This window comes from Candidatus Protochlamydia naegleriophila (assembly GCF_001499655.1).
Taxonomy (GTDB): domain Bacteria; phylum Chlamydiota; class Chlamydiia; order Chlamydiales; family Parachlamydiaceae; genus Protochlamydia; species Protochlamydia naegleriophila.
Genome location: NZ_LN879502.1, coordinates 2,306,853 through 2,364,523, shown reverse-complemented (window position 1 = coordinate 2,364,523; position 57,671 = coordinate 2,306,853). Strand labels below are relative to the sequence as shown.

At 42.7% G+C, this 57,671-nt stretch carries 51 protein-coding genes (2 of these 51 cut by a window edge); 30 read left to right on the top strand and 21 right to left on the bottom strand.

The window, feature by feature from the left end:
* The 7 genes from PNK_RS10045 to PNK_RS13500 all read left to right on the top strand — a co-directional run.
* On the top strand, positions 1-877 hold the 3' portion of the coding sequence (locus PNK_RS10045) for a PEP-utilizing enzyme (protein WP_059061838.1). It extends 836 nt beyond the left edge of the window; only the last 877 of its 1,713 coding nucleotides appear in the window; the start codon falls outside the window, past its left edge; the stop codon is at positions 875-877.
* A complete protein-coding gene (locus PNK_RS10040) occupies positions 874-1,692 on the top strand; it encodes a PEP/pyruvate-binding domain-containing protein (protein ID WP_032123858.1) in 819 nt (272 codons plus the stop codon). Before PNK_RS10045 ends, PNK_RS10040 begins: the two co-directional genes overlap by 4 nt.
* A gap of 15 nt (positions 1,693-1,707) precedes the next feature.
* The gene (locus tag PNK_RS10035) at positions 1,708-3,207 is read left to right on the top strand and encodes an MFS transporter (protein ID WP_059061836.1); all 1,500 of its coding nucleotides are present in this window, start codon (positions 1,708-1,710) and stop codon (positions 3,205-3,207) included.
* A 389-nt stretch (positions 3,208-3,596) separates the two neighbouring features.
* A complete protein-coding gene (locus tag PNK_RS10030) occupies positions 3,597-5,240 on the top strand; it encodes a TolC family protein (protein WP_059061834.1) in 1,644 nt (547 codons plus the stop codon).
* Positions 5,241-5,249: 9 nt separating this feature from the next.
* A complete protein-coding gene (locus PNK_RS10025; RefSeq protein ID WP_059061833.1) occupies positions 5,250-6,410 on the top strand; it encodes an efflux RND transporter periplasmic adaptor subunit in 1,161 nt (386 codons plus the stop codon).
* On the top strand, positions 6,407-9,496 hold the full coding sequence (locus PNK_RS10020) for an efflux RND transporter permease subunit (protein WP_059061831.1): 3,090 nt from the start codon (positions 6,407-6,409) through the stop codon (positions 9,494-9,496). Before PNK_RS10025 ends, PNK_RS10020 begins: the two co-directional genes overlap by 4 nt.
* Positions 9,497-9,740: 244 nt before the next feature.
* On the top strand, positions 9,741-10,007 hold the full coding sequence (locus PNK_RS13500; protein WP_158021782.1) for a hypothetical protein: 267 nt from the start codon (positions 9,741-9,743) through the stop codon (positions 10,005-10,007).
* A gap of 917 nt (positions 10,008-10,924) precedes the next feature.
* Here PNK_RS13500 and PNK_RS10010 read toward each other — a convergent pair.
* Both PNK_RS10010 and PNK_RS10005 read right to left on the bottom strand, forming a co-directional pair.
* Positions 10,925-11,293 carry a hypothetical protein gene (locus tag PNK_RS10010; protein WP_059061828.1) on the bottom strand — a complete coding sequence of 123 codons (369 nt, stop codon included), beginning with the start codon at positions 11,291-11,293 and terminating at the stop codon, positions 10,925-10,927.
* Positions 11,294-11,763: 470 nt separating this feature from the next.
* A complete protein-coding gene (locus PNK_RS10005) occupies positions 11,764-12,336 on the bottom strand; it encodes a hypothetical protein (protein WP_032123867.1) in 573 nt (190 codons plus the stop codon).
* Positions 12,337-12,810: 474 nt separating this feature from the next.
* Here PNK_RS10005 and PNK_RS10000 point away from each other — a divergent pair, with 474 nt between their 5' ends.
* On the top strand, positions 12,811-13,707 hold the full coding sequence (locus PNK_RS10000) for an F-box/LRR-repeat protein (protein WP_059061826.1): 897 nt from the start codon (positions 12,811-12,813) through the stop codon (positions 13,705-13,707).
* A 30-nt stretch (positions 13,708-13,737) separates the two neighbouring features.
* Here PNK_RS10000 and PNK_RS09995 read toward each other — a convergent pair whose 3' ends face one another.
* A complete protein-coding gene (locus PNK_RS09995; RefSeq protein WP_158021781.1) occupies positions 13,738-14,019 on the bottom strand; it encodes a 2Fe-2S iron-sulfur cluster-binding protein in 282 nt (93 codons plus the stop codon).
* A 7-nt stretch (positions 14,020-14,026) separates the two neighbouring features.
* Positions 14,027-14,596 (bottom strand): hypothetical protein, encoded by a 570-nt coding sequence (locus tag PNK_RS09990; protein WP_059061822.1) that lies wholly within the window; start codon positions 14,594-14,596, stop codon positions 14,027-14,029.
* A gap of 93 nt (positions 14,597-14,689) precedes the next feature.
* Between PNK_RS09990 and PNK_RS09985 the strand changes: the two genes are divergently transcribed.
* Positions 14,690-15,223, top strand: a complete 534-nt coding sequence (locus PNK_RS09985; protein WP_158021780.1) for a methylated-DNA--[protein]-cysteine S-methyltransferase — start codon at positions 14,690-14,692, stop codon at positions 15,221-15,223.
* 45 nt (positions 15,224-15,268) lie between these two features.
* On the opposite strand, the gene PNK_RS09980 is transcribed toward PNK_RS09985, so the two are convergent.
* A complete protein-coding gene (locus PNK_RS09980) occupies positions 15,269-16,153 on the bottom strand; it encodes a caspase family protein (RefSeq protein ID WP_059061820.1) in 885 nt (294 codons plus the stop codon).
* A gap of 185 nt (positions 16,154-16,338) precedes the next feature.
* On the opposite strand from PNK_RS09980, the gene PNK_RS09975 reads away from it, so the two are divergent.
* The 7 genes from PNK_RS09975 (at position 16,339) to PNK_RS09940 (ending at position 19,436) form a co-directional block, all read left to right on the top strand.
* A complete protein-coding gene (locus PNK_RS09975; RefSeq protein WP_059061818.1) occupies positions 16,339-16,530 on the top strand; it encodes a hypothetical protein in 192 nt (63 codons plus the stop codon).
* Between the two features lie 56 nt (positions 16,531-16,586).
* Positions 16,587-16,778: a hypothetical protein gene (locus tag PNK_RS09970; protein ID WP_059061818.1), complete on the top strand. Its 192-nt coding sequence runs from the start codon at positions 16,587-16,589 to the stop codon at positions 16,776-16,778.
* Positions 16,779-16,834: 56 nt separating this feature from the next.
* Positions 16,835-17,026, top strand: coding sequence for a hypothetical protein (locus PNK_RS09965; RefSeq protein ID WP_059061818.1), 192 nt, complete (start codon positions 16,835-16,837; stop codon positions 17,024-17,026).
* A 56-nt stretch (positions 17,027-17,082) separates the two neighbouring features.
* Complete coding sequence (locus PNK_RS09960; protein WP_059061815.1) at positions 17,083-17,277, top strand: hypothetical protein; 195 nt, start codon at positions 17,083-17,085, stop codon at positions 17,275-17,277.
* A 682-nt stretch (positions 17,278-17,959) separates the two neighbouring features.
* Positions 17,960-18,151, top strand: a complete 192-nt coding sequence (locus PNK_RS09950; protein WP_032123874.1) for a hypothetical protein — start codon at positions 17,960-17,962, stop codon at positions 18,149-18,151.
* A gap of 493 nt (positions 18,152-18,644) precedes the next feature.
* Complete coding sequence (locus PNK_RS09945) at positions 18,645-18,836, top strand: hypothetical protein (protein ID WP_079992896.1); 192 nt, start codon at positions 18,645-18,647, stop codon at positions 18,834-18,836.
* A 408-nt stretch (positions 18,837-19,244) separates the two neighbouring features.
* Positions 19,245-19,436 carry a hypothetical protein gene (locus tag PNK_RS09940; RefSeq protein ID WP_032123876.1) on the top strand — a complete coding sequence of 64 codons (192 nt, stop codon included), beginning with the start codon at positions 19,245-19,247 and terminating at the stop codon, positions 19,434-19,436.
* On the opposite strand, the gene PNK_RS09935 is transcribed toward PNK_RS09940, so the two are convergent.
* Complete coding sequence (locus PNK_RS09935; protein WP_059061811.1) at positions 19,433-22,204, bottom strand: DEAD/DEAH box helicase; 2,772 nt, start codon at positions 22,202-22,204, stop codon at positions 19,433-19,435. The genes PNK_RS09940 and PNK_RS09935 overlap by 4 nt on opposite strands.
* Before the next feature lie 222 nt (positions 22,205-22,426).
* Here PNK_RS09935 and PNK_RS09930 point away from each other — a divergent pair, with 222 nt between their 5' ends.
* Positions 22,427-23,242 carry a hypothetical protein gene (locus PNK_RS09930; RefSeq protein WP_059061808.1) on the top strand — a complete coding sequence of 272 codons (816 nt, stop codon included), beginning with the start codon at positions 22,427-22,429 and terminating at the stop codon, positions 23,240-23,242.
* Between the two features lie 17 nt (positions 23,243-23,259).
* Here the strand turns inward: PNK_RS09930 and trhO are convergent, their stop codons facing one another.
* Positions 23,260-24,225 (bottom strand): oxygen-dependent tRNA uridine(34) hydroxylase TrhO, encoded by a 966-nt coding sequence (gene trhO / locus PNK_RS09925; RefSeq protein WP_059061806.1) that lies wholly within the window; start codon positions 24,223-24,225, stop codon positions 23,260-23,262.
* A 191-nt stretch (positions 24,226-24,416) separates the two neighbouring features.
* Between trhO and trxA the strand changes: the two genes are divergently transcribed.
* Both trxA and PNK_RS09915 read left to right on the top strand, forming a co-directional pair.
* Positions 24,417-24,737, top strand: a complete 321-nt coding sequence (gene trxA, locus PNK_RS09920; protein WP_032123879.1) for a thioredoxin — start codon at positions 24,417-24,419, stop codon at positions 24,735-24,737.
* 68 nt (positions 24,738-24,805) lie between these two features.
* Positions 24,806-25,015, top strand: a complete 210-nt coding sequence (locus PNK_RS09915; protein WP_059061804.1) for a DUF2905 domain-containing protein — start codon at positions 24,806-24,808, stop codon at positions 25,013-25,015.
* Here PNK_RS09915 and PNK_RS09910 read toward each other — a convergent pair.
* A complete protein-coding gene (locus tag PNK_RS09910; protein WP_059061802.1) occupies positions 25,009-26,442 on the bottom strand; it encodes a hypothetical protein in 1,434 nt (477 codons plus the stop codon). The genes PNK_RS09915 and PNK_RS09910 overlap by 7 nt on opposite strands.
* Positions 26,443-26,978: 536 nt before the next feature.
* On the opposite strand from PNK_RS09910, the gene PNK_RS09905 reads away from it, so the two are divergent.
* Positions 26,979-27,242 (top strand): DUF2608 domain-containing protein, encoded by a 264-nt coding sequence (locus tag PNK_RS09905; protein WP_059061801.1) that lies wholly within the window; start codon positions 26,979-26,981, stop codon positions 27,240-27,242.
* Positions 27,243-27,245: 3 nt separating this feature from the next.
* Positions 27,246-27,434, top strand: coding sequence for a DUF2608 domain-containing protein (locus tag PNK_RS14040; RefSeq protein ID WP_032123883.1), 189 nt, complete (start codon positions 27,246-27,248; stop codon positions 27,432-27,434).
* Positions 27,435-27,718: 284 nt separating this feature from the next.
* On the opposite strand, the gene PNK_RS09895 is transcribed toward PNK_RS14040, so the two are convergent.
* Entirely contained in the window at positions 27,719-28,348 is a 630-nt protein-coding gene (locus tag PNK_RS09895) for a hypothetical protein (RefSeq protein ID WP_032123884.1), read from the bottom strand.
* A gap of 326 nt (positions 28,349-28,674) precedes the next feature.
* On the opposite strand from PNK_RS09895, the gene PNK_RS09890 reads away from it, so the two are divergent.
* On the top strand, positions 28,675-30,348 hold the full coding sequence (locus tag PNK_RS09890) for a cation:proton antiporter (RefSeq protein WP_059061799.1): 1,674 nt from the start codon (positions 28,675-28,677) through the stop codon (positions 30,346-30,348).
* Between the two features lie 142 nt (positions 30,349-30,490).
* Here PNK_RS09890 and PNK_RS09885 read toward each other — a convergent pair whose 3' ends face one another.
* The 5 genes from PNK_RS09885 to hisS form a co-directional block, all read right to left on the bottom strand.
* Entirely contained in the window at positions 30,491-30,832 is a 342-nt protein-coding gene (locus PNK_RS09885) for a hypothetical protein (RefSeq protein ID WP_032123886.1), read from the bottom strand.
* A 68-nt stretch (positions 30,833-30,900) separates the two neighbouring features.
* Positions 30,901-31,353 carry a tRNA (cytidine(34)-2'-O)-methyltransferase gene (locus PNK_RS09880; RefSeq protein ID WP_032123887.1) on the bottom strand — a complete coding sequence of 151 codons (453 nt, stop codon included), beginning with the start codon at positions 31,351-31,353 and terminating at the stop codon, positions 30,901-30,903.
* A 59-nt stretch (positions 31,354-31,412) separates the two neighbouring features.
* Positions 31,413-32,285, bottom strand: a complete 873-nt coding sequence (locus PNK_RS09875) for an FKBP-type peptidyl-prolyl cis-trans isomerase (protein WP_059061797.1) — start codon at positions 32,283-32,285, stop codon at positions 31,413-31,415.
* Positions 32,286-32,334: 49 nt separating this feature from the next.
* Complete coding sequence (gene aspS, locus PNK_RS09870) at positions 32,335-34,122, bottom strand: aspartate--tRNA ligase (protein ID WP_032123888.1); 1,788 nt, start codon at positions 34,120-34,122, stop codon at positions 32,335-32,337.
* Positions 34,115-35,575, bottom strand: a complete 1,461-nt coding sequence (gene hisS, locus PNK_RS09865) for a histidine--tRNA ligase (RefSeq protein ID WP_032123889.1) — start codon at positions 35,573-35,575, stop codon at positions 34,115-34,117. Before hisS ends, aspS begins: the two co-directional genes overlap by 8 nt.
* A 450-nt stretch (positions 35,576-36,025) precedes the next feature.
* Between hisS and PNK_RS09860 the strand changes: the two genes are divergently transcribed.
* Positions 36,026-37,180, top strand: a complete 1,155-nt coding sequence (locus tag PNK_RS09860) for a hypothetical protein (protein ID WP_059061796.1) — start codon at positions 36,026-36,028, stop codon at positions 37,178-37,180.
* Positions 37,181-37,233: 53 nt separating this feature from the next.
* Here the strand turns inward: PNK_RS09860 and PNK_RS09855 are convergent, their stop codons facing one another.
* Entirely contained in the window at positions 37,234-39,690 is a 2,457-nt protein-coding gene (locus PNK_RS09855; protein WP_059061794.1) for an FHA domain-containing protein, read from the bottom strand.
* A gap of 915 nt (positions 39,691-40,605) precedes the next feature.
* Here PNK_RS09855 and uhpC point away from each other — a divergent pair.
* From uhpC to PNK_RS09825, 6 genes are all read left to right on the top strand, one after another.
* Positions 40,606-41,991 carry an MFS transporter gene (uhpC, locus tag PNK_RS09850; RefSeq protein ID WP_032123892.1) on the top strand — a complete coding sequence of 462 codons (1,386 nt, stop codon included), beginning with the start codon at positions 40,606-40,608 and terminating at the stop codon, positions 41,989-41,991.
* 97 nt (positions 41,992-42,088) lie between these two features.
* Positions 42,089-42,553 (top strand): hypothetical protein, encoded by a 465-nt coding sequence (locus PNK_RS09845; RefSeq protein ID WP_059061792.1) that lies wholly within the window; start codon positions 42,089-42,091, stop codon positions 42,551-42,553.
* 134 nt (positions 42,554-42,687) lie between these two features.
* Positions 42,688-46,452, top strand: coding sequence for a DNA polymerase III subunit alpha (gene dnaE / locus PNK_RS09840; protein WP_059061789.1), 3,765 nt, complete (start codon positions 42,688-42,690; stop codon positions 46,450-46,452).
* A gap of 228 nt (positions 46,453-46,680) precedes the next feature.
* Positions 46,681-48,210 carry a tetratricopeptide repeat protein gene (locus PNK_RS09835; RefSeq protein ID WP_059061787.1) on the top strand — a complete coding sequence of 510 codons (1,530 nt, stop codon included), beginning with the start codon at positions 46,681-46,683 and terminating at the stop codon, positions 48,208-48,210.
* The gene (gene lptE, locus PNK_RS09830; RefSeq protein WP_059061784.1) at positions 48,203-48,778 is read left to right on the top strand and encodes an LPS assembly lipoprotein LptE; all 576 of its coding nucleotides are present in this window, start codon (positions 48,203-48,205) and stop codon (positions 48,776-48,778) included. The genes PNK_RS09835 and lptE overlap by 8 nt, the downstream gene beginning before the upstream one ends.
* 47 nt (positions 48,779-48,825) lie before the next feature.
* Positions 48,826-49,233: an ATP-binding protein gene (locus PNK_RS09825; protein ID WP_032123896.1), complete on the top strand. Its 408-nt coding sequence runs from the start codon at positions 48,826-48,828 to the stop codon at positions 49,231-49,233.
* A 19-nt stretch (positions 49,234-49,252) separates the two neighbouring features.
* Here PNK_RS09825 and PNK_RS09820 read toward each other — a convergent pair whose 3' ends face one another.
* On the bottom strand, positions 49,253-49,687 hold the full coding sequence (locus PNK_RS09820) for a hypothetical protein (RefSeq protein ID WP_032123897.1): 435 nt from the start codon (positions 49,685-49,687) through the stop codon (positions 49,253-49,255).
* Positions 49,688-49,916: 229 nt separating this feature from the next.
* Here PNK_RS09820 and PNK_RS09815 point away from each other — a divergent pair, with 229 nt between their 5' ends.
* Positions 49,917-51,224: a D-alanyl-D-alanine carboxypeptidase family protein gene (locus PNK_RS09815; protein ID WP_059061782.1), complete on the top strand. Its 1,308-nt coding sequence runs from the start codon at positions 49,917-49,919 to the stop codon at positions 51,222-51,224.
* A 450-nt stretch (positions 51,225-51,674) separates the two neighbouring features.
* Here PNK_RS09815 and rsmA read toward each other — a convergent pair whose 3' ends face one another.
* The 5 genes from rsmA to PNK_RS09790 form a co-directional block, all read right to left on the bottom strand.
* Complete coding sequence (rsmA, locus tag PNK_RS09810; RefSeq protein WP_059061780.1) at positions 51,675-52,517, bottom strand: 16S rRNA (adenine(1518)-N(6)/adenine(1519)-N(6))-dimethyltransferase RsmA; 843 nt, start codon at positions 52,515-52,517, stop codon at positions 51,675-51,677.
* A gap of 13 nt (positions 52,518-52,530) precedes the next feature.
* Positions 52,531-53,604, bottom strand: a complete 1,074-nt coding sequence (locus PNK_RS09805) for a peptidylprolyl isomerase (RefSeq protein WP_059061779.1) — start codon at positions 53,602-53,604, stop codon at positions 52,531-52,533.
* 48 nt (positions 53,605-53,652) lie between these two features.
* Positions 53,653-54,786, bottom strand: a complete 1,134-nt coding sequence (locus PNK_RS09800; protein ID WP_059061776.1) for an RsmB/NOP family class I SAM-dependent RNA methyltransferase — start codon at positions 54,784-54,786, stop codon at positions 53,653-53,655.
* 207 nt (positions 54,787-54,993) lie between these two features.
* Complete coding sequence (locus tag PNK_RS09795; RefSeq protein WP_059061775.1) at positions 54,994-56,307, bottom strand: F-box protein; 1,314 nt, start codon at positions 56,305-56,307, stop codon at positions 54,994-54,996.
* Positions 56,308-56,415: 108 nt separating this feature from the next.
* Positions 56,416-57,671 carry the 3' portion of a hypothetical protein gene (locus PNK_RS09790; protein WP_059061773.1) on the bottom strand. It continues 169 nt past the right edge of the window, so only the last 1,256 of its 1,425 coding nucleotides appear in the window; the start codon falls outside the window, past its right edge; the stop codon is at positions 56,416-56,418.

The following is a 57,671-nucleotide window of genomic DNA, read 5'->3' as shown; positions in this document are numbered from 1 at the left end:
TGCTTTAGAAAGACCTGATCTGTTGATTCACATGCTAAGAGCCGGCTTGACTCAGGCGCCTCACCAAAAGACGTTAAAAACTGCGCGTGAGCTTTCGGCAAAGATACGAGAAAAAGTTCCTCTTGAGCATCAGGCAACATACGACGAGCTGTATGCTGATGCATGTGAAGTTTTGTCTTTGAAGGAAGAGAGAGCTCTTTATACCTATTTGTGGAGCTATGGCTTATTAAGGAGAGCTTTATTAGCAGCAGGTGAAAGATTGGCTCAAGCAGGCGCTATTGCACATGCAGAGGATATTGTTGATGCATCTATTGACGAGATTACTGGCTTGTTAGAAAGACGCCCCTCTATTTCTCTGCAAGAGCTATCAGAGAGGGTGAAATATCGAAAAACAGTCTCTATCAAATCGGCTCCACTCTCCCTTGGTGAACGACGCTCAGTGCCTCTTGAATGGTTTCCAATTTATGTCCAGAGGCCTTTGCAAGCTTTAAAAGCTGTTGTTGCTTGCCGTCAGGCGAAGGAAGAGCCTGTTGAAGAGCTACCAAAAGAAGAACTATCAAAAATTAGGGGGCTTCCTGCCAGTCAGGGAATATATGAAGGCCGCGCATGCGTAATCGAAGGGCCGGAAGATTTTGAACAGCTTGAAAAAGGAGATATTTTAGTTTCTCATCATACGTCTGAGGCTTATAACGTGATTTTACCATTAATTGGAGCCTTGGTCACTGATGCTGGTGGAGTTCTTTCCCACGCGGCAACAGTTTCTCGTGAATACGGGATTCCTGCAGTTGTTGGTACACACACAGCTACATCCGTCATCAAAAGTGGGATGAGGATTCAAGTCGATGGAAATAACGGGCAAGTTAAGGTGATCATATGAGTTATTGTTTGATCAATGAAGTTGACCAGGAGAGCCAGTATGGGGGTAAAGCCTTTCAGCTAGGGCAGGTGATGCGTTTGGGTTTGCCTGTTCCTGGAGGATATGCTTTATCAGTTGATTTTGTCGAGGCTATTTTAGCAGGGAGTGCCCAGGCTCTGCAAGCGCTGAAAAAAATATTCGACTACTTCAAGGGAGATTTTCTAGCAGTGAGGTCTTCGGCTGTGGGAGAAGACTCAGAGGGAGCAAGTTTTGCCGGGCAGCATAGTACATTGCTTAATATTCATTCTTATGAAACGACTGTAGATGCTATCCGATCAATTTGGGAATCAGCCAGAACATCATCTGCAACTGCTTACAGAAAAAAAATGGGGCTGGATTTAGAATGTAAGATGGGAATTGTTCTTCAAAAAATGGTTCAGGCGACAACTGCTGGGGTGTTATTCAATCAAAATCCCATCACTAAAATAAGAGAACGTATTATTGAAGCCGCTTGGGGACTGGGAGAAATTGTTGTGCAAGGAATGATTATTCCAGACTTTTATCGCATCGATTCCAATGGAGAAATCCTAGAACGTCTACCTGGAATCAAAAATAAAGCGATCAGACTCTCTAAAACAGGGGGGACTTGGGAGGAAGACATTCCTTTACACGAGCAGTCGGTATTATGCTTATCAGATATTCAGTTATTAGAATTACATAACTTGGCGCTGAGATGTGAGGGGATTTTTCAAAAAGATTGTAAACATGATTTAGAATGGGCATTTGAAAACAATCATCTATATTTGCTACAAAGACGAACGATAACGACACTCTAAAGACTTTAGGTTTCAATGGTCGAAGCGGTAGAACAAAAGCGAAAGTGGCTTGCTCTTTTCTCATTGATTGGGTCACTTTCCATGATTTTTGTGGATCAAACCGCACTGCCTATTGCTCTACCTGCCCTGCAAAAAGAATTTTCCTTAACCTTTAATCAGTTGCAGTGGATTGTCAATGCTTACCTTTTACCTTTAGCTACTTTCATTTTAGCTGCAGGCTCTATGGGTGATCTATTTGGCCATCGGCGTGTCTTTTGTATCGGACTGGTTATCTTTACACTTGCTTCCTTTAATTGTAGCTTCATTCGAACGGCTGAATGGCTAATCATCAACCGCGCTGTGCAAGGAGTTGGTGGGGCTCTAATGATTCCTACAACCCTTACTTTGCTCAGCCAAGCTTTTCCACCCGGAGAATTGGGAAAAGCGATGGGAATATATGGGGCGTTTGTCGCTTTATCGCTAACGATCGGCCCGGTTATTGGGGGATACCTGATAGAGTTCTTGAGTTGGAATTATATTTTTATCATCAATATTCCAATTGGCCTGCTCACCTTACCACTTGTTTTAATATCTAATAAAAAATCAAAGGGGTCGAACCAGGCTGTTGATTGGCGCGGCTTTATTTTAATTTCATTCGCAACGACTTGCTTAATTTTAGCGATCATGCAAGGGCAGGAATGGGGATGGAACTCAACGATTATTTTAAGCTTAATTCTGATGGGTCTTGTCGCCTTCATCCTTTTTGTCTTTGGCGAGCAGAAAGCTCGGCATCCACTCATTGATTTCAATCTGTTTAAGAATTCTTTTTTTCTAAGCAATGCTGTTATCGTTTTTTGTTATCAATTTATTAGTACAGCAGTGATATTTTGGAGTGTTTATTTTCAAAATAGCCTCTCATTTTCACCTGCCAAGACAGGCACAATTTTGTTAGTTTCTAACATTCCTCTTCTGCTCATTACTCCCTTGGCTGGCATGCTTTCTGATAAATGGGGCGCTCAAAAGCTAGTGAGTATAGGTGGGTTATTATTAACCGGCTGTTTTTTAGTCTTTAGTTTTTACGCTGATAAAATGGAGTTTTGGCTATTAATTATTCTTCTCCTCGGCTTCCGTTGCGGTACCTCCTTAATTTTGACTCCGGTATTTTCTTCTACCTTAAAAATGATTCCGAATGAAAGGCAAGGGCAAGCCTCAGGAGTCTTGGCGACGAGTAGACAGATGGGAAGCACTTTTTGCGTGGCCGTTGGAGGCGCTTTAGTTGATTATATTTATCAGTATAAATTCTCAAGCTTTTTAACAACTCACCAAACAGTGACCCCTTTAAGCCTCAATCAGTTTCAAGGAGTTCTATCTGGCTCTCCAATCGCGATGGAAACAATTCAGCGCTTGCCGGCAGAATTGGGATCACAAATCATGCAAGCGGCTCATCAATCATTTAATTTTGGGTTTGCCATTCTTTGCCTGCTTTTTGCCTTAATGAGCTTTGCGATTTTTTGCCTTTCTCGCCGTTTAGATTAAATTCAATGCTTTCAAAAATATTCCGATCAATCCCCGAGCATCCATTCTCCACAATGCGTGTAAGAAGTTATGCCAGTGGGCCTTGAGCTTGTTTTATCTAGGAATGCTTTCCATAAGGGACTTTCACAGACTCATCATTTCGTCTTGTTTCTTAGTTTCTATAATAGAAGATGTAGAGGGTTGCCTTTGCGATCTTGCTTGTTTAATCCTTCTTAGGTTTGGTCAGCCTTCTTTGAAGATTTTTCTATATAAAAAAAAATGTCAATTGATCAGAATGCCACTTCTTTGCGAGTCAGCTTAAGAGAGCGATCAGTGTGAAATTCATGCAACGACTATTTGTACATAGATTTAGATTATTTTCTATATATGGTGGAAAGGCGATAACATTATTGTTTGGTTTACTATTACCAGGCTGTTGTCCTCCAAACCCTACTTGCCAAGGAGCGACTTCCAGCTGCCCTGGCTATTTTTGGAATCCTCCAGATCCGATTGTTAAGTGCCCTTGCGATTATGAATTAGAAAATGATGAAGACTTACATGCCGATCTAGAGCAATTGCAGCGGCACGATACGGCGGTTGCCGATTTAATCAGCATTGCTCTGCAGAATAATCCCTCTACACAGCAAACGTGGGCCAATGCTAGAGCTGCAGCTTTTTCGGTTGAAATAGCCAAGAGTGCTCTTTACCCGAGCGTGTTCTTAACCGAGACGCTTCAGTATAGTAACTCGCAACTCGATGAAGGGCCGCCCGACATTATTCCTGCTGCAACGGGCGCAACAGGAGCCACAGGTGCGGCTTCTATTCTTCCCTTTTCAAATTCGGCTTTAAACCGAGCACAGGTAGTTGATACGACAGTTATTGACACGGGTAATACTTCCATAGCGACGACTACTTTTACCCCATCAGTTGGTGAATTCACGACATTGACAAGCGATCTTTCTATTTCTTATCTTCTATTGGATTTTGGAGGGAGACAAGCAACGATTGAAGCGGCCAAGCAAGCGTTGTATAACAGCAATTGGACCCATAACCGTCAAGTGCAGCAAGTGATCATTAACGTCTTGAATACCTACTATACCTATATGGGCCTGTCAGCATTAGTTGTAGCTAGAGAAAGCGATTTAAAAAATGCGCAGACTAATTATGATGCTGCCAATCGCCTCTTTGAAGCAGGTGTTAGAACGAAATTGGATGTCTTGCAGGCAAAAACCGATTTAATCAATATTCAATTGAATATTGTCGATTTGGAAGGGCAGAAAAAAGTCGCCTATGGAAGACTGGCCAATGCGATCGGCTTGCCTTCCCAATCGGAATTCCAGGTGCCAGATATTCCGCAAGATTTGCCAATCGATATCGTCACGGCCGGTGTAGAGCAATTAATCGATCAAGCCAAAAGGCATCGTCCAGACTTGGCGGCAGCTTATGCTTTGCACGAGATGCGCAAAGAAGAGATTGTCATCGCTCGCTCGTCTGGTCTGCCTACTTTGGGTACCTTTGTCGATTTGCAAGAAAACAATGATTTCAATAACCCTAGCTTAAATAGGCACTCCCTTTCAGCAAGCCTTGTGGTTTCTGCACCCCTCTTCGATGGCTTCTTATATGTCAATCGCGAAAGGCGGGCACAGGAGATTTTGCGGGGAGCGTGTGCAAATTTGCGAGCTGTCGAATTGAACATTACGCTGGACGTTTTAACGAGCTATTTTAACTTTAAGACTGCTGTCCAAAGTTTGAAATACAGCGATGAGTTTTTAAAGTACAGTGAAGAGGCCTACGAAGCGGCCTTGATCATGTATCGAGAAGGTATTGGGACGATCTTAGACCTATTAAATGCACAGCGCGCTTTGGCGAATGCCCGCGCCCAAAAGATTCAGGCTCGTACGCAGTGGGCAATAGCACTGTCTAACATCTCATTTGCAGCAGGAACGCTTGGAACGCCTGAAGAAATTAAGCCCTGGAAACAAAAGGGGACGCGTTCGAAGCCAAAAAGAGTGGCATCAAATAAATCTGATAAACCTGCGGTTCAGGTAAAATAAAGGGACTATATGCAAAAGCCTGTTTTTTACTTCATTGCTTGCTTGGTTCTCGCTGGAGGAATGAGCAGTTGTTCTGCGCAAAAGAAGCATCAGAAGGCTCCTCGTCCTCTTCCTGTTGTTGTTGGGGAGGCAGTTCAGCAAGATGTCCCTGTCTATATTGAAGCCATCGGGAATGCAGCTGCATTCAATAGCGTGGATATTCGCCCTCAAGTTTCTGGCAAGATCATCGATATCCGCATTCATGGAGGAGATGATGTGAAAGTGGGCGACCTGCTCTATCGCATCGATCCTGTTCCTTACAAGCTCGCACTTGAAAAAGCTAAGGCGACTTTATTAAAAAATGAAGCGGAACTTGAATATGCGCGCCGCAAAGTCGAACGCTATGAAACCTTGATCAAAGGCGACTACGTTTCTAAATTAAGCATTGAAGAATACAAACGGGATGTCAGCACGCTCGAAGCACAAATCCTCATCGATAAATCTGAAATTGGCGTGGCTCAGACGAATTTAAATTATTGCAATATCTTTTCACCCATCGATGGAAGAGTCAGCCTGCAAAAGATTGAAATTGGCAACGTCGTTTCTCCGACCGACTCGAATCCAATGACGACGATTCTTCAAATTGCTCCCATCTACATCAATTTTTCGATTGCCCAAAGAGAGTTTGAAGAGCTCCAGCATGTTTTGGCCGAAGGAAAACGCTCTTTTCAAGTCATTCTGCCAGGGAGCCAGCAAACATTTGACGGGGAGGTGGTGGCAGTCAATAATCAAGTCGATGTACGGACAGGTACGATTCAAATTAAAGGAATTGTTCTCAACCGTGAAAAAATCTTGTGGCCGGGAGAGTTTGTGCGGGTGCGGGTGTTTATTCGCACAAAGCAAAACGCTGTTCTCGTACCCGATGTCGCGGTTCAAGTCGGGCAAGACGGCTCGTATGTATATGTTTTAAAGCCTGATGGAACGGTTGAAAATGTGGCTGTTAAAACGAGTGAACATGTAGACAAGCTGGTGGTGGTCGATGAGGGATTAAAAACCGGAGCAAAAATTATAACCGATGGTCAGATCAACTTGCGGCCTGGCGTCAAGGTATTGGTCACTAATCCAACGTCGGAAAAAGATGGCGGGAAAGAGGAGAAAAGCGAAACTCAGAAAACAGAGGGTGGGACATGAACCTTTCAGAGCCCTTTATTAGACGGCCAATCATGACTGTCTTGGTCATGGTTGCAATCCTGTTATTGGGATTGATGGCCTTTAATCGCCTGCCCGTCAGCAATCTTCCCAACGTCGACTATCCCACAATTAATGTTACGGTAGCTTTCCCCGGCGCCAGCCCGGAAACTATGGCTAACAATGTGGCTACGCCGCTTGAAAAAGAGTTTATGACCATTCCTGGCATCAACTACGTGACTTCTGCCAATACCCTTGGCGATACAAACATCGTTTTGCAATTCGATATTTCTAAAAGCATGGATTCTGCCGCTCAAGACGTTGAGGCGGCTATTTCTAGAGCAAAGACGAAGTTGCCTCCCGATCTGCCGAATGATCCCACCTATAAAAAAGTCAATCCATCCGATACCCCCATCCTTTACATTGCTTTGACCTCGGCCACAATGCCACGAGCCGAGCTTTATACATATGCTAATACATATATAGGTCAAAGGCTCTCCATGCTGAATGGAGTGGCCCAAGTCATTACGTATGGCTCTCCCTATGCTGTTCGGGTACAGGTCAATCCCTATACATTAGCCAACTTGGGGATTACACTTGAAGACGTTGAAAAAGCTATCGTGACTGGGAATCCTTACCTTCCGACAGGAACCCTGACGGGCACAGTGCAGGCCTCGACGATCATTTCCAAAGGGCAGCTAGAAACTGCCGACAAATACGAGCCTTTAATCGTCGCCTATCGAAACCAGTCTCCTGTGCGTGTACGAGACATTGGAAGAGCAATCGACAGTCTGCAAAATGATAAATACGACCTTCGCTATGTCGATTCAGAAAAAAGCCAGCCGACGGTGGTATTAGCTGTTCAAAGGCAGCCTGGGGCTAACACTGTGCAGGTGGCTGATGAGATTCATCGCATGCTTCCGCAGCTGGCGGCTGAGTTGCCAACATCGGTTGAACTAAAAGTGGTCTTTGATAAATCTGTTTCGATCAAAGACTCGGTTGAAGAGGTTGAATTTACTTTGATTGTCGCCTTGGTTTTGGTTGTCCTGGTCATTTTCTTTTATTTGGGAAAAATTACAGATACGCTTATTCCATCCCTCGTTCTTCCCATGTCCGTAATTGGTACATTCATTTTCATGTATTTGCTTGGCTACAGCATCGACAATCTGTCCCTCCTGGCACTGATCTTAGCTGTTGGTTTTATCATCGATGATGCGATTGTCGTCTTAGAAAATATTGTGAGGCGCGTTGAAGGGGGAGAAGATCCGTGGACTGCCTCGATTGAAGGATCTAAACAGATTGGATTTACCATTTTGTCGATGACCCTTTCCCTTATCGCTGTCTTTATTCCCATGATCTTTATGGGCGGTTTGATTGGAAAAATTTTCCAGGAATTTGCCATCACATTGGTGATCATCACCTTGATATCAGGGATCATTTCATTAACGCTTACCCCGATGCTTTGCAGCCGCTTCATTAAGGCGCATAGCCAGTCGAGCGAAGGAATACTGGAGAAAAGTGCGAATTTCTTTAACAATGCCTTGCTGGCGATGTATAAACCGGCCTTAAATTGGGTTTTAGATCATCGATGGATAGCCCTTGTTCTGGGAGCTTTGAGTGTTATTTTAAGCGGCTATTATTTTTACATATTGCCGCAGGATTTTATTCCTGACGATGACATTGGCTTTATTATCGCCTATACCCAATCGGAACAAGGAACATCGCCGAGCCGCATGATCGAGTATCAGAATAAGGTGATTGATGTCATCGATGCGGATCCGAGTGTCGATACGCTTGTGTCTATTGCAGCTAATCCGCAATACAGAAATGGAATTGCATTTATTCGCTTAAAACCAAGAAGCGAGCGGCCGCCCATTACTCAAGTCGTCCAAGAGCTATATGCAAAGCTCCTCCTGATTCCAGGCATCAATACCTATTTAAAAAATGTGCCTCTGATTGATTTAGCCGTCGGCACGCAAACGAAGGGAAGTTATCAATACACTTTGCAAAGTATTGATGCAAATTCGCTTTACAAGGCTGCTACTGAGCTCATCGACCGCATGCAAAAGCTGCCGGGCTTTCAGGCTGTAAACAGTGATTTGGAAATTAAAGATCCTCAGCTGAATATCGAAATTTTGCGCGATCAGGCCTCTACCTTTGGTGTGGAAGCGAGCAATATCGAAACGGCACTGCAGCTCGCTTTTGGAGGGGGGCGTGTGTCTAGGATTCAGACGCCAATCGAACAGTATGACGTCATTTTGGAAGTCGAACCCCGCTTTCAGCAGGAAGTTAATACCTTATCGAAAATTTACGTTAGGTCAAAAACGAATGATCAGCTCGTTCCTCTCGATGCGGTCGTCAAGTTGAATAAGGGAGTTGGTGCTGCGAGCATCAACCACGTCAGTCAATTCCCGTCGACAACCATTTCTTTTAATTTAGCTCCTGGCATCCCCTTGGGAACCGCTTTGGAAGAGTTGCGAAAGGTTGCCAAAGAGGTATTGCCGGCCAACGTGACGGGTGAGGTAAAAGGAGCGGCCGAAACGTTTGAGGAATCGATTAGAAGCACATCTTTCTTGCTTGTGGTGGCTGTGTTAGCCATCTATATCGTCTTAGGAATTCTCTACGAAAGCTTTATCCACCCTTTAACCATTTTGTCGACACTCCCACCTGCGACTTTGGGGGGCGTGGCCACGCTCGCTTTATTTAATCTACCCCTTTCCCTCTATGCCTATCTTGGAATCATTTTGTTGATCGGTATTGTGAAAAAGAACGGAATTATCATGGTCGACTATGCATTAGAAAATCAGCGAACCTCTAATCAAACGTCGCGAGAAGCCATTTTCAATGCATGCATCGTCCGCTTTAGACCCATCATGATGACAACGGTGACGTCTATTATGGGAGCAGTTCCCATTGCTTTGGCTATTGGATCGGGAGCAGACGCTCGCCGCCCTCTTGGACTTGTGATCATTGGAGGACTCTTATTCTCCCAGCTGGTTACCTTGTTTGTGACGCCGGCTATTTATCTCTATTTGGACCGCTATCACGACCGATGGACTTTAAAAGTACCGGAGCATCCACCCAGGTAGGGTGAGAGATCAAGAAGATAGGCAACTTGCCTATCTTCTTGATCGAATGGCATGCATAAGATTTTGCGCGTCTTATATGTTAAACGTTTACCACCAATTAGGTGAATGTTGGCTGCGTCCCACCCTGCGCATATTGGATAAATCTCTCGCTTTATTGCCTAAGAAGTCATTAATGGTATAGATATCAATTTGTACGCGGACGACTTTATCTCCAGTATCCCATTCCCACTACTGGCTGGCAACCTTGCCGGTGTTATTTGTTCCAGATCTTTGCATTCCAATTGATATCGCGAGGAAGAAAGCGCTGAATGAGGTCGTAATTGGGCGGGGGATATTGTTCCCTATTACGGCTTTGCTGATGTCGACTTCTTTGACAATTCAGTTTCCAAATCTAACAGAAACGCATTATTCTGCATCATTTCATTCGGCAAGGTGTGCATTCGCATTCGTCATCGATCCTGCCGGAACGAGCTGCGTGGCAGTAGCTGTTGAGCCAAGAAGACTTGGCTAATCAGCCGTTGCAAGCATGGGAATGAAAACGAAAAGGCTAAACACTAATGTATTTAAAAGGTTACTTCTTCCTTTAATAGGCTTCTTTCAAAACTTCATTTGTTTGCTAAAAGGGCCATTGTGCTTTGGTACCACATTTTGCGAGCCTATAAGATCTAGCCTCGCAAAATGTAATGAGTAATCTGCTCAAAATCTTCAAATTTTCTATCAAAGCAAGTTTTGAAAGAATGGCCTAATGAGGATGCCGTGAATCTAAAACTCAGACTAAAAATGAGGCGGATGTCCCAAAAGTCAGTGTGTGGATTATTTTGCGGTGGGCTTTAAGATGGTCCGATACGATTGCATAGGCCAAGTATCAAGTATATAGGTTGGTTTACCTTATCTCTCCATATCTCTTTCCCATAGATCTCGGGTACTAAAACTTCCACTTGTTATGCTTCCCCATATTTCTCTAATTATGGAAGCTATATATGTAATAATACTTTTCTCTTTTACTCTTCGATCACTTTGTTGCCACAAACATATAATTTTTCTTTCTACTTCATTGCTAAGCATAAGTAGATTAGAATCCAATTTTTCTCTCGATAACACGCTTATAACCTTTAGAGCTAAGGTGTCGATTGGAAGAATACCCTCATATCCTGGAATATAAGTATAACGATACCCCAAAAAAATACATCTTCTTAGGCAGCAATAACTAGGGGTCTCAACTCTCTCATGGTTGATATGTTATTTAATGCCTCTTGTATTTCCATAACTTATTCCTTTAATTATAATTGTATAGATACTGGATATTTCCGATAATAATTGGATGAATTCGTGTAACGTAATGTTGGAGTTATAACCCAACTTAAAAAACAGTAGGCTTTCAAAGATCAATTTTTTGCAGGAATAAGTTTTTAGGAAAAATATTATTATTTAATTGGTGCCATAATCATTCCATAGATCTCGAGTGCTATAACTTCCACTTGTTATGCTTCCCCATATTTCTCTAATTGTGCAAGCTATATATGTAATAATACTTTTTTCTTTTAATCTTCGATCACTTTGTTCCCACAAGCCTGTAATCTTTCTTATAATCTCTTCACGAGGGGAAACATGCACTTGTTGTCTACATACCACGCTTATGACCTTTAGAGCTAAGGTGTCGATTGGAAGTGTTCCTTCATATCCTGGAATGTAGGTATAACGATATCCCCAAAAGAATATATCTTCTTGAGCCGCAATAACTAAGTGTTCTAGATCTCTCATTGTTGATATGTTATTTAATGCCTCTTGTATTTTCATAACTTATTCCTTTAATTATAATTGTATAGATATTGGATATTTCCGATAATAATTGGATGAATTTGTGTAACATGATGTTGGAGTTATAACCCAACCCAACAAACTATTGCCTAAATCAATATTTAAGGATTTTAGATGTTCTCTTGACCATGTCATGCAACTATCAGAACCGTCATTAAATATAGAATCTCGTCCCAAAAATGACCAGTTTAGAGGATTTAATCTTTCTTCTTGAATTCGATTAAGCATCTGTATGATCCTTTATATTTCACGAGAGTTACTGCCCACATAAATTTACTAACGCGTACTCTTTTATCGATTACACTTTCAGCGCTATAGGGCTCAATTGAAATGAAAAAATCAATTGCTCTAACGGGCTCTCATTGTTTTTTTACTACTTTCCCACTGTTCACCGCAAGGCTCAAGGTGGGCTGTAAGATCGGCCTCACGGCCTCCCATAACTTGCTAAATCAACGACGTTCGCCAAAATTGAAGGAAAAGTTACATCCCCTGTAATTAACGCTGTATAGAGCCTCATCGGAATCAGAATCGTAGTCGCATCTATACTTTCTTAACAGTTTTGTTTCATAACCTCTCAAAACATTTTCAAAATGTTCCTGTGCTAATTTCAGTTGCCTTGCATCAGAATGATTATGCAACTTAAATCGCTCTTGTTGAATAAGACTGATTTTTTGCGACACTCTAGCCATTCTTGTAAGTAACTTTTCCTTTGCTGCTTTAAGCTCCACCACCTCTTTGGCGGTTAAGGCTAAACCTCCTACTCCACAGGCCAAAGCGACAAAGCCTAGCCCCCCTGAAAAAAAGCCGCCTACTGCAGCTCCAACTATTCCGGCAAGGGGAGCAAATTTAAACGATTTCTTGGGTTGGGGAGGAGTCTGCATACGCGTTTGTTGCTGAATATACTCGCCTTCGTCCATGTTCTGCAAAAAAGGGCATAATGCAACATTTGTTAATCCTATCGCATTTCTGACATACAACTCATCATAGCTAATAGGTGCAACAGTATTGATGGGGATGATCATTTAAACCTCAGATTTTATTTACAGATTATAGTGATTATTTTTTGAGGGCAGATTATTTAAACTTGTTAATATGGTCAAGAGAAATTGTAAATTTTTAATTTAAAAACAAATTAGATGAGCTAATTATTTAGATTTGAGAAGTTTATTGATTATGCCAGGGAATGCTTTATCGAATGGATCACGAATCTATCTGAATCGATTCCATTCAATAGTGTGAGAGGCCGTTAGGCCGATCTTACAGCCCACCGTGAAAACGGTGGGAAAAGATAAAAAACATGAGAGCTCGTTAGAGCTGATTAAGTCCCTCGTACACAAATCAATCGATCGGACTTTGTGAGCACTCTCTTAAAAATGCCATTTTCAATTAATTGTTGTTTATTTGCGTGATTTGTAATTAACTTGAATTGGATTGAGAATTGACTTATTGATTTTTTATGATATGATATCATCTTATTTTATAAATCAGGTATCATAATGAATAATATCTCTACAAACGCTTCTATTCACACTGTTCCAAATGAAATCCTAGAGTTTATTTTATCTTATACGAATTATCCTTCTGCTATTGTCTTTGTTTGTAAAGAGTGGCGCGAGATGAATCAAAATCCTCAAACGACCTTTGCCTTTTTGAAAGATAGAAAGATTCGATTGGGGATCGAAGGAGTCATTGAAAAAAGCAAGACTACAGCAGATGTAGCGCGAATCGCCGAGATACAAACAGTTTTTTTGGCGAGGCTGAAACCGACTAGACTAGAATGCTTAATTTCAAAAGAGAAAGTTAACTTCTTCAAAACCCTGCCCCCCTCTATCACAACTCTTTTATATTTTCATGAATTGGAGCAAGATTTAAATTTGCTTACATTTTTTAAAGTGCTTGAAAAGCAAGCAGGGGTGTTGGCCAAACCTCAAAATGAGGATGGAGAACAAGAGGGCATTCGGCAACAAGCTAGCCGCATTCGAGAGATTTTAAAGCAAAACCAAGCTGTTTTGCAAACGATCACTAAAATTGACTTAGCTAGGCTTGGAATGACAGCTGTGCCTGAAGAACTCAACTTATTGACAGAGGTAGTCTCTGTTTCTCTGGCAATGAATAACATCCATACCATTCCAACCAATTTTGGTTCGACATGGACTAAGCTGAATAGTTTAAACCTAGGCTTCAATCAAATCGAGCACCTCCCTGTAGAATTTGGACGAGAGTGGAAGGTGTTAAAATCGTTAGATTTATCACACAATCGAATAGCCTCTTTTCCTGATCGATTCGGAGCAAACTGGCTAAAGCTTCAGCATGTTGAGATTCAGGGAAATTGTTCAAAAATCACTGTTGAAAAATTAAAAAAACGGTGGCCAAAGATTGATACTTACAGATAAGGCCCTATCCTTTGGCGTGATGGATTCAATCTACTTAGTCTCAATCGTCATATCACCCAAAATGGCGCATTGACAGGCCAGCCGGCACGAGGGATCATAGGACTTTTGAGCCAAGGTTGCTTGTTCTTGTTTGGTTGGCTTAGATAGATTGTTTTTTCCATCTATGACTCGAATGATGCACATTCCACATTCTCCTTTGCAGCAACCAAAACGGAAAGGAAGGGATACATCGATCTGAGAGGCTCGCAAGAGCTCTGTCCCCACTTTTATCTCGTAGATACGCCCTTCTGGACGAGTTGTTAGAAGTGCCATGCCGACCTTAACCTGCTTGAAGCGGATTGAATGCATGCAGAAGCTGGGGCATTACCTGCATGTCCCATTCTTCTTTCAGCAAGGTTGTAAATTCGCCGCTCAAGGGGTCGACTTGATAGGTCTTCATCATTACCGGGCGGCTTTCAAGGTCGAAGAGGACCACTCCATCGAACAGATGTTGCTTAGATTGATAATAGAGCTTTTGCGTTGCAAGCGGAAGGCCATGAATGGAGCTGATTGCACAAGATAGGCAAACGCCCGCATCAAAATGATGCGTTTCTAAGAGAATGGCTCGGTCTTCCTGATTGCGCAGCAAACAAACAAGGCTAGTCTCATCTTCTTTTAAATTCTCTCTTTGCCAAGCCATCTGATTGGCAGCTGTTAAATGGCGGAAGTCGAGTAATAAGGAGTCGTAAACAATTCTTTCAAATTGGCCCTCTCGATATTTTTCGATGGAATAGCGCTTGCCGTAAGGATCGGTCACGATCTTATAGGCTAAAGGACTCAATGGATCGACTAGCTCTTGACCGTGCGGCTTTCCGCCCTTCCAATAATAGTTGTGGTAACACTTATGCATTTGTTATCTATCTAAATCTTAGCTTTTGCTAAAATAGCAGCTTTTAAAGTCTAAATTCCGAATAAATCTTATTTCAGCAGAGGAGGCGCCTTAATGTCAAATAGAGAAACAAAGCTGAGGCATAAAGAATTAGTCGATGGACCGGTGCTCGACGTTCACGTGTATGGTGAAGAGGGAATGATTCAAAAGATTGTCTTGGAAACAAGTCAAAAAAGTGGCTTGCAATGGCATTTTTGGTCGAGTGAGAAAGATGCTCGCTTAGAGCAGCTTTTAGCCGATTGGTTCACGGCTTATGGACAAGGCAAGCAACCTTCCCTTATGCCCTATCACTTGGCTCACTTGCCTCCATTTACACAGAGATCTTTGCTAATCGTTCAAGACATCCCTTTTGGATCGACGCTTTCTTATGGCGAAATCGCCCGCTTGGCCAATCGCCCTTTAGCGGCGCGAGCCGTCGGTACTGCCTGCAGTCGCAATCCCTTTCCACTCCTGATTCCTTGCCATCGCGTACTTGGAGCCAATCAAACTATTGGGGGCTATTCGGGGGCCGGAGGGCTACAAACAAAAAAGGAGTTGCTAGAATTTGAAAAAAAAGTGATGCACAAACAAGGGCTTTTAGAAAAATAAAACGAGCCAGAAACCGACCTGGCTCGCTCTGCATTCTTTCTAGAATTAATTGACGCTCAAATTCAATTCAAACTGTGGAATTTGCGACTCTTCTAAGTCCAATTCGGTCTTCAAGCTTTCTACTTTATGAGTTGTCTGTCTTGTCACATCGCTCAATAAGTGGTTCCAATGAATTGCAGCTGGAGGCTCTTTCTTGCGGAAGGTTTCAATCAATTGCGTTGTAAAGACTCCGCCTGTCAAGCAATGCTTGATCGAAAATTGACCCGGGCTCGAAGTAGAAATGATGATCGATCCCGAATGATCCAAGAATAGCCGCTTGTATTTTGCTAGCAGCTCATCCGAGGTGCTTTTCACTAAAAGCGAGGTGAATGAGGAAGTGTTAGTAAAGGCTTGCCGATTTTCTTCCTCTTCAGCCGCCAAAGCGGGATGGTTAGCTGGATTGCCAGTTGCTCGAGTCGTAACGATATTATTGCAAGAGTCTGCGATCGATAAAAATAGGCGAGGATTCTTCTCTCTTAAAAGATCGTTGAAGAGATTGAAGTCAATTTTTTGCTGATCCAAAGAAAAAGAAAGATCTGGCCAGCGATTATTTTTCTCCTTCGTACGCGATCCATGCATGGCAAAGTAAAGAATCACGATATCGTCAGGCTCGACCTTCAATTCCTCAATGTAACCCATCACATGCTCGACGCGGCAATGATGTCCTTCAAAAATAACACCCTCTAATTCTAGTCCTGTATAAGCCGCAATTTTTTTAGCTTCGCGGCGCCAAAGATCGATCCCTCCCTCGAATCCGGTTGGATCTTGGTCGTTCAGAGAATCACCCACTAAGATGACGTGCAAGGAGGCCCCTTCCAATGCGGGAGTAAAAAACATGCCGCTTGCAAAAAAAATGAATAAAAAAAGATTTAAAAGCTTTTTTTTAAGCATGTAATCAATAGTCCTTATTTTATATTAATTAGTTTAAATAATTTGAAATTATAACTAATAATTAAATAAAAGTTAATTATTTTTTTAAATTTGTTGAAATATGATTAAACCGAAGAAGGGAAGGGATGCCTAGTTTGGCATGCCATTCGCACTAGAAAGGTATCCCATTTTGAAGGAGGGGAGCCATGAACAAAGCACAACTAGAAAAGAAGATAGCCTATTTAGAGTTTGTCCACGATCAGTTGGAAATGGAACTCATCTATGTCGATGATCTGTTGAAATCGGTTGGATTTCCGCAAGGATTGGCATCTGCCAAAGAGGTGGCTTTAGAGTTATTAGAGAATGCCGAAGCCGATAGCGGTAAAGAGCAGGAATAAGCCTTTTGGCATGTCATTTGCAATAGATAAGGTGTTTCCATTTCAAGGAGGGAGCCATGAACAAAGCACAACTAGAAAAGAAGATAGCCTATTTAGAGTTTGTCCACGACCAGTTGGAAATGGAACTCATCTATGTCGATGATCTGTTGAAATCGGTTGGATTTCCGCAAGGATTGGCATCTGCCAAAGAGGTGGCTTTAGAGTTACTAGAGAATGCCGAAGCCGATAGCGGTAAAGAGCAGGAATAAGCCTTTTGGCATGTCACTTGCAATAGATAAGGTGTTTCCATTTCAAGGAGGGAGCCATGAACAAAGCACAACTAGAAAAGAAGATAGCCTATTTAGAGTTTGTCCACGACCAGTTGGAAATGGAACTCATCTATGTCGATGATCTGTTGAAATCGGTTGGATTTCCACAAGGATTGGCATCTGCCAAAGAGGTGGCTTTAGAGTTACTAGAGAATGCTGAAGCCGATAGCGGTAAAGAGCAGGAATAAGCCTTTTGGCATGTCATTTGCAATAGATAAGGTGTTTCCATTTCAAGGAGGGAGCCATGAACAAAGCACAACTAGAAAAGAAGATAGCCTATTTAGAGTTTGTCCACGACCAGTTGGAAATGGAACTCATCTATGTCGATGATCTATTGAAATCGGTTGGATTCCCGCAAGGATTGGCATCTGCCAAAGAGGTGGCTTTAGAGCTATTGCAGAATGGTGGAATGGAAGCTCACAACGATAGCGAGGAGTAGTATCAATTCAAAGTTTGATTTTACCAAATTTTGATGGAATCTTAATCATCCATTTATAAAAGAGCGATTAGATGATGTCTTTCAAAACGATGTGTTATCCGGTTAAAAGCCGAGATTCAACTGAAAAGCGATCTTCATCAAGTTTATCTAAATTTGATTAGATCTTAATCAAGGATTAACACAGCTTCGATTTGATAAGACTTTCATCAATGCCATAAAGTGTTAATAAGTTTTAATAACTAATAATCGCCCTGGGTATCAGCCTTCGACAGACACGTATAAGTCTAATAAACTGAAGCCAGGGTTTTTTTGAGTCTTTAATTTTCTACAGATTGTGGGGTCGATTTATTGAATTTTGACCCTCTCTTTATCAAGTGTTAATACACGCAATGTGTAATAGAGTTTCATCAATGCCATTATAGTCATAATAAGTCCATAATAGCTAATAAGAGCCCTGGGCTTAGTAATACATAATAACAATAAGCCCGGGGTTTGGTTCTTTTGGCTTGATGCAAACTTAAGTAACATAGGTAATAGCGACATCTTTGCCGCTTCCACATAACCGATTCTAGTGTCTTCCATTCTTGTTACCCACCTGTTACTTAATATACGAATCATGCTGTTTTTTTAGATGGTATGGAAAATGCATAATACTCGTATCTGTTACACCGTGGAGGTGAGTATGAAAAAGGCAGATCTACTCAAAAAAGTCGCTTATTTAGAGTCTTTAAATGATCACTTATTGACTGAGCTTGGTTATGTGGATCATTTAATGCGATTGGTAGGATTCGCAGGCGGCCTTGAGACAGTTAAGTTAACCGCTCGCGAACTTTATGAAACTGAACATGAGAACAATGCCGACTTGAGCAGCTAAGTAGTGCTCGGTTATTTCTTATAGTTTCAAAGGATGTTTTTCGCCTAATTACCTATGCCCAGGATCAAAATGCCTGGGCGTATTCTTTTCTAGTCTTAAAGTTAGATTGCCTGCAGATTTTCTTGATGGCAGGCATGTGCCTTTTTTGTTGCTTTTAGATGATTATTACGATCCACAAATATCTTAAGACGCATATTACTGCTATTGAATTCCGTATCTCTTTGCATCGCTCCGCTTCCTTCGTCTTTGCGTTAACTTTTTCTCTCTGCAAGTATTTAATTTTCAGCTGCTTATGTAATACAGGTTTACCCTTATTCTCTCCGAGCTCACATTATTTTTTATCCCGTTACTATAGTTCCTCGCCAAGCTCACTATGGGCTATAAAACTCAGTCAGTCTTACCTCTTAGGCGAAAGCAAAATTTAATGCGTGCAGATCATAAGCTGGCATGGAATATGCATAATACTCATATCTTACACCGAATGGAGGTGAATATGAAAAAGGCAGAACTACTCAAAAAAGTTGCTCAGTTAGAGTCTGTAAATGACCACTTATTGACAGAGCTTGGATATGTCGATCACCTCATGAAGCTCGTTGGATTTACAAACGGCTTAGAGACTGTCAAGTTAACCGCTCGCGAACTCTATGAAGCTGAACATGAGAACAATGCTGACTTGAGCAGCTAATCAATCATACTACGCTATTAAGCCATAGTCGTTGAATAGATTTTAAGCCCAGGCCAAACGCCTGGGCTTATTCTTTGCAAGCTTAAAGCTAGCTTAGCCTCTACAGAATTTCGTGGTGGACAAGTCTACGCTGCTTCTTGCTGTCTTTTTCTTTGCAATCAAAAAATTGTAAACTGCGTGATCCTATGCGTCTTAATGCTTATAGATTGTAAATAATCTAACACCATTAACTTGGATAAGTGTCTCATAGATTGTTGGAGCAGAGTAGTCAATGGCTTATCATTCCCTCTGCGTCTCTCCGTTTCTGTATTAACCTCCGCGTGCAGGCGGTCCAAGATTGCAGGACTCGGGTCGTAGATGGCATGGAAAATGCATAATACTCATATCTTACACCGCATGGAGGTGAATATGAAAAAGGCAGAACTACTCAAAAAAGTTGCTCAGTTAGAGTCTGTAAATGACCACTTATTGACAGAGCTTGGATATGTCGATCATTTAATGAGACTTGTTGGATTCGCAGGCGGCCTAGAGACGGTTAAATTAACCGCTCGCGAGCTTTACGAGACTGAACATGAGAACAACGTTGATTCAAATAGTTAATCCAACAAGAAACGTAAATCATCGATGGTTAGCTGGGCTGGATTCGTGTCTAAATCGAAGACATCTTCCACTAAGGAGCGTTTCGCGGCTTTCAGCTTCATCATCTTTTCTTCTATGCTTTCGGCAACGACGAAGCGCTTGGCTATCACCTGATCTTGCCGGCCGATGCGGTGGGCACGGTTGATGGCCTGCTCTTCAACCGCTTCGTTCCACCAAGGATCGTACAATAGCACATAGTCGGCAGCGGTTAAATTCAATCCAACTCCGCCTGCTTTAAGGCTGATGAAAAAGATGGATTGAGCCGCATCCTTTTGAAATTCTGTCACAACTTTTTCACGGTTGAGGGTGCTCCCATCCAAGTAGGCATATGACCATCCTTGCTGCTTGGCAAAGCGGGTCATGAGCTGCAACATCGAGGTAAATTGGCTATAAACCAAGACTTTACTCCCTTCGTCGACAATGGTTTGCAGATCTTGAGTTAAGGCTTCGAATTTAGCACTCGTTTGGGCATTCTCTTCTAGCTCTTCTGATAAGGAAGAAATGAGTAGGGGATGGCAGCAGATCTGGCGTAGTCGCAAGATGGCTTCTAAGACTTCTAAGCGATGTTTTCCCATGCCTTCTACTTCCACTTTTTTAAGTAGATTGCCTTTAAATCCGGCTAACAGCCGATCGTAAAGAGCTCTTTGCTCATCGCTCATTTCCACCCATACGGTTTGATCGATTCTGGGCGGTAAATCTTTGGCAACCTCTTGCTTCCGTCTTCGCATGACAAAAGGGGCGATTTTTTTCTTAATGCGATCCAAATAGCGCCGATCGGAGCTTGCGGCTTGAATGTCGGCCATGAAACTTTCTTCCGATCCAAAAAGATCGGGGATGAGAAAGTGAAAATGGGACCATAGCTCGCCCATGTGATTTTCAATAGGCGTTCCTGTCAAGCAAAGGCGAAAGTGCGATTGAAGAGAACAGACGGCCTGCGACGTTTGGGTGCGCGCATTTTTGATGACTTGGGCTTCATCCAAAATCATACTATGGAAGTTTTCTTTTTGTAGAAGAGGCAGGTCGAGTCTTAGGGTCGTGTAAGAAGTGAGAATGATCGAATGGGGTTTTAGCTCTTCGATTGTCTTGGCTCTCGTAGGCCCTTGGTGGACATAGCAAGATAAATGGGGTAAAAACCGGTGGATTTCATTTTTCCAGTTAAACAGCAAAGAGGTAGGAACGACAATGAGATGTTTGACATCCGAAGGTAAACGGGATAAAAAGGCGAGTACTTGGACTGTTTTTCCAAGTCCCATTTCATCTGCCAAAATGCCATGGAAGCCAAAATCGGACAAGAAAGCAAGCCAATTTAAACCCTCCTGCTGGTAAGGGCGAAGAGTTCCTGAAAAGAATGGGCTTGGTTGAACCGATTGGATGCCAGAAAAGCTTTCCCACTTTTCTTTAAAGGCTGTAAGCGATGAGGGAAGCTGCGCCTGTTCGAATAAGGAGGAGAGGGCTCCAAAGTGGCTTTTTTTGACGCGCACCTCTTGTCCAACAATTTCGCCTTCTTCTGCAAGTTCGCGTAAAGGATGCTGTGCAGTTAATTCGGGCAATAATCCGACTGTGCCTGGATTTAATTGAATGAAGCGCTCGCGTCGATTAAAGGCCCCCAAAACGGCGCCTACATCGGCTTCGTGCATTTCATAGCGTACCCGTCCCTTGACCTTAAATGACTGGGCATTGTCTTCTAACTCTAAGTTCAGAGCATCTTGCTTGACTACGCGATTCCCTTGCCAATCCTGAATCGACCAGCCGATTTCGAGCAAGAAAGTCAGGCTTTTGGCTACCTTGTCGATCGGGCAGTAATAGTGGGACGTAGAGACTGCTTTTTTTATAAAATCGGTCTCAAGCAAATCTTTTTCAAAGCCTTGCTCGGCATTCGACTGCCTCTTAAGCCGAAAACTTCCTTTAGTTTCCTGAAGGATGGGGCGGGGATCGTGTAAAGCGACCCGCAAGCCTTCTCCGTACTCCATCCACAAATCCGCAAAGGCCCCTAAGCGATCCTTCAAGATGAGAAGTGGATGGGGTGCCGTCTGCTGATAGAGATCTTGGGCCGAACTAGAACTCTCTTTGATGACAAGCCCTGGAAAGTCGGGATCCTCCTCCTCAAACTCCTCTAGAAAGGCCGCTTTATGAGGGCCTTCTAAGATCCATGGCTTGGTTTGAAAGGCTCTTTGAAGCTCTTTCCAGCTAAGTGGAGTGGAAATCCCTTTTAAAGAGATTCCCCGTATGAACCATTGGGGTTTACCGGGGCCAATGCAATCGCAAGCCTGAAGCTCGATATCGGTATCGCGCCATTTTAAACGTCCTTTTATCTCTATTCGTTGCGCCTCTAGCGGAGTGATTTCGTAGTAAAAGTCGACATGGCCAATGAAGTCTACAACGAGCTGCTTCCCATTAAAGTAAAGCTTTTGAGTCGCTCCTAAAACATTCAAAATGGGAACGGATTGAGCTGCTGGAATATGAAAGAGGGAAGAGGTCATGCTCTCGGCATGGGGGGTGCGGCCGGTCCATTTCTGTTGATAAGCGAGCTCTTCTTTGATGAGCAGACTCAAGGCTTGTTTGTCTTTTTCCTGCGATGCAAGGGCGCGCCATTTAGCAAGAGCCGCGGAAGGGATTGGGTGGTTTAAATGATGGGTGAATCCCTCTTTAGTCAATTCAGCCAGCCGAATGGCAACATAGCCAGTCTTATCTATTTCCTGCCGATCTAACGTATAAGCAATTTCGCTCATGAATAAAGCCTTTTTCTGATAACATAGAAACCTGAGCTTTAAGGAATTGTCTGATTTATGACGAATCGCTTACTTCAAAATGGCTTCAAAGCTTTAGTTTGAGGCGTCAGTAAACAGTGAATCCACAAGCTCGAGTGGGAAGCATAGTTTAACAAGAGTCCAATAGTAAGAAAAGCTATGATTGCAACACTTTTTAAGATCTAGGTAAAATAGGCGGCAATAATGAGTAAATTAAAGATGTGGCAAAGTAATTGGGATGAGGCCGAACAGGAATGGGAGCGCAAAGCTCAGGAAGCCGCCGCCAAAAAACCGCTTAAGCGTTTAACTGTCTTGCCCGACATGCCAGGTATAACGGAAGAAACGGCCAAGAATCTTAAATGGAAAAGCCTCAAGTGGATGATGCTACAAGATCATGAGGGGGATATTCGCAAAGGATTTCTTAAGCATCCTCTGAAATATGGATGGGCTTTATTAAAGTCGGCTTGGCAAACAAAACCTTATAAGAGAGAGGGCGATTTCTTCTTATACGGGGTCGATTCGGTTGACGATTTTCAAGCCTTATTAGAAGATCGTGATGCCATCTTTGTCCTAGGTTTTTCTTATTGCCATAAGCCGTTCGAGTGTCCATCGGGGCGCTTTACTCCCGACTGCATGCACGATCCTGATAATCTGGTTTGCCAGCAATGTTTTATTGGTAAAGCGGTTCATGCGGCAACGCCCAAACAAACTATTCCTTTGTTCATTCCAACCATTCACTATATTGGCGGGAAAATCTTTGAAATCGTTCATCAACATCCGAGCAAACGAGTTTTATTTATGATCACTGCCTGTGAAATGACGCTCGAAATGTTTGGGGACTGGGGAAATATGGTCAACATCAAGGGGCTTGGCATCCGCCTAGATGGCCGCATCTGCAATACGATGAAAGCATTTGAATTATCTGAGAGGGGAATCAAACCGGGCCTCACCGTGGTGTTGGATGAGACCCAGAAAAAGATTTTAGAACTGCTTAAATATCGCAATCAAGCCATGGAATAAGCGGCTTGAATAAGCCCTTATGAATGAGATTCTTTCGGCTGATCTTTAAAATAGTGGTACCACTTGCGGAAAGGCTTGTGTGTATCTTGCTGATGATAAGGACGGACGCGGGGAGCTTCTTGGCAAGCTGTGCAGCAGCAACCGGCAAATTCTTTCAAGCAAGTTTGACAGCAAAGGTATAAGTGATTGCAATCCATATTGGCGCAGTTGTAATACGATTCGATGGCTGTCTGGCAATGATGGCATTGGCCAATGACTGGCGTTGGTTGGTCGCTAATGGGAACGGTGAGCCGGTCATCAAAGACAAAGAGCTTCCCGAGCCAGTGATCGCTTCCCTGTTTGAGTCCGTAATTGATCACACCTCCATCGAGTTGATAGACGTCTTTAAATCCCTCTTTCTTTAGCAAAGAGGAGTAAAGCTCGCAGCGGATTCCTCCCGTGCAGTACATCATGACTGGCGTTTTTTGAGGATCAACCTGCTCTTTTAAGTTTTCGGCGTATTCTTTGAATTCTCGGAAGGTGTCGCAAGGGGGGCATTCGGCTCCTTCGAAGCGGCCGACTTTCCATTCATATTCATTGCGAACATCCAAGAGCAGCGGTTTTTGCTCATCTTCGAGCAATTCTTTCCAACGCTCTGGCGATACGTGCTCACCTATCAGATCCATGTCCACCTCTTCGTCCAGGGCGACAAGCTGTTTGCGGTATTTGACTGTTTGGCGAGGAAAAACATTTTCGTGGTGAGGGTGGATTTTAAAGGGCATGTTTTCAAAGAGAGGGTTAGCGTGCAGCCAGTTCATGTAAGCTTCGGCATCTTCGCGTGCGCCGCTCATTTGTCCATTGATTCCCTGTTCCGAGATATAGATGCGCGAAGTGATATTGCGCTCCTTAAAAAAGTTTTTGTGAGCAAGGACCTCTTGATGTGGATCCGAAATTGCGGTAAAATGGTAATAGGCAAGAACGAAAAATGGGCTCTCTTGTGACATGTAATTACTCTTTAAAAATGACATTATGAGACAGTAAGTATAAAAGATTTAACTGTTTGTTTCAAGTATTGATCTTCTAAAAAAAACTTTTCAAGCGCTCTCCTGCGAATCGATATTTACCTGGCCAAAAATCCCTATTCGGGCAATAATTAAGCATTCATTAAATATTTTCATTTATTCATGGAGTGTTTATGGCAGATAAGCTTACACATTTAACAGATGACAATTTTGAACAAACAATTTCACAAGGCGTTACCCTCGTTGACTTTTATGCAACGTGGTGTGGACCTTGCCGCATGATTGCTCCTATCGTTGAGCAACTCGCGACAATGGTTCAAGGTAAAGCGCGCGTGGCGAAATTGGACATTGATCAGGCGCAGCAAACAACAGCTTCCCTGCAAATCACCTCTGTTCCTACTTTGATCGTTTTTAAAGATGGAAAAGAAGTGAAAAGGGTCGTTGGCGTGAAAGATTTAGACTATCTATTGAATCTCGTTCAATCTTTCGGCTAATCGGATAAGTTTCGGCACTTGGATTATTCCAAGTGCCGATTTTTAAACAGAAGAATTTAGGATAGTCAATGGGTAAATTAATCGTCATCATTGGCATTCTTTTAGTCATCGCAGGCTTCTTTATTACCTTTAAGGGATCGATTCCTTTAATCGGTAAAATGCCTGGAGATATCGTCATTAAAGGGGAAGGCTTTCAATTTTATTTCCCCATCGTTACTTGCATACTCTTAAGCCTTTTCATTTCATTTCTTCTCTATCTGTTTTCAAGATTTTATTGAATTGTGCATGACTTTTGATTCGAAACAACTTGCGAATAGCCAGCTGCAAGCTGTTTGAATTCTTTTGCCTTGTCTTTCTCTTTCCTTGTTAGGAAGATTTTCTCGCATTCCTCATAACTGTCTTTTTTCCAATACGAAATAAAGGTAATGAAATCTTTGGCTGCTTCGCTATCACCTCTCTGCGCGGAAGCGATTGCGCATTGTTTATAAGTTGACTCACGATACGTTTTAAAGATTTTGGCAAGTTTTTTAGCTCCTTCAATATTGCCTCTTTGAGCACATGCGATGGCACCTTTAGAAAAAAGCTTTTCTTGAAAAGAAGTCTCTTTGCGAGCAATTTCTAAGGCTCTTCTGATATTGTTTCTTTGGATAAAGGCAAGCATACATTTTTCATTAGCCGTATCTAGGTAATATTCTGACAGGTGGCTGTAGTGTTGAGATAACTTGTAATAGCCTCTTTGGCTGTGGGCAGCAGCACATTCAACATAGGTCTCATAGACTATATTTGGGGGGCCTTCGAAAGATTTCAGTTGTTCGATAAATGCTGAAGTGATTTTTATATCCCCATTTCGTGCAGCTACGATCGCGCAACCTTTATAAGTCTGTCTAATCTTACTTTTAGCTAAGAGGGCAATGCCTTTCGCAGCTTCGTATTCGCCAAGTTTTGCTAGACGTATTGCGCAGCTTTTAAACGCATTATCTGTTTTATTACTTGCGCGCGAAGCAAATTTTTTGGCTGCTTCAAGTCGATGGCGGCCTGCTTCTATTTTGGCCAACTTTCTGTAAAAGAACGATTCCTTTTCTTTTTTTTTCTTTGCATATTTTGCAATCGCCTGATCATTTGAAGAAGATAAGAGCAGTTGCAACGCTTTAGCTTTAATCACCATCTTTTCTTTCGCGGGAGGATCTATGTAAGGCCAATCAATATGAGCAGCTTTCTCTACTTTTTTATGGCTTTTGACAAGAGCTGCGAGATAGTTGCGAAAATAAACGGTATAATCAGAAAGAAGCCAAATTGGGTCTTTTTGAACGCTCTCTTGAATCGAACGCTTATCGATTGCTCCCTGAAAGATTAACCAACTTCTAGAGCGTAGGAAATATTCATGCGCTGACCCGCAATAGCGGATCGATAATAGTTTAGCGAAGTTGGCAGATGATAGGTCGTTGGTTGAGCGAATGCTCGCCTTGCAAATGAGGGATTTTTGCTGCTGTAAAGAAAGGTCTTTCCACTGTTTTTTTGCCTGTCTGGTTAATTCGCGTGTTTGAGAATCGACTGAGTAAAGAAGGGTAGTCCATCTGGTTTCATTCCACTTTTTATTAACAAGCTCAACGCTATTTTCTGAAAAAGGAAGAAAAGAAAAGGCATGCGAAAGGGCATCTTCGCAGATTAGGGGAGTGGGTATTATTGTTTGTTGAGCAATTAGCATCTATTAAAATCCTGGATTTATTAAAAATTAGAAAAGAATTCTCACGGATCAAACATTAATTTACAATCTATAAATTGATGCTTTGCAATCATTTAATGCACTCGACTTTCAATTAATTAATTTGAATATGTGATATGTAGCATCAACTAAGGATGAAACTGAGTTGCAATGAGTCTTAAATCTTTTTATTGTGTTTTTCTTTAAGATTGATAATGGTAAAAAATGTTTGATTTTACTGCGTTTTATACTATATTCGTATTTATTTAAATTTTTTTGCTCGGTGGTTAGTATGCTGAAGATTTTGCAGTTACTCTTTGTTTGTTCATTGAGTCTGGCTCCAGTGGAATTTGTTGCTAGCGCGCAAAGGCAGCAGGCCGGCTCTGTCATTGAGATTAAGTCGCTAGATCAAATTGAGCACTCTCAAGCCTCAAACCATTTATTTCTTTGATATTGATGATACCTTATTCGGCACTCCTTCTATGCTAGGTTCGCGAGCTTGGCGAACCTATTTTCGCCAAGTGGGTAAATAGGATTCATTGCATAATTGGCACGATATTTTTTCTCTTTTGCAAACTGTAGAGTCCTTGACGGGCCAATGTGTGCGAGCCCTGAAATTGGAAGGGCATGAGGTATTTGGATTGACGGCAAGAGAGCGTACAAAGTGGTATGATAAGGCAGTTGCGAGTGTCTATCAATTAAAGTCAGTTGGAATCGATTTTGATCTGCCACAAATAGCGGATACCTATTCAGATTTGACAAAAGATTCCCAGTATTTTAAAGGGGTGTTCTTTGCCAATTAGGACTTGAAAGGAGATTATCTCTTAAAGTTATTTAAAAATGTCTCTCGCCTGCCGGGTAAAATTATCTTTATCGATGATAAGAAAAGCCACGTCGATTCGGTTGCTTTAGCTCTTCATCAATTAGGTAGAGACCATCTCAGTGTTATTGGTATCCTTTTACAGAAGCAAAAACGATCCTTTTTGATCCTTTGATCGCCAATATTCAGCTTTATTATTTTTGGATATCGGAAAAAAGATGCGTCCTATTTGATGCAGAGGCAGCTTTAATAGCAAAGCAAGATCCAAGCAAAGATGGCGATTATTATTTGCATGCAGTGTTGCGTGATGCAAAGAGGAAGCTCTAAGTTTTAAGCGAAAGATATTTTGAGAATAGCGGGCAGTGCAATCCAAAAAGAGTGGCAGTTAGGCTTTTAGTTGCCTAAATGAGAAGGTTTTTCTGATTTAGGCAACGCATTCATCCTTGATAAACTTTTATTCTACAAGTTTTTAAGCCATTGGCTAGAAGCTACTGGGAATTGATTCGATGAAGGAAAAGAATTAAATCGATGATAGGGAAGATCTTTCGTCGTATACGTAGGCTCTGCTGGACAGTTCACTTGCTCATAAATAAAGCGTTCTTCGTTCAATGGCGTGAGCAGCATGATTTCCGCGTCAATTTCTTTGGATCTACGCTCTTCTGATTTAAATAGAACACCTTGATCTTTTAGGGCTAATGTTTTCCATGCATTTAGTGGCAACACAACAGGGATCTGATGAAAAGTATCGCTGTCAACGAAAGTATTTAAATTTTCTTCAGAAACTTCACAAAATTGCTCGCTATACGCTTTTCTCATTAGGTAAACATCGCGGAAGATAAAAAAGGATAGGGTAGAGACTGTTAATGCAATGGTGCCTGCAATTGGATTAACCAAAATTGACGCGGCTGCCAAGCACGCACCTATGCCGCTCCAGTAAGCCGCTCTTCCAACGAATATTCTGTCTTTAACCTGAGCGATCCTTTCTTTCAGTGCACTCATCTCTAAACGCGTACCCACGTGATAATATTGCTCTTTGATGCTTTTTAAGTAAGAGATATCGGCTTCAAGAGGTGGATAAAATGAAATCATAAAATTATTCACGCCTGTTAATGGTTTTATATGTATTAATATGTTTATCTTTCAATTAAATGGAGATTATAAATGAACGAGATAGAATATAAAAATATATGCATATTATTTCATTCTTAAGATTATTATGCAATAGAGAATCATGCATTTGTTGCTGCTGGGAAAAAGAGTCATTTCCGCGAAGGAAGTTTTGCTGTTAATCATAAAAATAGCTTTCCATCAAAGTCCCTCATCACGTATCTATTTAGATTTCCTAAATTTTTTTTGAAATGTAACGATTTGATTGCGCATGGATGATCTAACAACTGAAGAGGAAGCAGTATTTAATGACGATGGATTCTTATAATCTAAAGATTGTTCTCATTTTGGCGATCGGCTTTTCGCTGGCGAGCCTGCTGGGCTATTTTACGCAGAGGCTTAAGCTTTCACCCATCCTTGGTTATTTATTAGCCGGTTACATCATAGGTCCTTATTCGCCAGGATTTGTGGCTGATATAACAGTTTCTGAGCAATTAGCAGAGATTGGAGTGGTATTGATGCTGTTTGGAGTTGGTCTGCATTTAAAATGGGAAGACTTGGTGAATGTCAGAAATATTGCAGTTCCAGGCGCTATCGGTCAAACCCTTGTGGCTGCCACGTGCGGGGCATTACTGGTTTATTCCATTGGCTGGCCGATCGAAGTAGGCATTATTGTAGGCTTGGCTATTGGAGTTGCGAGCACGGTTGTTCTTGTGCGAGTTTTATCGGACAATCATCTTCTTGATACTGTGGAAGGCCATGTTGCAATTGGTTGGCTTATTGTTGAAGATATTTTGACAGTTCTTGTACTGATTTTGCTGCCTGTTTTAGCCACTTTGTCGAGTGAGGGGCAGCTTCTAGTCAGTCAATTTTTCGAGACGATAGGCTGGGCAATTGCCAAGTTTTTCTTATTAGCTATTTTGATGTTTACTTTGGGAAGGAAGGTTGTCTCATTCATCTTAATGCATATTGCTCGCTTGCGCTCGCATGAGCTTTTTACGTTAACGCTCTTAGCTTTGACATTTGTCATAGCTACAGCTTCAGCTGTTATATTCGGAACTTCAATTGCTTTGGGAGCCTTCATTGCCGGGATGGTGATTGGGCAAACACATGTCAAGCATCAAGCCTCTGCTAATGCACTGCCCATGAAAGATGCTTTTGCAGTCATCTTTTTCCTAACAGTCGGAATGATTTTTAATCCGACGGCTATTACCGAGAATTGGGTCTTTTTTATTGGCGTACTCATCATCGTATTGATTATCAAGCCATTGGCGGCTTTTCTCATCGTTTGGGTCATGCGCTACCCCTTAAAAGTAGCATTGACGGTTGCTTTAGCCTTGGCGCAAATTGGTGAGTTTTCGTTTATTCTTGGTGAAGAAGCGATTAAATTTCACCTGCTCCCCGACGAGGGCTATGATATTATCGTGGCTTGCGCTCTCATTTCCATTTCATTGAATCCCTTGATTTTTAGAGGGGTGAATTTCTTACACAGCTCGATCGGTTCAAGTGAAACCCTATCCTTGCCTTCAGATAACCTTCTCAGTATGCCAACCTTCCATCCGTTGAGCGCAGTTATAGTCGGATTCGGTCCCTTGGGCCGGGGAGTAGCAGAGGCTCTGCATCAGCTAAATTTTAATGTGACAGTCATCGATCAAAATGTGGATACGATTGCTTTCTTGAGAGATGCGCAGCAAAGAGGGGTTTTTGGGGATGCTACCAACCCCACTATCTTAGAAGAGGCTCATATTGAAGAGGCCGATCTCCTCTTAATTACCGTTCCAAGTCTTCATACAACTATTAACATCATTGAGGTTGTCCAGCCACTTAATCCAGGGCTAAAAATCCTGGCACGCTCTCACTACTTGACCGATCACCAAAAACTGCAGGATTTAAATATAGAATCCATTTGCAGCGAAGAAGAGACTAAAAAGGCCTTCATTCAAGCAGTTTATAGAGTATCCCAAACTGAGTTTGAAACTTAAGCGCTCGCCATGTCTCTTGCCGGCAGAGGCTTGCTACGAAGCATTGGCGAGGTGTCGGTGAAGGGTGAAGGCAGTTCTGGCTATTCCAGAAATGTGAAGGGGCGTTACTCTTAAGGAGCTGATTACTTTCCTTATGTTTGGACTAGATAGTGGCGAGAAAAATTTTGGCGACCGAAATGGCAATAGCTGGAATGGTTAGTCCCGTTAAATAGACGCAGATGGGAATTCCAAACAATCCGCCCAATAAAGGTGTGATGCTTGAAAGAGCTAAGAGTTGGGCGTTAACTCCCACTGTTTGAAAATGGGTGATTGCATAAGAGGCGACAAGAGAGGACAACCCTAGGAATGTACAGATCGGTTGCATGTATTTAAAATAAGGCGTACGGCTAGGGCAAAAAAGCTCGGGTGTTATCTCTTTCACGAGGTAAGCACTATCTTCAACCCAGTTTCTGGCATCTAAATAAAGATCTGTAAAAATGTTCATGGCTGTGATTTATGCTGGATTATCCATTTAAATAAAACAGTTTAATTTTACAGATGGTAGAAGTCAATCTATTTTTGGTAAAAACCTTGTTGCCGCCAAGCCTCATAAAGTGCGATACCGGCCGACGTGGCCAAGTTGAGGCAACGCGCTTCTGGTCTCATAGGGATGGTAACGAAACGTTCGGGCCATTTATCTTGAAATAAAGCGGGGAGTCCGTGAGTTTCTGATCCGAAGATTAAAATAGAATCAGGTGTATACGAAACTTCGCTGTAGAGGGTAGAGGCTTTGCTAGAAAAAAAGTAAAAAGGTACTTTTTGATTTTCTAGATAACTTTGCAAATCCTCTATGAAACTGACGCTGACTCCTTCCCAATAATCTAAACCGGCACGTTTTAACCAACGATCGTGTGTGCTAAAGCCTAAAGGGTGAACCATAATCAGATCCGAGCCAGTTACGGCGCAGGTTCGAACAATGTTGCCGGCATTTTGGGGAATTTGGGGCTGAAAGAGAATAATTTTCATAATAGGTGTAAAAAAGAACCCAAGCTCTAGGCTTGGGTCATAAGGATCAAGTATGGTTCTTACGAGCGAGTAGCAGGTGCTGCTTTTTTATCGCTAGGCGTAGGTTCGAGGTCAAATTCTTCTTCATCTAAGAAAAGATCTTCGTCATCAGCATCATCTTCCTGATTAGCGTCTGCTTTGCCTTTGCCTTTTGCGTCATCAGAATTTGCTTTGATCACTTCGATGTCGAAAATGAGCAATTCATTAGGTGGAAGCTGGCCAGTCGTGCCATAGCCGAGGTCTGGGTGAACGTAAAGACGGCGTTTTTCACCTTCCTTCATGCCAACAATCCCTTTGCTGAAGCCTGGAATCGTTTGATCAAGAGGAATTGTAATTGGGCCGCCCATTTCTTCCGATGTTCCAAATACAGTTCCATCCTGGTACTTGCCTGTGTAATGGATTTTTGGAGAAGAATGCGCTTCAACCGCTGGTCCTGTCCCTTCTTTAATTGTTGAATATTGAAGTTTGCCAGGAACGATTTCAACAATGCCGGTTGCTTGGCTATTCTTCGTCATAAAATCGTTGGCAGTCTTTAAATTGTTTGAAGACATTTCTTTGAAAGCACGCTCTTGTACTGCTGCCATCATGTCTTCATACTCTTTTTCAGAAAGCGGCGCTGGCTGCCCAGATGCACCGTCGCGAATCCCTTTGATCATCGCGTCTAAATCGAATTTCAAGCCAGGTGATTGCAAATTGCGGCCTATAAAGTGGCCAAAAGCTTCTGAAAGCTTTTTCATATCAATTTGATCTGATTTCTCAGATTTGTCAGCAGTGGCCTGAACACGCTTATCAGCCTGATTTGTCACAGAATTTGTATCGTCTGCTTGCAAAGTGCCCCATCCTAGTAGCACTCCAAGGCTAGTTAAGGCCAGTAATCGCGTCTTTTTTAACATAAGTAGACCTCCATTTGAAAAAGAAATATTACTGTAGGCAATCATAGATTTAAGTCCAAGAAAATTGAGCGTCCGGTACACGGATTTCCAACTCTTTAAGTTGTTCCGTAGCTACTTTAGATGGGCATTCCATCATTAAGTCGCTAGCTTTCTGTGTTTTGGGGAATGCAATCACATCGCGGATATTTTCTGTTTGGGTCAAAATCATGATCAATCGATCGAGCCCTAACGCGATTCCTAGATGGGGAGGCGTTCCATAACTTAGCGCTTCCAGGAAGAAGCCAAACTTGGTTTCCAATTCTTCTGGAGAGAGCTTTAAGATTTCAAAAATCTTTTGTTGAAGCTCGCTGTTGTGGATACGTTGCGAGCCGCCCCCGATTTCGTAGCCATTCAGGACAATGTCGTAGCCTGATGAACGCATCTTTAGAGGTTCTGTCTCAAACAAGTGGATGTCTTCCAGGTTTGGAGATGTAAAGGGGTGATGCTCGCTTTGGAGGCGTCCTTCTTCTTCATTCCAGCTAAATAGCGGGAAGTCGGTGACCCATAAAAATTCATAGTGATGAGGATCGACGAGGCCTCTATCGCGGGCAACTTTGCGTCTTAAGTGATCAAGCGCCTGATTGGTTCTAGCAGGGGCATCGGCCACCATGAAGATAAGGTCGCCCACTTCCATTTGCATTTCGGCGATCAATTCTTGTTGAACATCTTCTGGGAAGAACTTTACGATGCTGGAGCTAAGGCCTGTATCTTGTCTTTTAATCCAGGCAAGTCCTTTGATCCCAAGGCGTCCGACGAAATCCGTGTACTCGTCGATGGCTTTGCGCGACAGTTCGGCTCCGCCTTTGACGCAGAAGCCTTTGATTATCCCGTTTACACGCAATTGATCGAGGAAAACAGAGAATGTTGATTTGGCAGCAATGGCGTTCAGGTTGTGAAGCTCCATGCCAAAACGCATGTCGGGTCTGTCGCAGCCATATTTTTCCATGCAGGTTTCATGCGTGAGCCTGCGGAATGGTGTTGGAACATCGATATTGGAGCATGCCTTGAAGACGACTTTGATGAGTCCTTCAATAATAGGCATCAAGTCTTCAGGCGTTCCAAAGCTCATTTCCATATCGACTTGAGTGAATTCAGGCTGACGGTCTGCGCGCAAGTCTTCGTCTCTAAAGCATTGAGCAATCTGGAAATAGCGATCCATTCCAGATACCATTAAAAGCTGCTTAAAGATTTGAGGCGATTGCGGAAGGGCGTAAAATAATCCAGGGTAAATACGCGAAGGAACAAGGTAGTCGCGAGCGCCCTCTGGCGTTGATTTTCCTAAAATAGGCGTAGAAATTTCTAAAAAGCCCTGCGCATCCAGATGCTTCCTGATGGCTAACATGGCTTGGTGGCGGGTGATCAATTTCTTGGCTACATCGCCTCTGCGAATATCTAAATAGCGATATTTGAGACGCAATTCTTCATTGACATCAATCAATTCGTCGGAAACAGAAAAAGGAGGTGTCTTGGCTTTGGACAAAATTTCCATTTCGTGAACTAAAATTTCAATGTCGCCAGTTGGCAGCTTTGGATTGGCCATTCCTTCTTGGCGGGGAATAACAGTGCCTTTAATGGAAATAACCCACTCGGAGCGGAGTTTTTCTGCGGCTGCATGAGCATTTGGGCTTTTGATGGGATCGAAAACAAGCTGGGTCAGGCCGAAGCGGTCGCGTAAATCAATAAAAATAAGTCCGCCGTGGTCGCGTCTGCGATTGACCCATCCGGACAAAGTGACTTGCGCGTTAATATCTTCTTTGCGTAATGCCCCACAGGTGTGGGTTCTGCGGTAATCAAACATCATATGGTTCTTCCACTAGTTTCTTCATTTTTTCTATATTATGTTGCACTTGTTCGGTTAGCTTCTGCGTTTGAGAAAGCGAAGCTTTCAATTTTTCAGCGAAAAATTGATTTTGTCCTTCGCTTGCAAATGGTGCAGAGAGCTCTTCCCATAGCTTTAAATAAGTTTGCCCCGTCACATCGATTTTTAGAGTGGGCGTGAGCTCATTAATGGCTAGCTTGAATTTACTACCTGTTGCCATTTCTTTTAATTCAATTTCCTGGTTTTCCAATTCTTGATCGCCAATGACAGCTACATAGGTGGATCCAATTTGATCCGCATACTGCAGCAATTTTCCCATTTTTTTTCCGCTAAAATCCATTTGGCAAGGGATGCCGTGCTGTCTCAGCTCATGTGTCAGTGTAAAGCAGACCCGTTTAGCTTCTTCTCCAAGTGGAATGAGGAATAGGCTTGGGCGAGGAGGCGTAGGAAGGGGAATGCCTTGATTAATCATTGTTTGAATGATGCGCTCAATCCCCGTTCCGAATCCAATGGACGGAAGATCAGGTCCACCAAGATCGCGAATTAAACCGTCGTAGCGGCCGCCGCCGCCGATGCTATTTTGAGCTCCCAATTCGCCTGCCACAACTTCAAAAACTGTTTTGTTGTAGTAATCCAAGCCTCGTACGAGTAGCGGATTGATTTGATAGGGAATTTTAAGCAGGGTTAGCAGCTGCTTGAGTTTTTCAAAATGTTCACGCGACTCTTCATTCAAGAAGTCTAGAATGGAAGGTGCTTGAGCGACGATTTCTTTGTCGCGGGGATCTTTGGAGTCTAAAATACGTAAGGGATTGGTCTCAAATCTGTTTTGACTGTCTTGGGAAAGCGAGGCTAAATGAGGGCGTAAATAGTCTTTTAAAGCCTCTCTAAATGCTAAACGGCAAGACAGATCACCGATCGAGTTGAGGTTTAAACTTAAGTTTTTTAATCCTAAGCGCTGATACAGCGTATAGAGCAAATCAATCAGCTCAGCATCTTGTTCAGGGGATTGATTACCGATCGCTTCGGCGCCAAATTGATGGTGCTGGCGATAGCGGCCAGCTTGTGCTCTTTCATAGCGGAACATCGGGCCGATGTAAAAGAGCTTGTGGATGGGTGCAGATGCATGCATTTGATTTTCAATGAAGGCACGCATGACAGGCGCTGTACCTTCTGGACGAAGAGACATCGAACGTCCGCCCTTGTCTTCGAAGGTATACATCTCTTTGGATACAATGTCCGATGTTTCGCCAACGCTTCTCTGAAAAAGTTCGGTGCGCTCAAATGCGGGTGTGCGGATTTCTTGATAGCCAAAGTCTTTTGCTGTTTTGCGAATGGTCTTTTCGACAAAATCCCATAAATAAGAGCTCTTCCATGTTTCTTGATTGTCTTTGGGAATGATATCAAAAACGCCTGGTGGAATGGGATACTTCATACAAACGACCTCTTAGTGATAATAAGATTTTATGTATCTGAGCTTTCGCTACACTTAATAAATGCTTGATAATGGAGTGTCAGCTGGCTTAGGCGATCGCATGAGACGTCTTGTGAGCGAAAATTAAAAAAGTCCTTAGTAGACAATAGTAAATAAACTATTATCATAAAGCCATTTCTTTCCGACGCAAGCTACCTAAATGTCAAGGCGTTTTGGGTATATAGGTGAAGCATTCGATCGAGGCTTGTCAACACCCTCTTAGATTTACAAGAGAGAGAAATGATAAGAATGATACTGGGAAAATAATAAAGAGTAAAGGAGATAGCAATAGAGATTAATGCAACAGGGAAATAAAAACCTTACCTGCAAGTAAAAATGGTTGGAAAAATCGAATGCGTTTTAGATTTTCAAGTATTTTATATGTCAGTATTTTTTTTAAAGGAATTTCGAATGAAAATATATACACTTTCAAATCCAACGACGAGCCCAACTGTTTTTTCCGCGATGTCTGCACAACCGGTGTCGACAGAGACTGCGAGAGAGGAGCCGATCCATCCGCTTTCGTATTTCGCTGCGCTTCTTTTTGATTATAGGTGTGGGCAAGAGGAAATGGATCCGATCTCTTTTACGTTTGTGCCCTTTTCTCCGCAAGGTCTGCTAAAGATTGCAGACTGCACCGGTCATACGTTTTGTACAGTCGATATTAACCATGAGTCTAATAGACCAATTTTGGAAGCGCTCACAGAGTATGTTTGGACCCTAAGAGGGATTGAGTGGCTGAATAGAGATCTATCCTCTTTCAGAGAGCACTCCTTGACAACCAAGCGCGGCAATGGTCTGCAACACCTGATCAACTATCCCCAAGAAGCATGGCCGCACCTGCAAAGCCAGGCCTCTTTAGCATTTAAGCTCAATGAAATGGAAAATCAACGGCAACAATTAGCTGGATCGCTTCAAGCCTTTATTGCCGATCAAAATCAGCTCGTACAGCAGGAAATAGAAGATCTGTCTCGAGACATTAACTTTCAAGAGCATTTTTCTGGTTTTTCAAGGAGGATGTTTGAAAGATCTGCCCTTTCTCACTTGCCTTCAATGGGAAGTTTTCAATATGCAGGTGTTGCAGAGGTGCATCAAAGGTTAGCTGTAAAAGAAGAGATCACTCTTTTTGTGGGTGAAGTGATTGCGGTGAATGGGCAAATAGAAATTTCTCAAGAGCCATCCATAAATAAAATGTATGAGGCTTGCGATCTGTATAGGCAGATCAACAGCCAAACGCTGACACGTTTTCTTGAGATTGAAAGAGATGGATCGACTATTTGCATTCACCATCCCTCTGACGGAGTCTACAAGCTGACAGCTAATGACAGGCAAAGTACTCGCATGCATCATTTAGATGTTTATTTATTTCTTTATTTTTTGAGAGCAAGGATGGAGGAGCATGTCGATATTGCGGGAGGCTTAGCGGCTAAATTCCTGTCTCAAATGACGCATATATGGGAGAGTCTAGATCCCATGCAGAGCATGGCATTGATCGACCTCTATTTAGTCGAGCAACAAAAGGTGTTGTTAAGAAGCTTACAAGCCTTTATTGGCCAAAATGCCTAATTAGCTCAGTTATTGAGACGCCTGTTATCATTCGACATGTATGCAGTCGCTCGCTATAAAGGCGTCTCTTTATTTTGCTCGCTGGCTGGCTCTTCTTGTTGGGACTGCCCAGCAGCCAGCAATTCATCGAATTCTTCTAAAAAGAAATCTCTTTCTTCCGATTTGATGAGGCGTTCATGGCTTAGAATGCGTTGCAAGAGGTCTCTGTCTTCTGCTTTAACGCTCAGTTGGCGCGTTTGAGAAAGCAATTGCTTTTCAAGCTGTGCTAAGATGCTATTTCTTAATAAATTCTGATATTTAATTAGTTCTTCAGGATCTTTGACATAGTCGAAATTTAGCCAGGTATTCGCGATGTGAATAAGATTGTCCAGCTCCGCAAGCGATTTGGCTTTTTCGATGAGAACCAGCATGGTTTCAATGTTTTGGGCGCAGTTTTCATCGGCTAGACTGAAGGTTTGGTCATCTTGTTGAATGAGCTGATCCAGCCGCAGCTGTTTGACAAAAGCTATAAATTGATTGGCCGGCATGTCTTCATATTGATGATAAAGAATCTCTAAGGCCTCTTTGATCGATTGCCTATGTTTGGCATCTGCCATCAAATAGGTGTGCGACAGCGTTTGGAATTCAATTTGAAAATTATTGTTCGGATGTTGCAGCTCGTGATTTAAAAGGTTGTGCAATGCAGCCGAAAGCGGCGTTAATTCATTTTCTCTGGCCATAGTCAAGGCTTGCAGCTGAATGTAGATCGGATGATTAAAATCGACATGCTGTGCGTTGTCAGCTAAGTGGCGGTCTTTGAAGTCTATTTTTGATCCGCCCAGCGCGATTTGATCCCCATCTTTATCTCTCGAAAGTAGGGAAATGGGATCTTTTAGTTCCTCATCTTCCTTTAGGAGGTGGACCTGATAAATTTTGCCTTGATTGTTGAACAGCAAATAGCCAAAGAGGATTTTGTCTGAAGGGGCAAATGTCGCAAGGCCTTGCCTTGTCAATAAGGCATGTTTTCTCCCTTGGTCTGCATAAATCACAAAATGATTGAGGTTGGAAAAGCTTTCGACGTCTTGCTTTAAAGCTGCGACTTCTTGGCTCGTACCTTTCGCAGTTGATAGATTGACAGCTTTTTGCATCAGGCTCTGGCCAAGGCGGTAATAACGGGGGGCATTATAAATAAAATTCTCCGCGCCTGGCTTTACCCAGCCTAAATTTTTAGGCGGCGCAAAATCTGGCTGATTCGCCTCTGCCGCTAATGTAGAAAGACGAATGAGACCGCCCTGCTTGACCAATGTAGAAATCTCTTTACCGTTTATTCCTTCTAAAGGATCGGGATTGGCTAATAATCGGTTCAGGCTGCGCAAGTCTTTAAGGGTGCGCAATTCCATGGCTGCTGAGTCAACCACAATAGTCGACTTTGGAATCAGCCAATGGAGGATGCTTGGAGCCGGTTGAGCGATCAAGAGGAAGTGTGATAAGTCGCTATTGGTATAAATTCTTAAGGTATACGGACAGCAGTTGAACTGGCCTTGCGCATCCACCTGATTGGCATAAGAAGCCGTATCTGGCAGGATCGTCAGCAGGTTGTTTTTTAGGAAGTCAGCATCGGCCCAGTTTTGATTGTGAGGCTTAAGCCGATACAATTTGGCATGCGTTAAAGCCATGGCAAAGTCAGACACTCCTTGAGCAGCTTTAATCTCTTGCGCTTCCACACGGTCGCTAAAACTGAAGTAAATGACCGTTCCCACAAGACCTGAAATGGTCAATACGGAAAGAATGAAAAAGATAATCCATTTCCATGCCTGTGCCAAGTGGCTTGGCTCAGAACTCGCAAAATGAAATTCGCCCTTTTTCAGCTGGTTGTCATCCTCTAGATCTCGTAGATAGTCATCCTTGAGGCTAGTTGGCTTTTTGTGTTCTTGCTTGCTTGTATGAGAGGATGTAGATGCTAGGAGAGGTAAATCGGAGTCGCTATCTTCTTCTTGAGAGGGAGAGCCACTGTTTAAGTAGAGCTCTAAATTGGTTTTTTTCCACTCCTCATCTTTTAAGGCTTCAACTTCTGCTTCAAAGGGAAGTGTAATGGTCAACAGAGGCCCTTTAGAGGCCTCCGCTTGCACAAGGCAGGCGGGCTCTGAGGGAATCGTTCCCTCCTGTTTTTGAAGTTTCTCCTGCAAGAGAGGTGTTAGAGAGTTCATCGACGTCGCAGCACTAGAAGGAATGATCGTAGATGTCGCGAGATTTTCAAATAAAATCTGATGCTGCTGAACTAAAATGACATCGCCAGAATTGAGCAGTTTTTTTCCAAACGGATGGCCATTCACAGAGGCAAATGGGTCATTAGCTTGATTAATGAGGATTAAAAATCCATTCTGCTCGACGATCTTTAAATGAATGGCTTGAATGCTGGCCCCGGCTAATACTAAATCAACGAGATTCGCATCCGCCCCCATCAAAATTGTAGATTTATTGAATAGGTGGATTTCTGGATCAGATTGGGCATTAATCGTAAGCCGGATCATAAGGAAAGCTAAATACCTTACTATTTATATTTTAAATATTTCTAACAGATTAAGAGGCGAACGTCAATGAGAATTGTAGGCTCTTGCGTGCTTTGGGTTTCGCTGAAAGTTAATCGATAACTCGGTAGTTTTCGTGTTAGTTTGCGCGTTTGCTCATAAAAACCCAATATCCTAATCAAAAGCTTATTTATAGTCACTATTTCAAAAAATTAAATGATGAATTAATTTAAAATGATTAGAAAAGATTTGGTTTATGTGACATTTATTTGCATTATGTCTTGATCTTGAAAGGGATCAAAATTATAATAGATTCTTTTAAATAATTTTTTGACGCCTTTGTTAATGGTAGAAAAATAAGAAATTCTCTATATAACAAAGTACTTGCATAACACGTGCGGAAAATTGCCCTTTGGATAACGTGAAAGATTTAGATTAGCTGTTTATCAGTTGTTTGTTGTTGAAAGCAGGCAGGTGATGGTCATGGATGGGGACTTTGGCGTATTCCAAAAGCCAATTTTTCAGGTGCTTGGGCCTATAAGCCTCATAAGGTTATAGGGTTTTTTATGGGATTTAAAATAATCCCTTTTGATTTGATTTGATTTCATCTTGGTTGACAAGCTACTGCTCTCTACGCAAAATGGATTAAAATCGGACCAAAACATGAATTAAGAGCGGTCTTGTGACCAACCGTTCTTAGATAGATATAGAATGGAAAAATCTTGACAGAATCTAATTTTTCTATTCTAGTACCTGTTTTTTGGTGATAGGAAAAATGGAACTCTATCACTATTTTGTTTTTAATTTATTTAGAATGAATGTTATCGAAAAACAATAGTTTGAATGAGTAAACTTTAATTTATTAATAGCTCGTTTAAATGCGTTTTCGTGTTGTAGGAGAAACCTTAAGGAGAACATGTGAACACATTGCTCGCTTTGCTGCAACCAGCTCCCCACATTCCTGAGATAAAAGATAAAGAGGTTATTAGAACAGAATATAAATATTGGCGTATTCGTATTCTTTACTCCATGTTTATTGGATATGCCTTTTACTATTTCACGCGAAAAAGTTTTACGTTTGCCATGCCGGGGTTGATTCAAGATCTTGGCTTTGACAAGAGTCAGTTGGGAATTTTGGGAAGTATTCTTTCTTTAACGTACGGGGTGAGTAAATTTGCCAGCGGTGTGATTGGAGACCGTACAAATCCACGTTATATGATGGCGATCGGATTGATTTTGACGGGGATTTGCAATATTTGCTTTGGTTTGTCTTCTTCTATCTTCTTTTTTGCTCTATTTTGGGGACTCAATGGTTGGTTCCAGGGTTTTGGATGGCCGCCTTGTGCTCGTTTCTTGACTCAATGGTATTCTCATTCGGAGCGCGGCTCGTGGTGGTCGACTTGGAATGTTTCCCATAATGTGGGCGGTTTTTTAATTCCTTGGGTGGCTGGAGTTGCGCTGCAATACTTTGGCTGGCGCTATGCGATGTATTTCCCCGGGGTTTTGTGTATTTTAGTTGGATTCTTCTTAATTAATCGTTTAAGAGATACTCCCCAATCACTTGGCTTGCCTCCTATTGAAAAATACCGCAATGATTATGTCGACAAAGTCGAAAGTGAAGGCAATGAGAAAGAGTTAACCACCAAGCAGGTCCTGGTCGATTACGTTCTCAAGAATCCTTATCTTTGGATATTGGCGATCGCTTATTTCTTTGTCTATGCCGTTCGCACAGGAATCAATGATTGGACAGCTCTCTTTTTAGTGGAATCGAAGGGATATAGCAGCATCGGTGCCAATGGATGCGTCTCTTTATTCGAGGTAGGAGGGTTCTTTGGTAGTTTGGCCGCCGGCTGGTCGTCGGACCGCCTGTTTGGGGCCAAAAGAGGACCGATAAATGTGCTGTTTACTGTCGGAATGCTTGGTTTCATTGGAATCTTTTGGATGATCCCTCCCGGCTATTCTGTGTTAGATTCTATTCTTATGTTTTGCATCGGCTTTGCCATTTTTGGACCGCAAATGATGATTGGGTTGGCGGCGGCCGAATTGTCTCATAAAAAGGCGGCGGCCACTTCGACTGGATTTGTCGGATTTTTTGCCTACATTGGAGCCGCCTTTGCTGGCTATCCATTAGGGACCATTACTCAAGGATGGGGATGGGAAGGATTTTTCTGGGCACTGCTTGCTTGCTGTATCATATCCACCTTTTTACTCCTCCCTCTATGGTCTGTAACGGCGTCAAGCCTTCGCTCAAAAAATAAATTCTCTCCGGCAGCTTCTCAAACTCTTGCCTCCACTTCTAAATAAAGATGGATTTGAGATTTCACCTTTCCTTAAACTTTGTCTAAGTTTATGGAGAGGTGAAACCGCTTTAAACGCATGGTGTTGTAAAAATGGTTGTATTATGAATGCATGTTCAATGAGTACATCGATTGCCTTAACCGTATTGGGCAGTTTTCAGGGAAGAGAAGCGTATGCTGCTGACAATGTATTGTTGGCAAATACACTGCATTTAGCTTCGCTTGGAGCTGTCTGTTCTGGAATTTGGGTCAACGTGTACCAGCGTTTACTTCCTCTGCCAGTTCTTTACTTGGGGCTTGGCGCATCGATTGGCGTGCCTTTAGCTTTGAGAGGCTTTGTTCGTATCGCGCGTTCGACAGAGACCTGTGTTGAACAAGCAGAGTCATTAGAAAATAACTTGGGAAGGGTTGTGGATGTTGCGGCTGTAATCGCCTCGGTTGCTGCCTTAGTTTTATGCGGCTCTTTTTTGCAGTCTGCCAGTGGACACAGTACGTTTTATGTCTTGGGGTCCACAGCTATAGTAAGTGTAAATATCACCAACTGGCTTGGGTTGTTAAAAAATAATTGAGGTTGGTGCTATTTAACTCATTTGTTATCTTAGATGCATATCCTTTACACTTGAGTGATTAGCTAAACTGATTGATTAGCGAATTCAAGAGAGTAGTTAACAAGCCCCAATTTATAGACGCCAAGCTTCATTCTATGACGACCCCATTTATTCATCTTCGCACCCATTCTCAATATTCGATTTTGGATGCATCCGCTTCTATTACCGACTTAGCCCAAAGAGCGGCCCAAGATGGTATGAAAGCAATGGCTTTGACCGATCATGGCAACTTGTTTGGAATTGTCGATTTTTATAAGGCTTGTAAAGATGCCAAGGTAAAGCCTTTAATTGGCTGCGAATTGTATGTAGCGCCAGGTTCCCGTTTGGAGAAGACAAAAGTGCCTGGTTTGCGCGCGGCTTACAATCTCACGCTCCTAGCAAAAAATAAGCAGGGCTATCAAAACTTATGCAAGCTGTCATCTGCTGGCTATATCGAGGGATTTTATTATTATCCTAGAATCGACCAAGATCTCCTCAAACAACACAGTGAAGGCCTCATTTGCTTGGCTGGTAGCTTGGGAACGCGTTTGTCACACGAAATTTTGCAAGGGACGCCAGATAGCATTTTGGAGCATTTGAACTGGTACCGGGAAGTCTTTAAGGATGACTACTACTTAGACTTGCAGCGCCACCAAATGACGGCAGAAGATATTCAATCAGACGGCCTCTATCAGGAATCTTGGCTTGTGCAGCAGTATCAGGACTATCGCGATCGGCAGCAGAAGGTCAACACGGCTCTTATCTCCCTGAGTCAAGAGCATCAAATTCCCTTGGTAGCAACCAATGACATCCACTATATCGATCGGGAAGATTGGCGCGCACATGAGATTCTTCTCAACGTTCAATCGGGAGAGCCTTGTGAGATTTGGGAAAAAGATGCCTATGGCAATCCTAAATTTCGTGTACCCAATCCCAAAAGGCAGACCTATCCCTCGCATGAGTATTATTTTAAGTCTGCAGAGCAAATGGTCTCCCTTTTTCAGGATATTCCAGAAGCTATTTCTAATACTGAAAAGATTGCCGAGCTTTGTCATGTAGAAATCGACTTCAAAACCAAGCATTATCCGGTTTATTTACCCCCAAGCCTAGAAAATGCGACTTATGGAAAAGAAGAGCAGCGCGAAGAAGTTGAAAAGTTCTTATGGAAGCTGTGTGAAGAGGGGATTCCTACCCGTTATACGCCAGAGAGATTAGCCAAAGTTAAAGAAATTTATCCTGAAAAAGATCCTATGCAGGTCATTCGGGAGCGCTTAGACTATGAAATGAGCATTATCGTTCCAAAGGGAATGAGCGACTACTTACTCATCGTTTGGGACTTCATCAATTGGGCAAAGCGCAATGGCATCCCGATGGGTCCAGGGCGTGGATCGGGAGCGGGTTCCATCGTTCTTTATCTCATTGGCATCACAGATATCGAACCGTTACGCTTCCACTTGTTCTTTGAGCGCTTTATTAATCCCGAGCGTATCTCTTATCCCGATATCGACGTCGATATTTGCATGGATAGGCGCGGCGAGGTGATTGCCTATACGCTGCAAAAGTATGGCAAAGACAATGTGGCTCAGATCATTACGTTTGGTACCATGAAAGCCAAAATGGCTTTAAAAGACGTCGGACGAGTCTTGAGCGTGCCTTTAGCTAAAGTGAACGAAATTGCAAAATTGGTTCCCGAAGACCTCAATATTACGCTCGATAAGGCTCTAGAAAAAGATCAAGATTTGCGCCAGCTATACGAAAATGACGAAGAAGTTGGCCGCTTAATCGATTTGGCTAAAAAGCTTGAGGGGTCGATTCGCAACACCGGTATCCATGCTGCCGGTATCATTATTAGCGGAGCGCCTCTTACAGAGTTGATTCCGATCTGCAATTCCAAAGATTCTGACATGCCGGTCACGCAGTTTTCGATGAAGCCGGTTGAATTGGTTGGCATGTTAAAGGTGGACTTTTTAGGTTTGAAAACGTTGACGGCGATTCAAATTTGCGTCAATGCGATTAAAGCGAGTACTGGAAAGTGTATTGATTGGATCAATCTTCCATTAGATGATAAGCCAACCTTTGACCTCTTAAACCAAGGTAAGACTCTCGGGATTTTCCAGTTGGAGTCTGGAGGCATGCAGGACCTTGCACGTCAATTGCACCTCGATCGCTTTGAAGAAATTATTGCGGTGGGCGCCTTGTATCGTCCGGGTCCGATGGATATGATTCCTTCTTTTATCAACCGTAAGCATGGACGGGAAGTGATTGAAAACGATCACCCCTGGATGAAAGACATTTTAGCAGAAACCTATGGCATCATGGTTTACCAAGAGCAGGTCATGCAGATTGCAAGCAAGCTTGCCAACTTCTCGCTAGGGGAAGGTGACGTCTTGCGCCGCGCCATGGGAAAAAAAGACATGGACCAGATGGCCAAGCAGCGCGAGAAATTTCGCTTGGGCGCTTTGGAAAACCAGATCGACGAACAGACTTCCATGCTGGTTTTCGACAAAATGGAAAAATTTGCTGCGTATGGATTTAATAAGTCGCACGCGGCAGCTTATGGTTACGTTTCCTATGTCACAGCCTACTTAAAGGCAAATTATCCCCGCGAGTGGATGGCAGCGTTAATGACTTGCGATCGGGACGATCTGGCAAAGGTGGCCAAATTCATTCGCGAGTGCCAAAGCATGAATATCCCGATGCTTCCTCCCGACGTCAATGAAGCGGGTGATGCTTTTCAAGCCACCAAGCAAGGAATCCGCTTTGCTATGACGGGGATTAAAGGGGTTGGAACGGGTGTCGTTGAGGCTATTATCCAGGAGAGGCAAAAAGGAGGTCCGTTTAAGGACTTCTATGAGTTTTTTAAGCGGATCGATACGAAAAAAGTGGGTAAAAAAGTTATTGAGAGTTTGGTGGAAGCTGGTAGTTTTGATTTTACAGGCTGGTCTAGAGATGCTTTGGTGATGAGCATTGATCCGATTTATGAGTCGGTTTCAAAAGAGCAAAAAGAGCAGGCGCTTGGCATACTCTCCCTCTTTTCAAAGATGGATGATAGCATGGCGAGCAAATTCTCTAAGGCTCCTGATATCAAGCATAAAACGCCGAGACAAGAAGTGTTGCGCAAGGAAAAAGCGTTGCTTGGTTTCTTTTTGACGGGGCATCCCATGGATGAGTTTAAAGACATCCTACAGCGCCTCTCTTGCGTTCCTTTGAGGCGTTTAGATCAATTGGATCACGATGCTGTCTTCCGATCAGCCTTTATTGTCGAGTCACTGCAAGTTAGGATTTCAGCAAAATCCCAAAAGAAATTTGCCATTTTGACGATTAGCGATGGGATTGAAAGGCAGGAGCTGCCCATTTGGCCCGATCTTTACGAAGAAAAGAGCCACCTGCTGCAGGAAAATCAGCTGCTGTATGCTGTCTTACAAGTAGGAAAAAAAGAGGAAGATGTTCGATTATCCTGTCGCTGGTTAGACGACCTGACCAAGGCCAACGAGGAAATGATTGACACCTGTGATAAGGCTTACGATAAAGCCAAGCATCAAATTGCTCGATTTGCTCAAAATAAAAATGCAATGGCTAAGCAGTCTGCCGATAAAGCCAAAAATGCTAAGCCAGCGCAGCCGAAAGACAAAGAGAAAGAGGCGCCTACCATGAAGATTGTGACTATTCGGTTAGATGCCGATAGCGCGCGTTTAAGCCATGTGATGAAACTTAAGAAATTGATTCAAGAGCACCATGGAGACACACCGGTCCAAATTCAGTTTCACAACCAAGTCAAATCTTTAGCAACGTTGCATGTTGACAGTAAATGGGGAGTGGCCTTGAATGATCAATTTAAACAAAAGGTGAGCGAGCTCGCATGCGTCTTGGCAATTGAATAAATTGGCTTCAGGCAGAGCACGGCAAGAATGAGTAAAAGATTGACAGTAAGCAGCCGTCTCTCTACACTTGGTTGTCCTAAGAAGTGCCTTAAAAGTCATGATGAGATTATGACAAAATTAAGCCATAAGCCAACCCATTAGCACATTTGAGGCATTCTTTAAGAGGGTCTTCTATGGATATTCGACAGATGCCCTTTAAGTTATTTCATTTCATTTAGCGAGAGTCTCATGAAAAAACGATCTATTTTACCCCTTATGATTTTAAGCTGTGTTTTTGGACTGTCCGCCCCAGCTTATGCTTCTAAAGCCAAGCCTTTCACCTGCCAAGATGAGGCCGATCGCTATTTGATACAGCATTATAACTGTGGGTGCCATCACTATAACCGTAAAGAATGGCGCCAAGCATCGAATGAATTTGAAAAAGTCATTCACTTTTTCCCTGATTCAGAAGAGGCGGCCGAAGCTTATTACTATTTGGGGATTTGTTTTTTTGAAATGAAGGAATATGACTTCTCAAATCAAGCGTTTTCCAATTATATCACCGCCTCGACACAGCCGTCCTTCTTCGAAGACGCAGTCTATTACAAATTTTGTATTGCTGAACACTTCAAACGGGGTAAAAAAAGAAGACCTTTAACTTATCGCTACTTTCCAAAATGGCTGCCAGGGCAAACATTAGCACTAACCATCTATGATGAAGTCGTTGTGGCGCTGCCCAATCACGATTTGACCGTTTGCGCTCTTTATTCTAAGGCAGAGCTCTTGCAGAAGATGGAAAATTATCGCGAAGCCATTGATACTTATCAAACGCTGATTCGCCGCTTCCCCAAACACGAAATGACGCCGACTTGCTATCTCAAGATTGCCGAATCCTATTGTCAGCAAAGCGTGTATGAATTTCAAAATCCAGATATTTTAGCCTTAGCCGAGCTTAACGCACGCAAGTTTAAAGAAGAGTTTCCCCGCGACGAGAAAGTGGAGGAGGCAGAAGGGTATGTGTCTCGCATTAAAGAAATGTATGCTAAGGGATTATGCGATGTAGGTCTCTTCTATGAGAGAATGAGCCAGCCAGGCGCTGCTGCGATCTATTATCAAAGTTCGATCGAGGAATTCCCAGAGACTCGCGTGGCCGATTTTTGCAGGGCGCGTCTAAAGTGCCTGGGTTGCGATAGTCCTGAATGCGATGCTCCTGAATGCGAGAGTCCGGAAGGGGATGTTGCAGAAGGGGATGATGTTCAGCGAAGCGATTCTTGCGAAGAACAAGAGTTGCGTGATGAGGGCAGAGTCGAGCCATTCGAAAGCCATACCCAGCCTATGAATCCAATTGAACCGCCCCACAGGGAGCCTGTGTATAGCGAGCCTGTTTCCAACGAAGTGTCTAATGAGCCTGAAGTACCTAGCGAGCCGGCATACGATGAGCAAGTATATGAACAGGTAAGCAGTGAAGCGTTTTACAGCGAGCCGGTCTATTCCCCCTTGCCAATGCCTGAGTATCCAGATGATGCCTTGCTCAATACCCCTATCCTGATCGAAGAGGATATCTATATTAGAAAGCCCTCCTATGAAGGTTTCTCCGAAGAAGAGAATCATTTCGGAGTTCCCTATTACAAGGAGCCTGTGCCGCCAGCCAACTATCAAGAGTGCGACATAGAAGAAGATTTAGAAGCTCCAGCTCCTTACTTTTTGCATTACAGCCTATTGAAAAAGAAAGAAGTTGAGCGCCGCGATCGGAAAGGAAGAACGTGCTCTGATGATTAGAATTCTTCGCTTGAGCTTCTTAGCCTTGTCTCTAGGAGTAATGGGGTGCACGCTAAAAAGCTGCCAGTATCAGTTTGGCCGAGGAGAGCTTTCAGAGCGCTATCGCACCATCGCAATTCCTTATGCAGAAGGAGATAAAGAAGGGGGGCTCACAGCAGAGGTCATCCGGCGGATGAGCGAAACGGGAGCTTTGCGTTATGTCTCTTCAGGGGGCGATTTGACTTTGACGATCAAATTAATCGAATTACGTGATGAAAATATTGGTTTTCGTTATGATCGCAAGAAACAGGGCGAATTAAAGAAAACAATTATTCCTACAGAATCGCGTTTAAGTGTGGTTGCCGAAGTATCTGTCGTCGAAGCATGTAGCGGGCAGGTCATTCGGGGACCCACACGAATCAAAACCAGTGTCGACTTTGATCACGACTATTATTCTAGTTATCGTGGTATTAACGTTTTTTCATTAGGCCAGCTCAATGACTATGATGCAGCCCATGACGCTGTCATGTATCCTCTCAATCGCCACTTAGCTGAGAGAATCGTGGACTACGTCATTAATAGCTGGTAAGTAGTCATACATAATATTTTGTCTGTGTAGCAGAAAGATAGATTTCTATGCATAAGAAGACATTTTCAGCCAGCTTAGCAAGCCTCCATGGCATGCTGGAATTTATCCAGGCGTATGGACAAAAAAAGAGCATCGATACCTTCGTGCTCAATAAAATCATTCTTGCCGCAGAAGAAGCCCTCGTCAATATCATCCATTATGGCTATCCCGAAAAAAATGGAACCATCGAGATTACGTGCGAAGAGCCGGGCCGTAAGCCGGGTATACGCATCTTGATCAAAGACCAAGGCATTCCCTTTAATCCGGTTGAAAAAGCTCCCTCTGGAAAAGATTATAATCCCGAAGAATTAAAAGTTGGGGGATATGGAATCTATATCTTTGTCGGCATCATGGATAGGGTCGAGTACAGAAGAAGAGACGAGGGGAATATTTTGTCTTTGATTAAATATCTCTGAGAAAAAAGGTTATTGACCTCTAAGCCGTGTTTTTATACTTGGCTAACATCTGTTCGTTATCTTGAATTTCGGCCAGAAACTTCTCGAGTACTTTGAGTACTAGCTTTGATGTATTGTAGACGCCTGATGCTATGAAGGCAGCCTCTAGTTGAAGCTCTTGATCAAGCTTATTAAGGGCTATTAGAGTGTAAGTCACAGGAATATTGTCTACTCGATCGGGAATAATCCAGACAATATAGTCATCATTAACTAAAGTGATCTTTTCGGACGATTCAATGATGTGAAAATAGCGGGTTAAACTCGGATCTTTCCGCTTCGTGGCAGGCTGAAAATGCAATAAATCGAAATGATGCAAAAGATCAAGGTTTACTAGAAAAATCCCTTCCGGAATCCAATAAAAAAGATCCTTAACGAACTTCTTGTATGATTCTTCTATGAGAGCTAAATTATGCATAATTCATTCCCTCTCTTCCCTCTTATAATTATTGTAGCGCTTTTTAATTAGAAATTCAAATAATTAATGCAGTGTTTTTATTTATAAATTGTAAGGGTAAATCATTTGCTTTAGAATCAGTTTGAGTTTTAGAGTTAGTTTGAATTTAGGGAAGAGTTTTGAAAGGAAATTGAAGAATTGCTTGATATAAGGGGTTATTTCGTGTATAGATATAGGATTTTATAAACTTATGAAGAAATCGCCTTTTTTTTCTTATTTTTCATTTAATCATTGGTTAATCTGTTTAATGGCATCCGCCTGCTCTTTTTTAGGAGCCGAGCCTTTGAATTTTACGATTGCTGGTGAGTCTGCTATTTTGCTCAACGCCGATTCAGGCGCTATTTTATTTGAGAAAGAGGCATACGCCTCTCATTATCCTGCTAGCACAACAAAAATTGCGACAGCTTTATATGCCCTCAAAAGAAACAAAGCTTTGGATCAGGAGATTGTCGCAGAGCAGGACTCTTTGGTAACTCTTTCTCAAGAGGCGAAGCGCAAGTCCAATTATACAAAGCCAGCTTATTGGTTAGAGCCTGACGGGACGCACATAGGGTTGAAGAAAGGGGAGTCGATGAGCTTGCTTGATCTAATGGGCGGGATGCTGATTTCTTCAGGGAATGATGCCTCTAATGTGATTGCGCAAGCGATTGGGCCAACGATTCCAGAATTTATGAACCAAATGAATGCCTATCTGAAAGACATTGGCTGCAAGCAGACGACTTTTTACAATCCGCATGGTTTGCATCATCCCCAGCATCAGACGACAGCTTATGACTTGGCGGTTATGACTAAAGAGGCTTTAAAAGAGCCTGTCTTTTGCCAGATCATTGCCCAAAAAAAGTTTTTAAGGCCTAAAACAAATAAGCAGGCGGCGACGACGCTTTTGCAAACCAATCGCTTGATTAGACCAGGGCCTTTTTACTATAGCAAAGCGATAGGCGGCAAGACGGGTTATCACTCCAAAGCTAAGAAGACCTATGTTGGTGTGGCTCGCTCAGAAGGGCGTACTTTGATTGCCGTTTTGCTGGGCTATAAAGAACGCAACGCCATTTTTCAAGATGCGATTAAATTGTTCGATGCTGCATTTAATCAACCGAAAGTCCAGCGTACCTTTCTCAAAAGCGGCAAACAAACATTTTGCCAGGATCTTTCTTATGCAGCTTGTCCGCTTCAAACCTCTTTGAATGAACCAATTCAATGGGAGTATTATCCAGCCGAAGATCCTAACGCCAAGTGTTTGCTTTATTGGCAAGTGCCTGAGTTGCCGATTGCAAAAAATCAAAAGGTTGGAGAGATACACCTTGTGGCCCAAAATGGAATGCTCTTGAGCAAAAGTTCACTCTTAGCTTTAGAGGAAGTTCCTCTTGCATGGCCCCATAATTGGATTGCAGGCACGGTAGCTTTTTTCAATTCTCTTTCTTGGATTGGTATAGGCATCATTTGCCTCATGTTCAGCGGTACGTTTTTATTGATTTGTCTTTTCAAACAAAAGAATTAGGGCGTGGCGTTAATGCTAGAATAGGGTAAAAGTTAACTTTCGCAAGTCATTTGCCATTAATCGCTCTACGAAGCTCACATTTTTTCTTATTCCGTTACCCACAGCTTCCTAGGCGGTCCATTGTGGGTCGGCCTACTGGATTCTCACAGCATCCAAACGCGGGCTGCTGGATGGAAATGAGTCGAATCTGGTTCTTCTTATCCAAGCCTACTCTTTTTGTTAATGTCCATAAAGTAAGCGTGTTAGAGGCCTTTAGGTCGACTGATTTTAGAGCCCGCAGTGACGCAAGGAACTATGGGTAAATGAGATGAAAAATAATGAGAGCTTGGAGAGCGACTGAGCCGGATTGGTAAAGCAACTCGATGTTGCGCTAAAAGGGGGTGCAAACGGGTTTAATTTTTTCAAGAAGAGAAAAACATTATATTAACTCTGCAGTGAGGAATTAATTAGCTATTTTCTTAAGATATGATACAGCTTAAGGAAATCATCCAGCGATAAGACTTCTGGACGGGCTAGAGGATTTTGTCCAATGGCTTCTAAGGCTTCAGAAATTTGGTGAGGATCGAATAGAGACTTGAGGGAAGCGCGCAGCATCTTGCGTCTATGCTCAAAGGCTGTCCGCGTTATTTTGAAGAATTCTTCGGTATTGACATTGGGAGGAGGTTCTTTGAGTTCTAATACAACGATAGCCGAATCGACTTTAGGAGCCGGATAAAAGCAGTTGCGACTGACTGTAAAAGCGTAGCGTGGTGTGGAATAGAAGTTTAAAAAGATGGTGAAAGAGCTATAATCAGATGTTCCGGGAGCGGCCGTCATTCTCCTTGCGACTTCTTCCTGGACCATGACGGTGAGGGAAGCGAAAAGGTGCCTGTGGACAACCATTTCACTCAAGATGGGTGTAGTCAAGTGATAGGGAAGGTTGGCAATGACTTTAGCGCGCTGATCCTCTTTAAGGCGTAGTGGGAGCTCCTTTTGTACGGGAAAGAGCATGATGTCTTCGCAAAACACTTCAAGTTGTTTAGAAGGCGTCTGGAGTCTTTCGAGAGCTTGCGCGAGCGTCGAGTCTTTTTCGACAGCGACAATGTGCGCTCCGGCTTCTAGCATGGCCTGGGTCAATGAACCTGGTCCTGGACCGATTTCTAAGACGAGATCATCCGGTTGTACGGCCGAGGCTTTGACAATTTTGCGGATGATATTGCCGTCAATTAAAAAATTTTGAGACAGCCCCTTTTTAGGGAATATTCCCAGTTCATTTAAAAAAAGACGCAATTCGCTCGGCTTATAAATCGGCATACGACCAAGTGACTTATTTCAATATAAATGGTTGATAATCGGCTGGCAGCATGGCTTGCAAATCGCTATCGCGGATGTAAAAATGCTTGCGCAATTTTTCAATGTACAAGTTGGTCTCTTGCTCGGCCACATCGTTGAGTAAGCGTTCTTTTAAGACGCTTTCCATTTCTTTGAAAGTCGGGTAGCCGCCAGGCAGTTTCTCTTGAACGTATAAAATGCGATAAACAGTTGTATGTTCCGCACGGCTTTTGTTGGCAAAGGGCTGGCTGTACATGCCATTGTCCATGCCATCTAAAACTTGCTTGTACGCCTTTGAAAGTTCTTTTTCATTGTTTTTAATGACACTTGAAACAGTTGCTTTCCCTTTACGGCCAAGCAATTTGCGCTCTTTCAGTTTGCTGGCAACTTCATCCAAAGATACACCTTGCATGAGCAGATCGTAAGCTGCTTTGGCTATTTCTTCCGATTTTTGCAGGTTGCGGTCTTTAATGGTTAGAACGCGGTAATTCCAAATCGTTAAGCGGGCATTAGCCGGATCTTGTATGAATTCATCATACGTTTTACGCACCTTGGCAGGAGTTACAAGTCGTAAAGCTTTTCCGTTGACTCGTGAACCGATCATACGGCGCAAGAGGATATCGCCCTGAACCATCTTTGCAGCTTCGTCGAAGCTGAGCCCTACCTTATCTAAATTCGCAATGATGTTTGGGCCAAAAGAAGACTCCATTTCCTGCCTGACATCGCCGCTCGAGACTTCAACCTTGCTTTCTTGAGCATCGGCTAGGATGAGTTCTTTGTTAATCAGATCTTCTAGCGTATACTTCCAGTTGTATTGATAGTATTGGTAGCGTGCTTCGGATGAAGAAAGGTATTGCGGAAATTGCTTGTAAAAGGCGACATCCATTTTTTTGACGATGTCAAATGTAGAAATCGATTTGCCGTTGATACGGGCCAGAATGCGATTGTTGATAAAGATTTTGGGCTCTTCTCGCTGAGGTGCGCTCATTAATGAATCAGCTATGGCAGCTTCTAAAGAACACAATCCCAAAAAAAAGGCGCTAAGGCCGATAAAGATAAATTTTTTCATAGATGGGAATATCACTAAGGCGTTTAAGGTTTGTGCAATATGATAGAATTATGCTCTTTTAAGGACAACTCCAAAAAAGCCATCCATTTCTCCTTGAGCCGGGAGCGATTGAAAGATTTCCCCTTCAACTTGAAGCTGGTAAGTCTTAATAAAGTGCTCGAGTTGCAGCTGATTCTCTTCTTTCAAGACGCTACAGGTTGCATAGACGATGCGCCCTTCTGGATGCAAGAAACTCAACGCTTTTTCAAAAATCGTTCTTTGTTGGCCGATGAGGCGGGGGAGAGTGTTTTCGTCAAACTTCCATTTCATATCAGGATTGCGCCGCAGCGTTCCGGTGCCTGTACAAGGTGCATCGACTAAAACCCAATTCATTTTCTTTTTCAGCTTGTTCAGATTAGGGCTGTCAGGAAGAAGAATCTGACTGTTTTGAATGCCGGCGCGCTTGAGGCGCTTGCGTGCTTCTTGCAAGGCAAAGGGGCGAATATCGTGAACGTAAATTTGCCCTTTATGCTGCATAGCAGGAGCTAAGGCCAATGTCTTGCCGCCCGATCCTGCACAGTAATCTAAAAATTGATCACCTGGCTGGACGCGAACGAGTTGAGCGAGTAATTGGCTTCCTTCATCTTGCACTTCAAAAAGGCCTTCTTTGAATTCGGGGAGGCCGAAGAAGTTAATTTTTTTGTGAAAGACGATCCCGTCTGGGGATATTTTGGTTGGGGAAACCTTGTATTGCGAATCCCAGCTCTGCAATAAGGCATCGCGTGTTGTCTTCAGGGCATTGACCCGCACTGTTGTCGGAGCCGGAGTGTTGCTGATTAAGCACAATTCTGTCGCTTTATCCGTACCATAGTTGTCTTCAAAAAGGCTAAAAAGGTAAGGGGGAAAGCTCACGCGCGTATGCAAAGGAATGTCTGTTTTTTGCTGAATTGCTGCTTGGTCAAGCGTTTGAAAAGCTTCATAGCGATCCAACCAGCAAGCATAGGGAACCAGGTAATCGAGCAGCCCTTTCCAACGAATCAAAGCATAAATCGTTTCGGCTATGAAGGCGCGGTCTTTTGAGCCTAAGGCGGTGTGTTCCCGAAAATAGTGGCTTATGAATAAGTCAAGCGGGAGCGTCTGCTTGTCATAAGCTTCGAGTAAAGTTAATAAATGGTGCTCGCGAAAGGGTATTTTTTGTGTCATGCCAGAGATTATAGGCTAGAGCGGAGTTGAATGAAAGAGATTTATACCCAAAAAGCTGAGTTAAGCTTTAAAAATTCTGTAGTCAAATGTTTCACCGATTCGGCCGCTCTTTCAAAGATGACTGTCGCAAAACCAAGCAAAGGAGTGTAGTCCTCTGCTTGGTTTCGATTAATGAAAATGAGACGCGATCTGCTGGTTGCTTTGCAGTTATGGATCAAATTCAACTAGGTGCAGCTGATTTGGAGTTTTAATGATGATCCGCTGATCCGCCATGGTCAGGCTGTCAATGGTGCGGCATTTGACCTCAATTTTCAATTTTCCCATGTTCTCCCCGTCGCTTACATTCCAAACAAATAAGTAACCGCTGATGTAAGCCAGTAAAAGGTTATTTTCGATTGCCAATTTATCGCTTTCGTTCATAAGAGGGTGAATACATGGAAACGAGGGGGTGAGAGCGTACAAGAGTCTTTCTTGTTTCCAATTCCACACGTAAATGATTAATTCGCCTTGACTGTCTACTGAGATGGCTGCGACTAGATCGTTTTTTACTAAAAGCTTGCGAAAGCAAGGCTGCGTCTCATTCCAATCAACTAGTGTTTGCGTACCTGCATGAGGATGCTTCAAAGCGCCGATTTTCTCCCCATCCAGCTGGTAAAGAGAAATCTCATTCTCTGCTGCGAGTGCCACAGCTATGATTTCGCAGCTGCAGTCCATGCAATCGGAGAGGTAGGTTGCATAATTCTTGGGATTTAAATCGACCTTTAAAATGGATTGGCAATCTTGGCTTATATCAAGCTGATGGATACGCTCCAGACCAATGGTTGATCTTGTAGGGTCATTGCTAATAGAGACGAATGTCTTTCCTATTTGATAAACCTGTCTTATATTTTTATGCATAGTTGGGAAAGCAGAAATGATCTTTTGAGGGATATCTTCGTTGGCATATTCGACATAGGTTCGGCTAGTTGAGATTTTTGCAATCACGTATGGGTTGTTGTCGATGCGCTGTTCATTATTTTGAAGAATGGGGGTCTCGGAAGAGTGAAGCGGCTTAGGGAGCGGCCGGTTAGAATCTAGCGAATGAAAATGACTGTCCGATTGCAGGTAGACCAAGTTGCCTTTTACAGTTAAATGGCTCGTTCTTCTAAAAAATGTATATACAGAACGGTTATGGCAGCCGCTTAAATGAGAGCGCATCTGTTTTAAGAAAATGTGATTCTTGCGATAGATCTCTTCCCATTTGAGTTGTTCACAGTTTTGTGGCCAGCTTTTTTGTTGGCAAAAACATTTCCAGAGGCTTTCTCCTTCGGAGCTATTTTTCACTATCCAATTTATATTTTTATTAATAATAGAGGCTTTCACATATTCAGTGGCAGAATTGAATGAAAAAATCAGTAAAATGATCTCTAAAGGAAGATCTTGAAGTGATTTTTCAGATCGTTCTTTCTCAACATTTTTTCTATCAATGCGTTCAGGTCTTCCGAACCGCTTCAAAAATGATGTGAGACAATTTAATAGCATATATTCCTACAATGATGAATGTAATTTATTTAAAAGGGATGCATAGCCAGGCATAATGCCATGGCTACTAGGTATTAAGTTTAGTTACTTTTTAAACACAGTGCTGGCTTAAGGCTTCTGAGATAAATCGATGCATTGAGTTGATGAGCAATTCAATGACTTGTCGAATTTAAATACGTGGAGTTTTTTTATTGAGCCGAGCACAAGACAATTGTCGACGAAAGCCAGGTGATTGATGAGCTCATTCTTAATGTTTAACTTTAAATGCACGATGTCTTCTCCATCCTCCAAATTCCAAACGCATAAAGAAGCATCCATCCAAACAAATAAGCTATTATTTTCCACTCTAATGACACTTTTCCATAAGTGGTTTAAGTGCGATGCTTCGAGCTTTAGAGGGCTTTTGGTGTTTTGGCCAAAGGCATAGAGAAGTGTTTGAGTCTTCCAATTCCATACATAAACCGCAGGCTTCTTGTTTTTATTGATTCCTGTAGCAATGACCAAATCATCTTTAATGAGAACCTTGTAAAAATAATGCAGGCGGTTGTCTTGAGAGATATCGATGAATGCCTCGCCTAATAAGGTGTCTGGATGCTTTAAAAGATGAGAGACCGCATTTTCAAAATCGTAGATCAAAATTTCACTCTGACCAGCTGGAGCAACGGCTAAAATTTGTGTGCTCACGTCGAAACAATCGAAGGTGTAGTTCTCTTGCCCGGTGGGGTTGACATTCATTTCAAAAATGGGATTACCAAACTCCCGAATTTCAAGCGAATGAATACTCATCAGGGTATTGGAGCGTGCAGGATCGTGGCTGAGGCTGATAAATTTGTCTTTAACTTGATAAACGGATCTTAACTTATTGAAAGAGTGAGGAAAGGCTTTCCCGATGCTATCCAGCGTCTTTTGATCGCGCGATTCGATGAAGGGGGTAATAGATACGGATGGCAATTGATTTCTAGGTATTGTTACTTTCAATACTAGATGCGGATTTAAATCGATCACCTGCTTTTGATCTGCAATCGAAGAATCACCTAAAAGAGGGGTGGACTTTAGATTAATCGAATAGTTTTTACCATCCGTTTGCAAGTAGACCTTTTCATCTTTAATGAAAGGGAGAGTCAGAGTGACGGGAAATGAAAAAGTGGTTTGCTGATAGTGTTGTCTTGATAAATTTGGTAGGGTTGCATTCAAAAAAATGTGGGTGTTTTGGTACACATCTTTCCAAGGAAGTGATTCGGTTGAATGGGAACTTTGCGACCATTTCTTACTCTCACAATAGGCTTGCCAAATCAGATCTGATAATGAACGCTCTTCGAGCTTGCCTTTAATTGTTTTATTGAGGAGATGGTTTTTAAGAAAAT

Excerpts from the sequence above, each read along its gene's own strand:
- PNK_RS10020 (WP_059061831.1), top strand. The coding sequence starts at position 6,407 with ATGAACCTTTCAGAGCCCTTTATTAGACGGCCAATCATGACTGTCTTG.
- PNK_RS09795 (WP_059061775.1), bottom strand. The coding sequence starts at position 56,307 with ATGCTATTAAATTGTCTCACATCATTTTTGAAGCGGTTCGGAAGACCT.
- PNK_RS09915 (WP_059061804.1), top strand. The coding sequence starts at position 24,806 with ATGGGTAAATTAATCGTCATCATTGGCATTCTTTTAGTCATCGCAGGC.
- PNK_RS09880 (WP_032123887.1), bottom strand. The coding sequence starts at position 31,353 with ATGAAAATTATTCTCTTTCAGCCCCAAATTCCCCAAAATGCCGGCAAC.
- PNK_RS09985 (WP_158021780.1), top strand. The coding sequence starts at position 14,690 with ATGTCAAATAGAGAAACAAAGCTGAGGCATAAAGAATTAGTCGATGGA.
- PNK_RS09980 (WP_059061820.1), bottom strand. The coding sequence starts at position 16,153 with ATGCTTAAAAAAAAGCTTTTAAATCTTTTTTTATTCATTTTTTTTGCA.
- PNK_RS10040 (WP_032123858.1), top strand. The coding sequence starts at position 874 with ATGAGTTATTGTTTGATCAATGAAGTTGACCAGGAGAGCCAGTATGGG.
- PNK_RS09800 (WP_059061776.1), bottom strand. The coding sequence starts at position 54,786 with ATGACACAAAAAATACCCTTTCGCGAGCACCATTTATTAACTTTACTC.
- dnaE (WP_059061789.1), top strand. The coding sequence starts at position 42,688 with ATGACGACCCCATTTATTCATCTTCGCACCCATTCTCAATATTCGATT.
- PNK_RS10005 (WP_032123867.1), bottom strand. The coding sequence starts at position 12,336 with ATGATCATCCCCATCAATACTGTTGCACCTATTAGCTATGATGAGTTG.
- trhO (WP_059061806.1), bottom strand. The coding sequence starts at position 24,225 with ATGTCACAAGAGAGCCCATTTTTCGTTCTTGCCTATTACCATTTTACC.
- PNK_RS09895 (WP_032123884.1), bottom strand. The coding sequence starts at position 28,348 with ATGATTTCATTTTATCCACCTCTTGAAGCCGATATCTCTTACTTAAAA.
- PNK_RS09820 (WP_032123897.1), bottom strand. The coding sequence starts at position 49,687 with ATGCATAATTTAGCTCTCATAGAAGAATCATACAAGAAGTTCGTTAAG.
- PNK_RS10035 (WP_059061836.1), top strand. The coding sequence starts at position 1,708 with ATGGTCGAAGCGGTAGAACAAAAGCGAAAGTGGCTTGCTCTTTTCTCA.
- PNK_RS09825 (WP_032123896.1), top strand. The coding sequence starts at position 48,826 with ATGCATAAGAAGACATTTTCAGCCAGCTTAGCAAGCCTCCATGGCATG.
- PNK_RS09815 (WP_059061782.1), top strand. The coding sequence starts at position 49,917 with ATGAAGAAATCGCCTTTTTTTTCTTATTTTTCATTTAATCATTGGTTA.
- PNK_RS10010 (WP_059061828.1), bottom strand. The coding sequence starts at position 11,293 with ATGAAAATACAAGAGGCATTAAATAACATATCAACAATGAGAGATCTA.
- PNK_RS09835 (WP_059061787.1), top strand. The coding sequence starts at position 46,681 with ATGAAAAAACGATCTATTTTACCCCTTATGATTTTAAGCTGTGTTTTT.
- PNK_RS09845 (WP_059061792.1), top strand. The coding sequence starts at position 42,089 with ATGAATGCATGTTCAATGAGTACATCGATTGCCTTAACCGTATTGGGC.
- PNK_RS10000 (WP_059061826.1), top strand. The coding sequence starts at position 12,811 with ATGAATAATATCTCTACAAACGCTTCTATTCACACTGTTCCAAATGAA.
- rsmA (WP_059061780.1), bottom strand. The coding sequence starts at position 52,517 with ATGCCGATTTATAAGCCGAGCGAATTGCGTCTTTTTTTAAATGAACTG.
- PNK_RS09855 (WP_059061794.1), bottom strand. The coding sequence starts at position 39,690 with ATGATCCGGCTTACGATTAATGCCCAATCTGATCCAGAAATCCACCTA.
- PNK_RS09860 (WP_059061796.1), top strand. The coding sequence starts at position 36,026 with ATGAAAATATATACACTTTCAAATCCAACGACGAGCCCAACTGTTTTT.
- PNK_RS09990 (WP_059061822.1), bottom strand. The coding sequence starts at position 14,596 with ATGCATAAGTGTTACCACAACTATTATTGGAAGGGCGGAAAGCCGCAC.
- PNK_RS09935 (WP_059061811.1), bottom strand. The coding sequence starts at position 22,204 with ATGAGCGAAATTGCTTATACGTTAGATCGGCAGGAAATAGATAAGACT.
- PNK_RS09960 (WP_059061815.1), top strand. The coding sequence starts at position 17,083 with ATGAACAAAGCACAACTAGAAAAGAAGATAGCCTATTTAGAGTTTGTC.
- PNK_RS09950 (WP_032123874.1), top strand. The coding sequence starts at position 17,960 with ATGAAAAAGGCAGATCTACTCAAAAAAGTCGCTTATTTAGAGTCTTTA.
- lptE (WP_059061784.1), top strand. The coding sequence starts at position 48,203 with ATGATTAGAATTCTTCGCTTGAGCTTCTTAGCCTTGTCTCTAGGAGTA.
- PNK_RS09995 (WP_158021781.1), bottom strand. The coding sequence starts at position 14,019 with ATGGCACTTCTAACAACTCGTCCAGAAGGGCGTATCTACGAGATAAAA.
- PNK_RS09970 (WP_059061818.1), top strand. The coding sequence starts at position 16,587 with ATGAACAAAGCACAACTAGAAAAGAAGATAGCCTATTTAGAGTTTGTC.
- aspS (WP_032123888.1), bottom strand. The coding sequence starts at position 34,122 with ATGTTTGATTACCGCAGAACCCACACCTGTGGGGCATTACGCAAAGAA.
- PNK_RS10025 (WP_059061833.1), top strand. The coding sequence starts at position 5,250 with ATGCAAAAGCCTGTTTTTTACTTCATTGCTTGCTTGGTTCTCGCTGGA.
- PNK_RS09945 (WP_079992896.1), top strand. The coding sequence starts at position 18,645 with ATGAAAAAGGCAGAACTACTCAAAAAAGTTGCTCAGTTAGAGTCTGTA.
- PNK_RS09930 (WP_059061808.1), top strand. The coding sequence starts at position 22,427 with ATGAGTAAATTAAAGATGTGGCAAAGTAATTGGGATGAGGCCGAACAG.
- PNK_RS09805 (WP_059061779.1), bottom strand. The coding sequence starts at position 53,604 with ATGAAAAAATTTATCTTTATCGGCCTTAGCGCCTTTTTTTTGGGATTG.
- PNK_RS09940 (WP_032123876.1), top strand. The coding sequence starts at position 19,245 with ATGAAAAAGGCAGAACTACTCAAAAAAGTTGCTCAGTTAGAGTCTGTA.
- PNK_RS09885 (WP_032123886.1), bottom strand. The coding sequence starts at position 30,832 with ATGAACATTTTTACAGATCTTTATTTAGATGCCAGAAACTGGGTTGAA.
- PNK_RS09875 (WP_059061797.1), bottom strand. The coding sequence starts at position 32,285 with ATGTTAAAAAAGACGCGATTACTGGCCTTAACTAGCCTTGGAGTGCTA.
- PNK_RS09890 (WP_059061799.1), top strand. The coding sequence starts at position 28,675 with ATGACGATGGATTCTTATAATCTAAAGATTGTTCTCATTTTGGCGATC.
- PNK_RS09975 (WP_059061818.1), top strand. The coding sequence starts at position 16,339 with ATGAACAAAGCACAACTAGAAAAGAAGATAGCCTATTTAGAGTTTGTC.
- hisS (WP_032123889.1), bottom strand. The coding sequence starts at position 35,575 with ATGAAGTATCCCATTCCACCAGGCGTTTTTGATATCATTCCCAAAGAC.
- PNK_RS09965 (WP_059061818.1), top strand. The coding sequence starts at position 16,835 with ATGAACAAAGCACAACTAGAAAAGAAGATAGCCTATTTAGAGTTTGTC.
- PNK_RS09910 (WP_059061802.1), bottom strand. The coding sequence starts at position 26,442 with ATGCTAATTGCTCAACAAACAATAATACCCACTCCCCTAATCTGCGAA.
- trxA (WP_032123879.1), top strand. The coding sequence starts at position 24,417 with ATGGCAGATAAGCTTACACATTTAACAGATGACAATTTTGAACAAACA.